Raw genomic sequence first — 57,671 nt, forward strand, 5'->3', positions numbered from 1 at the left:
TTACGCTTTCCTATTTTTTTGTCAACACTTAAATTCGATGTTTTCATAAAGAAATTTTAAATTTAAGTTTTACTCGACGCTGACTGCGTTTTGCTTTGCTAAGTTAGCGTAGCGCTCCGTGTCAGTGGGGTCGCATTATAAGGAGACGAAGAAAAAGCGCAAGCGTTTTATGACATAAAAATGACAAAAACGAACCACCTGAATGAAAATCATACTAACCTGGCTTTTTTGCTTATTTAGCATACAAAAAGAGCGCTAATTCTAGCGCTCTACAAATAATTTCCAAGACATTCTTTGCTGGTAAATGGTTTCTTGTTCCAATTCACTTACCATAAGTGGATGTGCCGACAGCCAATCTCCCGCAAATTTAAGCTTAACCGCATCAAATTTATCTGCGGATACGAAAAAATCGGCTAACACATCATCTTCACGCCTCATTGATAAGATCACAGCAAGCCTTACCAAACGTATCAATCTCGTTACGAGTAATGTTTGGTTACCTAATTCACTAAATTGCCTTTGATTTAAATCAGCTCGATGAGCATTCGTAATGGCGACTATCAGTTGCTTTTCAGTTTTAGTAAAGCCAGGCATTCCCGTATTATTGAGTATATATGCACTGTGCTGATGATATAACTTATAATCAATCACCAAACCAATTTCATGAAGATGCGCCACAGCGGTCAAGATAGGTATGATTTGTTCCATTGGCAACTGCCATGTAGCAGAAAGTTGCTCTGCCAATTCGATACTTACCTCAGCAACACGTTGTGCTTGGCGTTTATCAACATGATAACGCTCAGTAAACCCATCCAACGTACGCTTACGAATATCGGTATTATGAAAATCAGATATCATGCTATATAGCACACCTTCGCGCAGTGCACCTCCAGCCAAACCCATATACTTTATATCTAAGCTTCGAAATAGAGCAATTAATATTGCCAAGCCCGATACAAAGACTAAACGCCGCTCTTCACCTAAGCCCGCTAATTGCAACTTGTCTATACTAGCAAAGCCCATTGCTTGTTTTTTAATGGAGTCTAAACGCTCAAGCGTCAGTAATTCACTTTCCCCAGATGCCGCAAGTATCTCTTGAATTGCTTGTATTGTGCCTGATGCGCCAATCGCCAACTCCCAGCCAGCATCAATGTACGTTTGCTTAATCGGCGAAATAACTTGATTCGCGGCACTAATTGCATGGTCAAAATTACTTTGACTTAATGTACCGTCAGAAAAATAGCGCTCAAGAAATGTGACACACCCCATATCTAGGCTTTTATAGATCTCAGCAGTAAACCCCTTACCGATAATCACTTCAGTGCTAGCACCACCAATATCGATGACAAGCTGTCGACCTTGACAAGCAGACGTATGTGCAACACCTTTATATATACTTTTAGCTTCGAGCTCACCACTGATAACATTAATCCGATGGCCTAATATACGCTCAGCTTCAGATTTAAACTCATCAGCATTTGAAGCCAAGCGCAGTGTCGCAGTGGCCACAATGCTAATATTACTTGCAGGAATATCTTGTAAACGCTCAGCAAACAAAGCTAAGCACTCCCACCCCCTTTGCATTGCCTCAAGGGATAAAAGGTTATCTTTATTCAATCCTGCCGCTAAGCGCACTTTTCGTTTTACTCTGCCAATGGTATGAATCCCACCGGCCATATGCTTAGCAATTAACATATGAAAGCTGTTAGAACCGAGATCAATAACAGCAAACACATTATTTTGTGGAAAATCTTGCCCCACTTTAAATACCTCTTGCTACAACCATATATCCATAATCGCGGTTACGAATTAGAACGCGGTTTATGGTAACTGTTTTGACGGCGACCATTGTTGCTGCGGTTACGCTGTGGGCCCGACGAATAGTTTCGCTTTCTTTGAACTTGTGGCTTTGTCAAATCATCAAGTAATGCTGACTTGTCATAATGAGAAAGAGGAATAGCATGTTCAATATACTGCTCTATTTCATGTAAATTATATGCATACTGCTCACAAGCAAAACTAATTGCATTACCTGAAGCTCCAGCTCGCCCCGTTCGTCCTATACGATGCACATAATCTTCGCAATCATCAGGCAAATCAAAGTTGAAAACGTGACTTACTTCAGGGATATGCAACCCTCTCGCAGCTACATCGGTTGCAACCAAAAAGTCAATTTCACCTTTGGTAAATTGTGCCAATATTGCTTGTCGTTTTTTCTGATTGACGTCACCTGTTAACAACCCTACCCGATGCTTATCTGCTTTTAGCCAAGCATAAACGTTCTCACAGCTTTGCTTAGTATTCGCAAATACAATCGCTTTGTCAGGCCATTCTTCTTCAATCAAAGTTAAGAGAAGCGGTATTTTATCATCGTGTGATGGGTGGAACAGCTCTTCTTCAATCAATTTACCTGTTTTAACATCAGGTTCAATTTGCACATGTTCAGGATTTGTCATGTGTTCAAATGCGAGTTCTTGTACACGATATGATAACGTTGCAGAAAAAAGTAAATTTAGTCTCTCTGCCGTATCTGGCATTCGGTTAAATAGATAACGAATATCTTTAATAAAGCCTAAATCAAACATTCTATCGGCTTCATCAAGTACAACGACTTCGATTTCATTGAGGCTATACGCGCCTTGTTTGTAGAAATCGATCAAACGACCAGTAGTGCCAATTAAAATATCTACACCATTTTCAAGTTGGACCCGTTGTTTTTCGTAATCCTCGCCACCATATATTAAACCAAGTTTAAGATTACAGTGTGGCGCAATGATTTTTGCATCTTTGTGGATCTGAATCGCCAACTCCCGTGTGGGAGCCATGATCAGCGCTCTTGGGTGCTTTCTGGTTACACCTTTATTTTGCAACAAACGATGACAGGTGGCTGTTAAAAAAGCCAAAGTTTTACCTGTTCCCGTTTGAGCTTGGCCTGCAATATCACGACCATCGCAGATAAAAGGCAAACACTTTGCTTGGATTGGCGTACAGTATTCGAAGCCATTCTCAGCTAATCCGGCGACCACTTCCGGAGCTAAAGCAAAGTCAGAAAATTTATTATTGGTCAAATGTGTCTTAGTCATAGCAATTAAGCATAACGTTTAAACTTGCAATAAGAAACAAGAGTGTTTAAATACGCAGTAAATAATTCGCCTAATTCTAACGGAGAGCGTAATGAGCGACAAAATTATTCAACTAACTGATGAAAGTTTTGAGTCGGATGTACTTAAATCGAAACAACCTGTACTAGTAGACTTCTGGGCAGAATGGTGTGGCCCTTGCAAAATGATTGCGCCAATTCTAGATGAAGTTGCAACGCAGTACGAAGGTAAAGTAACTATCGGGAAACTAAACATTGACCAAAATGCAGGTACGCCCCCTAAGTTTGGTATTCGTGGTATTCCAACGTTATTACTTTTTAAAGATGGCGCAGTCGCCGCTACGAAAGTAGGCGCGCTATCAAAAACTCAACTTATCGAGTTTTTAGATACGAACACCTAAGTGCCAGACAGCATCAATATACGTTGTATCTTGATGCTGTTTTAAAACAAAATTGTATTTTTTTATGTTATTTTACATAAAATTTGTTTAAAGACTGGACGACTAGCCCCCTACCTGCTAGTTTATAAAACCACAAACCTTAGTAGTATCAAATCAACCTCCTCGTTACGACGAGAATGACAATTGTAATAAAGAACCCACCAATATGCATTTACGCGAACTGAAAGACAAGTCAATCAATGAACTTGTAAAACTAGCCGAGTCCATGGGACTAGAAAACGTAGCACGTCTTAGAAAACAAGATATTATTTTTGCAATTTTAAAAGCACATGCCAAAAGCGGCGAAAATATATACGGCGGCGGTGTTTTAGAGATTTTGCAAGACGGCTTCGGCTTTTTACGCTCATCGGAAGCATCATACTTAGCTGGCCCTGACGATATCTACGTATCACCAAGTCAAATAAGACGCTTTAGTATGCGGACAGGTGATACCATTAGCGGTTTAATCCGCCCACCTAAAGATGGTGAACGTTATTTTGCATTGTTAAAAGTTAATGAAGTTAACTTTGATAAGCCAGAAAACTCTCGTACCAAGATTTTATTCGAAAACCTAACGCCTATCCATGCTAACGAACGTTTCGTTATGGAACGCGGCAATGGCAGTAAAGAAGATATTACCGCTCGTGTACTAGACCTAGCATCACCAATAGGTAGAGGCCAACGCGCCTTGATCGTTGCACCGCCAAAAGCGGGTAAAACGATGTTGCTACAAAATATCGCTCAATCTATTACATACAACAACCCTGATGCCACACTGATGGTACTGCTGATCGATGAGCGCCCAGAAGAAGTTACTGAGATGCAGCGTCTAGTGAAAGGGGAAGTCATTGCATCTACATTCGATGAACCTGCTAACCGTCACGTACAGGTCGCTGAAATGGTAATCGAAAAAGCAAAACGACTTGTTGAACATAAAAAAGATGTCATAATTCTTCTCGATTCAATTACACGATTAGCGCGTGCATATAACACCGTCATTCCTTCTTCTGGTAAGGTACTTACCGGTGGTGTTGATGCTAATGCACTTCACAAACCAAAACGTTTCTTTGGTGCAGCACGTAATGTAGAAGAAGGCGGCAGTTTAACAATTGTTGCGACAGCACTTATCGATACCGGCTCTAAAATGGATGAAGTCATCTACGAAGAGTTCAAAGGTACTGGTAACATGGAACTTCACCTTAACCGTAAAATTGCGGAAAAACGTGTATTCCCGGCGATTGACTTTAATCGCTCAGGCACCCGTCGTGAGGAGCTACTTACTAAAGCAGATGAGCTTCAGAAGATGTGGATCCTACGTAAAATAGTGCATGATATGAGCGAAATTGATGCGATGGAATTCTTAATTGATAAACTATCAATGAGTAAAACCAACGATGAGTTTTTCGATCTAATGCGTCGTAAATAGTGATTTAAATCAATGATAAAACCTGCTTATGCAGGTTTTTTTATGTCTTAAAAATATGGAAGTATGCGCCATTATGTTCTATACCTAGATAGTCATTTTGCAGTTTTAACAAGGACTCGTCCGTTCATGAAGCCTAAACATGTTGTTATTTGGTATTTTGCAACCAATGTGTTGTCTGTTTTTACCATTATGCTAATTTTCTCTCTTCATTGGCCTGCAGTCATATGCCTATTAAGTGTTTCTGCCATAACAACATTGGTGCTGCTCAAATATGCCACTCAAGGTAATGCAAGTACCCCTTACTTAAGTGAACTTGTTGCTGCACTATTAAAAGACGATAATATTGACTTAACCTACCGGTTTAATGAAGCAGACGCCAATACACCACCAGCTTGCTTAGCAATTAATGCCAGTCTAGCAACCATTGAGCATTTAATTGGCGAAGTTTACTGCTCCTCATCACGACTATCCCCTATGGCTGACAGCCTCAGAGATACCTATTCTTCGATGACTCAAAAAGCGACCATACAGCATGCACATGGCACTGACCTTGCGACTTCATTCAATCGTATGATTTCTGTCGCACGAGAGCTTGATGAACATTTAGATCAAATATATGGGTCAGTGACAGAAGCTACCAATGCGGTAAAGAAAACGCGTGTAGACACGGGAAAGAGCCAAGAAAGTCTTATGAGCTTAGCCAATAATATCCAAGCAACGAGTACGCAAATCGAATCACTTAAAGTCGATAGTGATGCTATTAGCTCTGTCATTGATGTAATTAACTCAATTGCTGATCAAACTAATTTACTTGCACTGAATGCAGCCATTGAGGCGGCGAGAGCGGGCGAACAAGGCCGAGGTTTTGCCGTAGTCGCAGATGAGGTGCGTAGCCTTGCAGCTCGCACTAGTCAATCAACCCAGCAAGTGAGAGATATGGTCTCTAAGATCCAAGCTGGTACTGATAGTGCCCATAACTTGATGCTTGATGCATTAAGCGAAACTCAACAAACTGTATCCTTATCACAAGCCTCTACACGTGAAGTTGACCAGATAGAACAAGCCATGATCGATATCAACACACTTTCTAAAAGTATTCACGAACAGGTTAGCCGTCAAAAAGCCGTATCAGATGAAGCTCAAATGAGCATCGATTCAATGGTTGAGCTTAACTCAGATGCCCTCAATAACTCGCAAATTCAAGCGGTCTCTAGTAATGACCTAATTAACTTAGCGCGTAGTATCCACGCCAAGTTATCTATTTTTAAAGTAGATTCCACATTACTTGACCACGAACAAAGAGCGGATGAAAGTAGGCTCCATAAAGTAGCATTTGATGAAAGCATGATGCAACAAAATAACTCAAATGACATTGAGCTGTTCTGACGAAGCAGCTACTTTTAGCTCATCACATAAAATTAAATAGAAGTGCTGCGCTTGCATACGGTCAGTGGTTATCACGACTTGTTCTAATTGCTTAGCCGTTTGCGCAATATCATTAAAGCCAAACGTTACAGCGGCACCAGCTAAACGATGACATGCATTTTGCAACGATTTTGTCTGCCTGCTTTCCCATAAGTCCACTATGTTATATCTTTCTTCTTCAAGAGTTGCCAAAAAGCTCGCTTTGAGATCTGACATATCTATTTGCATTGCACTTATTTCATCTATGTACATTAAATGTTTTGCTAATATTTGATGAAGATGATCTGTGCTGATAGGTTTTCCAATATGACCTGTAAATCCATGTTCCAAATAGGCTTTCACTTCTTTTGGCATCACATTAGCCGTCAACGCATAGATTGGGCCATCATAGCCCGCTTGCCGTAAAATCTTAAATGCTTCAAGCCCATCGACCTGAGGCATTTGTATATCCATAAGGACTAAATCTGGAAATTCAGTTAGACATACCTCCACAGCCGCGGCACCATTATTTGCAACAATAACATCAACCCCGAGGCTTGAGACTAAACGACAAAACAATGAGCGATTATCATCATGGTCTTCTGCAATCAATACTTTACCTGACAATGCTTTGAATTCTTTTAAGCCTTCCATTTTATCAATTTTACTTGGCGTACTGCTGGGAACGCAAGGTACTAACACTGTAAACGTACTGCCTTTATTTAGCGTACTTTCCACACTGATTTTCCCGCCCATCATATCAACTAGCTGTTGAGATAGGGATAAACCTAAACCGGACCCTCCAAATCGACGTGAAATGCTGTTGTCTCCTTGTTGGAAAGAATCAAATATACCTTGTAAATAAATTTCATCCATACCAATACCGGAATCTTCAATGACAAACTCGACTCCACCTTCAACAATTGTGATTGTCAGCTGTATGGACCCAGCCTCAGTAAATTTGACCGCATTGCCAAGCAAATTAATAAGTACTTGCTTCAATCGAATATAATCCAACTCCACCACTAATGAGTCACGTAAATGGTTATGAATAACAAACTTTAATCCTTTCAATACACATGCATGCTGAAACATGTCGCTGACATCATTGATCAAGCTCTCTAGCTCAAATTCTGTAAATTCAAGTTCAAATTGCAATGCTTCAATTTTACTTAAATCTAATACATCACAGATTAAATCTCGTAAATGTTCCCCTTGACGGTGAACCACTCGTAACGAACTTTGTAGATTTTGATCTCTTTGATTATCAATTAATAATGCTTCGGTATGACCTAATATCGATGTCAAAGGTGTACGTATTTCATGACTGATATTTGCTAAAAACTGACTTTTAACTTGATTTGCTTCTCGTAATTCATCTGCAACTTGTTGTAACTGTGCTGTACGTTGAGCCACTTGCCGACTGAGTTCCGTCTTTGTAAGCTGTAAAACTCTTTTTCGGTAAACGCTGACACCTGCTATCCCCAACGACAATATAAATAAAGCTCCCAGCCAAACTAATTGTTCTCGTTGTTCTATCTGCAATTTCTGTAACGCCTGATATTGTTTGAGTGTTTTTATTTCTTGACTCAATTGATTCTCAGCTATCGTATCTTGGTACTGCTCTAACCGTTTGCTCAAACTCGTATTTAGTAGCTTACTTTGTAATCGTTGATACTTCTGATAATTCGCTAATGCCTGTCGTGGCTGACCTAGGCTGGATTCAATAAAAGACAGCAAAAGTAAACTATCTCGCTCTCTCAATGCGGCACCCGCTTCTTTCGCTAATATAATGGCTTCTTGAATGCTCTCTTTCGCTTGCTGATATTGACCCTGAGCTAACAAAGCTTGCGCATAAGGGTACAATGCTTCTCGACGTCCCCCTTGACTATTTGCCTGCTCCGCATAATAAAGTGCAAAATTAGCCTCTGTTAATCCTTGTTCTATATTGCCTTCTAGTAGACTCAGCGTTGCTAAATTGGCGTATTCAAAGCTTAAATGCTGCCAACTCTCTACTGATTCATAGTAATCAATCGCAGCCATCAAGCTAACTCGAGAAAGTGCCCATCGTTCAGTATGTTTATAAATAACGCCTAAATTAGCCTGCGATAAAGCCGTACCGTAATCATCTTGTAGCTCATTGAAGAGTTTAATTGCGCGTAACAACATCTCTTCTGCAATGTTATATCGCAGTTGCCGTATGTAAACACCTGACAAATTAAGCATAATATCTGCTTTATCTTGTCTATCACCATGCTGTTGGTATAACTGATGGGCTGACACATAATGTAGAATTGCCAAGTCCAGTTCATGTGTTTGAGTGTAAGCCAACCCCAAATTACTGTGCATATTGGCTATCTCTAATGGCTTATCTCGTAATGTAGCAATCTTCAAAGCGCGATGATACGCCAAAGTTGACTGCGTATAACTGGCCTGGAAATAGGCCGCTATCCCTTGTGATTTGACGGCTTTATAAAACGCATCGCTTACAGGGTTCACTGCTGTTAGTTCCTCTAGCTCAATGAAGTAATCATTTGCGATTTGATATTTTTGATGCTTCAATGCTTCACGACCTAGATTTTCAATAAGGTGCTGTAACGTCATTAAAGAAATATCAGGATGAAGCCGCAATCGCTCCCCGGTTTCAGCCACTTCCTGCCACGAAGCCAAGTCATTTAATTGCGACACTCTTTCATGCAAAGAAGCAGAAGATGCAAAAGCATTCATATTGCAAAACATGCTCAAACTGAACCACAAAATTAGCTTATAAAGATGCGTAACCGACTTGCCAGTCATCCTTGATCCTCATTGATATAGGAAATTTAATCGTGCTAAGGTGAAGATACACGAACTAAAATGATCGAACAATGTTCAACCCTTTACTTGACGCCATTTTTATTGAGCTCTCATCTGGGAGAGTATTTAAAATTCATACTTTAGCAGCTCAGTTAAATCAGCTAGATTGGTTTGAGCTATTGGATGATGATCCTAATAAAGCACTATTTAAGAAGAACTTTCTAATCATGAATGCATTGTTTCAGCTCCAAGATGAATTGCTTGCAACTGATCAGTCTCTGCATATTGACAGTATGGACATCTACCTAAGTGCTAAAGTAGATACTGGTGTAACTAAAGATAACCCTTTAAAAAGCTACTATTTAGATTGGGATAATTATAATACAAGCCGAGAAGATATTGAGTCTTTACTCACCCAGTTTTGGCAACGATTCAGTCAAAGCAATCACACTCAACCCATTACGGCAGAAGAATTACAGGCACTCTGCGCGGTTTGGCAATTGCCCATCCCATTTTCATCGCAGTTATTAACAAAAAAATGGCGCAAATTAGCGTTACTATATCATCCTGACAAAAACCCCGCGGGAAGCGAGGCTTTTAAAAAATGGCATAGTGAGTATATAAAATTGAAATCGGCTGCTAGTAATTGACTCGACGGACTCGAAACTTACGACCTTTGAGCTTGCCTTCGGTTAATTTTCTAAACGCTGGCTTCGATGCATCTCTCGCCACAGCAACATACGCCGTATTGTCTAACACGTTGATTTTGCCAATTTGTGCAAATGAGATCCCTTGCTCACCCGTTAAACTGCCCACGATATCTCCTGGACGTACTTTTTGTTTTTTACCACCATCAATTTGCAGTGTTACCATGTCTGGTTTGTATGGTGCTTTGTCTAATAAGCTATGTGCAGGAACAGGTGATGGTTCAAAATCGCGATCATACACATCGCCAATCTGTGCCACTTTAAACTCCTCACTCTCTCCGAAAATAGAGCAAGCAAGTCCTTTCTTACCTCCTCGTCCAGTACGACCTACTCGATGCACGTGCGTCTGCGCATCATGGGCTAAGTGGTAGTTAATCACCATATCCATATCATCAATATCTAAGCCTCGTGCTGCAACATCTGTCGCGACCAAAATCGAGGCACTTTTATTCGCAAAACGGATCAGCGTTTGTTCACGCTCCCGTTGTTCTAAATCGCCATGCAATGCGACGGCATTAAAACCAGCATCTTGTAAGTCATCACACACTTTTTGTGTTTCAACCTTGGTGTTACAAAATACCACACAGCTTTGTGGTTTGTTTTGCAATAGCAATAATCGCAATGTATTAAAACGTAATTTGTTATTATCTAATTTATAAAACAACTGTTTAATGCTGGTATTAACAACCTGATCTTCCACTTTGACCATTTCTGGCTGATGCATCACACGCTCAGAAATAGTTTCAATGCGTTTTGGAAACGTGGCACTGAACATTAAGTTTTGACGCTTTTCAGGCAAATAGCTCACAATATTATCGAGCGCATCAGCAAATCCCATATCAAGCATTTGATCTGCTTCATCGAGCACCAACGTTGATACCTCATTAAAATTCAATGTACCTTTAAATAAATGATCTTCAATACGCCCAGGCGTGCCGACAATAATGTGCGCGCCATGCTCTAACGAACCAATTTGTGGTCCAATTGGTACACCTCCACATAGCGTTAATATTTTAATATTATGAATACCGCGTGCCAGTTTACGCATTTCAGTGGCAACTTGTTCAGCCAATTCACGAGTTGGGCATAGTACCAACCCCTGAATGCGAAAGCGTGCAACATTTAAGCGAGATAGTACGCCTAAGCTAAACGCGACTGTTTTACCCGACCCTGTTTTTGCTTGGGCAATGACATCTTTTCCAGATAATATAACCGGCAAACTTTGTGCTTGCACGGGAGTCATATTCTTATAACCCAAATCACTCACGGTATCTAAAAGTGCCTGCTCTAAAGGCAAAGTGTTAAAAGCGATTGCGCTCACGGTACTATCTCATCAATAAAAAATATGCCCAATTTTAGCAGATTAAATTGGCTACGAATATCGCAGTGCACAGTATTTGATCTCATTTACGTTTGCATCACCTTTTGTTAATGCCACAATAGTGCTTTGTACTCAGCTGTAATACCAAGGACATCATGAAAAAACTATTTAGTACGTTATGTTTATTGAGTTGTATCTCTAATGCAGTGCACGCTCAAGAGTTTTCACCAGAACAGATTCAACAAGTTACACAAGTGCGTGAAGCCGCACTAAATAGTGATTTAAGCTGGCAGATCCTTGAATCTTTAACCACAGAGGTTGGCCCGCGTTTACCAGGTACCAAAAATGATAAAAAAGCTGTTGAATGGGCGCAATCACAATTTAAAGCACTCGGTTTTGATAAAGTATGGATTGAACCCGCAACGTTTCCACATTGGCGTCGATACCACGAATCAGCTTCTATTATTACCCCAAGTGAACAACCACTACACCTAACAGCACTTGGTAACAGTGTGAGCACACCAAAGTCAGGCATTCAGGCTGAAGTGGTGTTTTTTGAAACTTTAGATGAACTCATTGCTTCGCCTGAGGGGAGCCTAAAAGGCAAAATCGCATTTATTAACTACCGTATGAATCGACATATTGATGGGAATGGTTATGGGCCAGCAGTAAAGGCCCGTAATAGTGGCGCAGTAGAAGCTGCCAAAAAAGGCGCTGTGGCTTATATGATGCGCTCAGTCAGTACCAGTCATCATCGCTTCGCACATACCGGTGGCAGCCATTACAAAGCTGGCGTAACCAAAATCCCAGCAACCGCCGTTGCGAACCCTGATGCTGACCAACTTGCTCGTCTTATCACTGCGGGTCATACAGTAAAGGTAAAGCTCAATATTCAAACTGAAGATTTAGGCGAAGGCACCAGCTATAACGTAATTGGTCAATTCAACGGCACGCAATACCCTGAACAATATGTGCTTATTGGTGGGCACCTCGATTCTTGGGATCTGGGTACCGGCGCACTAGATGATGGCGCTGGCGTCGCATTAACCATGGCTGCTGCAAAACATATCAGTGATGTAAAACGTCCTAAACGCAGTGTTCGAGTAGTTTTATTTGCCGCAGAAGAACTTGGCTTATGGGGTGCAAAAGCCTATTTCAAACGTCATAAAGATACACTCGATAATATTGTTGCTGCTGCTGAATCTGATTTTGGTGCGGATGTAGTGTATGGCTTTGAATCAAATGTTGCTGCAACGGCATTACCTCTAGTGCGCGAAATCGCTAAACAGCTAGCTCCTTTAAATGTACAGTATATCCGTAAAAATACAGCACGGGGTGGTCCTGACTTAATCCCCCTTAAAAATACAATGTCAGCCCCTATTTTTGCTTTACACCAAGATGGTACCGACTATTTTGATTATCATCACACCGCTGATGATACATTAGATAAAGTAGACCCTAAGAAGTTACAACAAAATACAGCTGCCTATGCGGTATTCGCAATGATGGCAGCAGATGCTAAAACTCGTATTACAGGTAAGTAATCATCATATAAACCAAGCGGCTGTTTATGCAGCCGTTGTTACTTCAACCTTCTCTACCACCTGTTTGCAAAAAAAAGAGCTACGCATTGTGTAATGCAATGATATTTAATACCCTAAAAATATCTAACGGCCATTTTTAGCATGCACATATGTACTCACGGTTAACCCAACCTTTATTACAAAGTCTATTTACCTTTCACGGTTTTATTGAGCGCGTCATCAGCAAGCACTACCGTGTACTGTTAATCATCATATTAATTGCGACTTCTGCCTATAGCTATATTTCACATACTCAAAATATTGCCTTGCAGCACTCTTTATTAACACACCCAAGAATTGACGATGTGTATGTGATTAATCTGGGCCGAATTCAAACTGACCGTAAATATCAAGCTCAGTATCGAGTCGCACAGGTATTACAAGTCGCAGAAAACAAAATTATATTAACGCAAAGTACAACGACCTATCGCCGCAAGCGTGACGCTGAACGAGCCATAAAGCTCGATGCACTAATGCTCAATAGCTTTTTCCGCTCAGAACATCTTATCTTGGAGCGTGAGGCTCTGTTATCTATGTTTGCTCAAAATGCCATAGATGATGTTTATAGGCCTAGGGAAATATATGTCATGGGCGGTATCGTTAAACAGCGACAAAGCCCATTACCAATTAATCATAAAGCCCATATAAACAATAACTTAACGACGCACAATAATGAAGGTATACGGTTGTATCGACAAAACAACTTCGTTCTGGCGTTCAATTCATTCAAAATTGCGGCCATATCTGGTGATGCGTGGGCACAATATAATTTAGCAGGTATGTTTGAGCTAGGGGAAGGCACCTCCCTTGACTTGAAACAGGCGCATTATTGGTACCAAAAGTCTGCAATGCAAGGCCATCAACGTGCACTACATGCCTTAGAAAAGCTCTGTAAAAGCACGCAATCACTATGCCTTTGAATCTAAAATGATTACCGTATACTCTCTATAAATGAATACACAGTAATCATTTTACTCTTGTGACAAACCACTCTTGGAATGCAGATGCACTGAGAGGTTTACTATGTAAATACCCCTGACTATAGTCACATTGTAAGGTCTGCAAAAACTCTAATTGCGATTGAGTTTCCACCCCTTCCGCTACCACTTTCAAATTTAAATTACCTGCCATGGAGATAATTGCTTTTACTAATGCGCGGTCTTCTTGATCATCTGGTAAATCACGAATAAATGCTCTATCAATTTTTAGCTTCGACAGCGGGAAGCGCTTCAGGTAACTCAATGATGAATATCCTGTTCCAAAGTCATCAATCGCCAATTCAACGCCCATTTCACGTAACGTGAGGAGCTGCTGTAGAATATTTTGCGCGTTATCTGCTAATACTGTTTCTGTAATTTCAACCGTTAAACATCGGCTATCTAAGCCTGTCTCGCGTAAAACACGTGCTATCACTTTTGCCATATCGGCGCGTTGGAACTGAATGCTTGACACATTGACTGTGATAAATAGAGGATGCTGAAAACGATTGCACCATGCCTTAGCCTGAGAGCATGCTTGATAGAGTACCCATTCGCCGATTGTTATGATTAAGCCTAACTCCTCACAAATAGGAATAAACCGCCCAGGGGGCACCTCTCCAAGCGCCTCATTGTGCCACCTTAATAACGCTTCGCAACCAATTTGCTTCCCATCAAGGCTAATAATTGGCTGATACACAACCGTTAGCTCTTGATTTGATAGTGCCTTATGTAACGCCCCTTCTAACTGGCGTCTTGCTTGAGCATGATCATGCATTGCCGACGTATAAAATTGATAACAGTTTCTTCCATGCTCTTTTGCCTTATACATAGCACTATCAGCATTACGAAGTAATGCCTTGCGATCACAGCCGTCATCAGGGAAAAAGGTCACCCCGATACTACCGGAAACAAATGTTTCATGCCCTTCCAGCTCAAATGGACTGCTCAATTGCTGTAATACTTTATTGGCTATTTTCTCAATATCACTGATGGTGTCGATATCAGGCAGTAATAAAGCAAATTCATCACCACCTAGCCTCGCTACAATATCAGAACTACGAGTACAGTCTTTGAGTCGCTGTGCAGCCTCAATTAAGAGCAAATCTCCAATATGGTGGCCTAAAGTATCATTAACAGCTTTAAAGCGATCTAAATCAATAAAGCAAATTGCCAAGCGACTCGATTGTTTTTTCGCTCTTTCTAATGTGTGATCAAATTGCTCATGAAAATGTAACCGGTTGGCCAGCCCAGTTAATGTATCGAAATTGGCCTGCTGCCACATCATTTGTTCGTGATTCTTGCGGGAGGTAATATCGTTAAATAGTGCTACATACATTTCAATATTCTGCTTCTCATCAAACACCGCAGAGACTTGCAGCCAACATGGATACACGTCACCGGCTTTGCGCCGATTCCAGATTTCACCTTCCCAGTGACCATGTTCATGTAAATCACTATATAACTGACTAAAAAATGCAGTGCCATGCCGGCCTGAATTAAATAAAGCTGGAGACTCTCCTAACACCTCATTTTGACTATAACCCGTAATCTGAGTAAAAGCCCGATTAACCATTTGTATTTTATTCTGTTTATCTGAAACTAGCACCCCTTCACTCGTCGTTGAGAATACCGTGCTAGCCAAGCGTTGTTCTCGTTCATTTGTTAAGCGTACGGTTATATCATGCAACACATAAATAAAACCGAGACGTTGTTCTTTACCATCAAGCACCTCATTTTTAGTCACATTGAATGAACGAAGCTGTCCTTGAACATGCAATTGACACTCTTTATTGACATAAGCGGGATCAGACAGACAACTGGGATTTGTTAATACTGTACCTATTGATTCATTGATCATATTCTCTGTCGGAACGAAGTCATCATTTACCCGTGTATTTGCAGACAGTATCTCTCCCTGCTCGTTAGTAAAAATAAGGTAATCTTCAATCGCATTAAAAATAGATCGTAACCTCGCGCCTTGCGATTCTGAGCGTTTTTTAGCCCGCCTAAGTCGAATTAAGAATAACCCCAAGATCACAGTTGCCCCACATAAAATACCGATCACCACACTCAACAACATAGTCTGAGTTTGATTAGCAACCTTAATTTCCTGTGTTTGCAACACCACCTGTTGCTCTAAATTCGCTTGATAATGCCACAGTGATTGCTGCAGCGCACGCTGCTCACTAATATCATGAATAATAGAAAATAGTTGCGTTTCACCACTCAGGTCACGAAATGGCACTGAATACACACTGACTGTTCGAATAGATTGATCAGCCAGCTGGTGGCGAAAAATAAAGTAATTTCTGCCTTCAGCTACTGCGGTTTCGCGCTCCGTGGCCACCTGCTTGGCAGTCAGTTGATTAATCTCCTGAATACGCATTAACAATAAATCGCTTTCGGTATAACCATAAAAATGGACTGCTGCGTCATTTGCCGCAACTATGCCACCCGTATCCGGATTAATGATCAACATAACTGCACTATTATTCCGAAATACCTGTTCAGGTAAATCGAGAGCTAAACCACAACGACAAAAAAATAATAACGCGATACCGAGTATTATATTCACTTTCAACCTAGCCACCACCGTATACAAATTAGGCTCAGATAAAGACTATAATGCAAACTGACCTCCATGAAAATATGCCAAACATCAAGTATTGCACAATACTAAATAAAGCGATTATTTATCGTCATTAATAAACGTCATATTATTATCTGCGTATAAAGCCTTTAGCTGCCATTTCATAAACGGCTTGATATACTGCACATAACTATAGGTGTCCTAATAGCAAAATGAAATATAAAGACTTACGAGATTTTATCTATCGCCTTGAAGAACAAGGTGAATTAGTTCGCATCACACAGCCCATTTCAACAAAATTAGAAATGACTGAAATTGCCGATCGTACATTACGAGCAGGTGGTCCGGCATTGTTGTTTGAAAACCCGACAGGCTTTGATATTCCGGTATTAGCTAACCTATTTGGCACCCCTAAACGCGTAGCGTTAGGTATGGGCCAAACAGATGTCAGCGAACTACGTGAAGTGGGTAAACTTTTGGCTTTCCTTAAAGAGCCAGAACCACCAAAAGGCATAAAGGAAGCACTAGGACAAATCCCTGTGTTTAAGCAGGTGCTGAATATGCCAGCCAAAGAAGTCCGCAAAGCTCCTTGTCAACAAATCGTGATCAGTGGCGATGACGTGGATCTAACCAAGTTACCCATTCAACATTGTTGGCCTGGAGATGCAGCTCCTTTGATCACTTGGGGCCTAACTGTCACGCGTGGACCTTACAAAAAGCGCCAAAATCTAGGTATTTACCGACAACAGTTACTGGGTAAAAATAAAATAATAATGCGCTGGTTATCCCACAGAGGTGGTGCGCTCGATTTTCAGGAGTGGTGCAAAGAAAATCCAGGCGAGCCTTATCCCGTGTCGGTTGCGCTAGGAGCAGATCCGGCAACAATTTTAGGCGCGGTGACCCCTGTGCCTGACACATTAAGTGAATATGCATTTGCTGGGCTGCTGCGAGGCTCAAAAACCGAAGTGGTAAAATCCATTTCAAATGATTTACAAGTGCCTGCCAGCGCAGAAATTATTCTTGAAGGTCATATCATGCCCGGTGAAATGGCTCCTGAAGGGCCCTATGGTGATCACACAGGTTATTATAATGAAGTTGATGATTTCCCTGTGATGACAGTAACCCATATGACCCACAGAGAAAACCCAATTTACCATAGTACATACACAGGTCGCCCACCAGATGAACCTGCCATTTTAGGTGTCGCACTCAATGAAGTGTTCGTGCCCATTTTACAAAAGCAATTTCCAGAAATTGTTGATTTTTACCTCCCTCCTGAAGGCTGTTCCTATCGAATGGCGATAGTAACGATGAAGAAGCAATATCCTGGTCATGCAAAAAGGGTGATGATGGGGGTATGGTCTTTCTTACGTCAGTTTATGTACACTAAATTTGTCATAGTTTGCGACGATGATGTCAATGCAAGAGATTGGAATGACGTCATTTGGGCTATCACGACGCGTATGGATCCGGCAAGAGATACAACCATGATAGAAAATACGCCGATTGACTACCTTGATTTTGCTTCCCCTGTTTCGGGACTTGGTTCTAAAATGGGTATGGACGCAACAAACAAATGGGCAGGAGAAACGGATCGAGAGTGGGGCGAGCCTATCGTGATGGATGAACAAGTGAAACAAAGAATAGATGATATCTGGGACAGCTTAGATATCCCACTCAAGCCATAGGATAACCTAGGTACCTATGCTAAAGTGCCTAGAGTTTATACAAAAATTTAGTGATTGGTAATATTCAAAAGTACATTGCCAAACAAGACCGTGCGAAAAGGTAACACATGCAAACAATCAATGCTGACGTGATAGCTATCACGCCACTTACAGAAATTATTTACAAAGTCACGCTTAAACCTGCTACTGCAGCAAAGTTTGAAGCAGGGCACTATTTACAACTTGTGTTAGGTGAAAAAGACAAGCGTGCATTTTCAATCGCAAGCAAACCATCACAACAAAACGAGTTAGAATTGCACATTGGTGCATCAGCTGCTGATGCATACGCATCACAAGCGCTTGAACATTTGCGCCAAGCTCATTTAAACAACCGCCCTGTTGCACTTGAAGTTGGCTTAGGTGTCTCGCAATTACGCATTGATTGCCAAAGACCCATTGTCTTGCTCGCAGGTGGTACTGGGTTCTCGTATGTTAAATCAATGGCCGATCACTTAAGCGAGGTTGGCTGTACTCAACCAGTGTATTTTTACTGGGGTGTAAAAGAAGAGTCTGCGCTATATGCTAAAACAGAAATGGAAGCATGGGCAGCAACCAAAGAAAACTTCCACTTTATTCCGGTAGTAGAAAACCCTAACGAAGGTTGGGGAGGCCATACAGGCTATGTGCACCAAGCCGTGATGACAGATATTTCTTCTTTAGAAACGTACTCAATTTATATGGCCGGTCGTTTTGATATGATTGGTATTGTGCGTGATGACTTTATCAAGCATGGTGCCATACGTGAGCACATGTACGCAGACGCCTTTGCTTTTATCAAATAATTCATAGCCCTAAGCAGTGTCATATCATACGGCACTGCTTATAATTCCACGGTTCATATATCGCCCCCTTTCAGTTTAAGTATTACTCAAGGTTACACCGCATAGTAATTGGCCCATATTCTATCCTCTTGCGCCAAAACACATATTGAGTGTGATGAGCTTTCCTATCAGTCCTGTTTTTTAAATTGAAACAATCTATTTAATCTATTTTATTAATTGAAAATAACAGAGCATACTGAATTCATCAACACAGGAGCACTAGAATGAAAACTGTAAAAGAAATCATGACGACACATATTCCTGCAATTTATGCAGATTCCGAGCTCACAGAAGCGATTGATGAACTGCACCAACACACATTATTCTGCGCACCAGTTTTAGATGGGCAGCAGCACTTAGTGGGCTTTATTTCAGAGCAGCAAATGTTGGCCCCATTATTACAAAGTAGCTATTTTTGCGAAGGCAAAATAATGGTTAAAGAATTGATGACCGATAATGTGGTGTCAGTCACTGAACACATGAATATTGTCGATTTAGCTCAGCAAATGCAAGGCAATAAACCAAAGGTTTATCCAGTGACATCAAATGGCAAGGTTATTGGCTTGGTAACAAGAAGCCAAGTCATAGAGGCGTTAAAACAAGACTACTTGAGCTGCTCAGTGCATTAAGCAGCTCAAAGTGAACTGACTGACTATTAACTCGCTTTTTTAGCTAACAACGCTTTTTTATCACTGTCACTTAAAAAGGCAATTTCTAATGCATTGCGCTGCGCTTGTTCCATATCTTGCGTCGATAACCCAGCCTCAGGTGCGGCAACGACATACTCATTATCAAGTTCAATACCTTGAACTGCAGGATCATCGGTATTAATACAGGCTAAAATACCATGATCCAAAAAGCGCTTAAGTGGGTGTGTGGTTAGTTCAGCCACCGTACTGGTTTGAATATTACTGGTTAAACATGACTCAATACCAATGCGGTTGTCTCTTAAATAATCCATTAACTTTGGATCTTCAATGGCTTTAACACCATGACCAATACGTGTTGCGCCTAACTCATTAATGGCTTGCCAGATACTTTTTGCACCTTCCGCTTCACCCGCGTGTATTGTGGCACCTAAATAAGCATCCCTAACTTGTTTAAAATGATCGACAAATAGCGCGCCTGGATAACCCAGTTCATCACCGGCAAGATCGATAGCAACTAAATCGTTTTTGCATGCTAATAATGAATCAAGCTCATACTGACATTTATCAACACCGAAAGTACGCGACATAATACCAATTAGATTCACTTTAATATCGGTATTGTGCGTTGCCGATTTAATGCCATCAACCACCGCCTCTACAACGCCTTGAGCGTGTAAATCATGTGTTTGTGCCATATAGTAAGGGCTAAAGCGCAGTTCGGTATAATCCATATTCTGTGCAATCGCATCTTCTACGTTTTCGATGGCAATACGGCGACAGGCATCATAATCACCAAGCACTTTGACACCCCAATCTAATTTAGCTAAAAATGCCATAAGGTTAGGAGCGTTATCGAGTACTCGAACATGTGGGATCAAGCCCTCAATATCCGTCGCCGGTAATGGCATATTAAACTGCTGACCAAGCTCTAAAATCGTAGTCGCTCTCACGTTACCATCTAAATGGCGGTGTAAATCAAGTAAAGGTAAGTTGTTATTGATCATAATTCACTCGGCTGCAGATAAAATTTTGCGGATCATACTTGCCTTAATATAAAGATCAAGGACACATGTCCATTTTTAGCACGGCTACCTAGTTATGCAAGTATAAAAAAACCAGCGTATTCGCTGGCTTTTTCTAAGTATTTATTTGTGAATCGCCAATTCATAGGCCTTTTGATACTGTTGGGTCTGCTCGTAGCTGCGTAATGCGATACTCGTCCAACCAGTATGCCAATTACTTTTATTTATGTTATCAAAAACTTTAGCTGCGAGTTCAAAGTCCCCATCAACATGGGCCATGCATGCCAAACACGCTAACAAATCCGCATTATCAGGCTGTTTTTTCAGCTGGGCCTGTATCGCATGAGTTAATTGTAAATCACCTTCATTCGCGGCACTTATCACCGTCGATACATCGTGATATAACCCTTTTTTTAACCATTTCAGCAATACTGGCTGTACTTGTTTAATTTGCCCACTCGCCGCCATTGATTGTAAATAAGGCTGCTGCGCATACACTTTCAGTGCTTTGGGTAGCTGTTCATAATACGCTTGCCCATCAGATTGATTTTGCATAAAAAAACGCGTAAAGAAGCGCTGCCAATAATCCGCTGACCAAGTCACTTGCTTATGTTTGTCGTTCAATGTCTTTATCAATTCAACATGTTTTTGCTCTACCAATAGGCCCTCAAGGTAGGTCGTTATCTCGGTTGATTGTGGTTTTTTCTGCTGCATCGGCGTTTCAAGTAACACCAAAGCTTGCTCACCTTTGTCAGCCTGTAGCCAGAGCTTAGGCACTTTGCTTTGTGCTTCTTCTGACATAGCGCTTAGGTGCTGTACCGCAGTTGCCTGCTCACCTTGCTGTAAGGCAGATTTCGCCAGCAACGCATATTGATAATCTTGCCACTGACTGGGCGCATCATGCTTCTTAAACGCCACTTGTACTTGCTCATTATCATCATTAAGAGTCGCCCATAGCGCCTGTTGCCAAGCCTGAGAGGCTTTCATTGCACGCTTATGACCAAAGTGCCCCGTTGATTTACGATAAAGTCGCCAGAAAAATTTAATCGCCTTTACGACGAGCCATATGCCAATCGTTAGCATGAAAAACATAATGGCCATTGCAACTATCGTGGCTTCAATGGTCACATCGTTATACGCTATAAGCACATACCCCTTTTCGTCAATTAATAAATGCCCTGCTGCCATGGCAATCACAATGGCGATAATTATTAATATCACTCGGATCATTTTAACCACCCCTGTACCGCTTTAGCTGAGCGTAACTGAACAGTTTGGTTAAACGCCAATGACTGACCCTGCATCAGGACTAATTCGTCATGCATTGCTTGTACCGCTGCAGAATCCATTTTAAAATAGCTTGTTAACGTTTGTTGGGCACTCGATAAAGCGCTAAAAAAGACACTGGCTTGCTTGTCCATCAAAGCACTCTGAGCTTGAGACAAGTGACTTCGTAGCTGCGCTTTCAATAGTTGCTGCTCTTGTTTATCAAGTAGTGGGTCAATAACAGCGACTTCACGATGGCGAATCTTGATAAAGTCGTCTACCAAATTTTCCCATGTGCGTAATAAATTGGCTTGCCAGTCACTGACATCACTAGATAGTTGTGCCGTAGACGCTGCTGTTTGCTCTGGTAAACGCAAAGTTTGCAGCTCAAGTTCAGGTACCTGTGCGAGTAAACCATGTAACTGTAAATATCTAGATTCCAATTGCGGCTTAGCTTGTGCATTCAACAATGCTATATCTTGGGCAATTGCGCTCAATACGCCCGTGCTATTTGGCTCATGCTGCAATACATCACGCAATCTTTGTAGTACCGCGATGCTGCCCTGAAAATCTTGTTCCGCTGAGGCCTTAAATTGTGCCATCCTTTGTAAGTACAGCACCTCACTGCTGAGTGCACCACTGACTTGTTGTTGGGCTGAGCTCAACGCCGTCTGCAACTGCGTATCAAATTGCTGAGTCTGTGCTGCTAAGCGAGACTCAATTTGCATATCAACTTGTTTTTGCTGATTTTGCAATTGAACTAGTTGCTCACGAGTGGTGTTTAATTGTTCACTAAGTTGGCTATTTTGCTGTTGTAGTTGCGCAAGCGCAAGGTAGGTTTTATCGCTGATCTGCTGGCCATGAATAATTAAGCCGGCAGTTGCGGTACCACCAACTAAAGCAACCAATAAAGCCAATACGCCCACTTTACTGATTTTCTGTTTTACAGGTTTATCTTCTACCACGCGTGTTTCGTTTTGCTGATTCTGTTGTTCACTCATTTGGCTACCTTGCTGTGTTTGTTCAGGCATAATAGATTTAAAAATGGCCTCATCACTGGGCCCTGAAGCCACTGTAATATGGGAAGATGCTACCTGATGTTGTAGCATCAAATGATCGGCACTACGCTGACTCACCAAATAAAAATGACATTGATTCAGCCAAGCCAAAAACACTTTATTGGTGGTATTAAATATAGCATCAATTGCCGCGTTACTGGTTATGACTATACCGTCAATCTTAGCTTCTCGCCAGTGGTCTAACCAGATATCTGATTGTGCCAAAACTGGGGTTCGCCTATAAACAAGGCATTGATTTAATACTGCACCATGCGCTTTTAGGGTTTTTGCCAACAATGTGCGCCCCCCCTCGCCTTTCACTATTACAACCTGTTTATCAGCGATGGATTGCAATGGAAGAAGCGCTAACATCCCTTCAGAATCTTGCTGAACGGGCGTTTGGGCCTGACGTGCATAGACTGTATCGATGGCTTTTGCGGTTTGCTCGCCAACAGCAACCAAGGTTGCGGTTGACGGTAATTGAGGTAAGTGTGCAGCTAATCCTTTCACAGCATCTTGCGAGATAAAGATGATCACATCCGCATCATCTATCGGCGACAACTGAGTGTTATCGACCGGCAACATTTCCAGCTTAAGGACGGGTGTTTTTACAATATCAATTTGTTGAGCTATCAGCAGCTCGGCTAGCTGCTCGCCTTTTCCTTCAGGTCGAGTAATTGCGATAGCCATACTAAGCGTCTCTATATACCTCAGCCAAAACCTTATCAGCGCCTTGCGCTAATAATTGTTCAGCTAACGCAATACCGATTTGTTTTGCCTGCTCTACTGGCCCACTCAATTGGGCATGCAAAATTTCACTGCCATCCACCGCGCCCACCAACCCGCGCAAATGCACGGTATCGCCATCAACCTCAGCATATGCGCCAATAGGAACCTGACATCCCCCTTCTAGGCGACGGTTCATGGCACGCTCTGCATTGACGCGAATACGAGTTGTTGTGTGCTCTAACGGTGCGAGTAACGCTTGTACACGCACATCATCGATGCGGCACTCAATTCCAACAGCACCTTGCCCATTCGCTGGTAAAGACATTTCTGGTTCAATATAGGCCGCAATACGCTCTGGCATGGCCAATCGTAACAATCCCGCCGCGGCTAAAATAATGGCATCGTACTGACCATTATCAAGCTTAGCTAAACGCGTATTCACATTACCTCGAAGATCCTTGATTTGTAAATCTGGACGTAATGCGCGAATTTGACACTGGCGGCGTAAGCTAGAGGTACCAACAACAGCACCCTGAGGGAGCTCATCTAATGTTTTGTATGCATTAGACACAAATGCATCTCGTGGGTCTTCACGTTCACAGATTGTATGAAGTGCTAAGCCCTCAGGAAAGTCTACAGGGACATCTTTCATAGAATGCACGGCTATATCTGCGCGACCATCCATCATGGCTTGCTCTAGCTCTTTCACAAATAAGCCTTTGCCACCGATTTTTGCCAAGGGTGTATCTAAAATAATATCGCCTTGCGTAGACATAGGTACTAGTTCAACCGTTAAGCTCGGATGAAAATGCTCTAACCTTGCTTTTACAAACTCAGCTTGCCACATAGCCAAAGCACTTTTTCTGGTTGCAATACGCAGGATATTTGTTTGTTCAGTCATGATTTGCCTTAACTCTGCCCTTATTGAGCATCTGGAATAATACGAAAAGATTTTTGTGCTAATAGTTGCCCTTGCTGGGTAACAACCTCAACACGCCATTGCCCAGTTTGGCTTGGCATAATATTTTTACTTGAGTAAGTACGATACCTCACCGCATTCACGGGCAAGGGAATTTCTGCCATCAACTGGTCTTGATGAAACCATAAGTGATGCACTATTTTGTCTTGCAAATTTTTAATCTCAGTAAAGAAGTAAAGTTTTTCTGAAAACTGAGTACGCTTTAAGTTGTCATTCAAAACGTCAATCGGCTCGCGCTTTTCAATGCCCGTAGTCAATACAGCACGACTCACGACGTTTGTATCTATTTTAGCCCCAAGCGCCACATTAGCAATATGCGCTGATTCTGAAAATACAGTTTCAGTCACCATTGCGGCTATCTCCTGCTCAGCATCCTCTTCATCTGCTCCCTCTACGGTTTCACTCGCCACAGTGCCTGCTTTCTCTGGCGGTAATTCAGGCCCCACTTCACTAACGACTAAAATTGCAGGAGCTCGTGCCACTGACACAGCTGTGATCTCACTGTCTTTGCCTACCACGGCCACTGTCGTACTTGCAAGCGCGTCATCACCTGACACATTCTCATCTGCCAAATGTGCTACAACTGTTCCCGCACTAGGGATGTTATCAGGCGCCTGTAGATGCATTTCATCAGCGTTTACGACATTGGTTAAACCGTAAGTAACGCCCGCCGCAGACAACAACACAACACTCGATACCGCAAAAATACGTCGCCAGTGCCATTGATAACTTACCACTTGAACGGTAGGTGTCGTTTTAGTAACGGCCGTTTTGATGACTATCCGTTGTGTCATTGCTGCTCTTCCTCAATTAAGATAATGTGGCGATTAACCAATTACGGATCGCGGTTAACTCTTCATGGCATACTTGATGGGCCATCGAGTAATCTTGCCAGCTTATGTCGTATCCTTGCCCACGCAGTGTATCGTAAGCCAATCGCCCTAACGACATAGGTACAACTTGATCTTGATTACCATGTGCCATGAAAATATTTAGTTCGGTTTGTACAGCTTCATTGGCTAACTTAGCAGGCGCGCACATATAAGTCGATAACGCCATTACACCAGCAAGTTTAACTGATAATCGCGGCGCAAGATGTAAAGAGATCACCCCACCTTGTGAAAAGCCCGCTAAAATAATTCTGTCAGGGCTAATCCCTTTTGCAATTTCAGCATCAATAAGTTGCTGCACTTTATCAGCCGATTCCCTAACACCATGCTCATCAGCACGGCTTTCTGCATCCATAGATTTAATATCATACCAAGAGCGCATTACCATACCACCATTAATGGTGACCGGTTGTTCTGGTGCATGTGGAAAAACAAACCTAACACCTAACTCATCTGGTAACTTTAATTCCGGTGCAATAGGTAAAAAACCTTCACCCGAATCACCCAAACCATGTAACCAAATAATACTGGCTTTATGCTCGCCACGCGCTGCATATTCTACAAAAGGCAACATTAACTGTGCTTCCATTTAATTTCCGTACCCGCTTGACGCGTTGCAGCATCGCACATAAATTGCCAAAACTCAGCACCAGAGCGGTTATCAATCCACTTGTCATCATGTAGCTCGAAGTGATGGCCATTAAACTTAGTTGCTACCCACACCTGATGTAATGGCGCTTGTTTATTAATGATAATTTTACTCTTATCGGCAAATAAGATCTCTAAAATGCCCGACGCTGACTCATAATCCAAGTCCGCGTCACAATCATCAATTTGATCTTCAATGGTAAACATTAAAGCTTCTGCTAGCTCATGGTACTCGTGATCTGTCATAGCACTTTCCTTTTTCAGCACAATTTATTTACGATGCAGCTAAAATACCTAGTCGCAATAGCTGCTTTTTTTACGAATTCTGTTACTCTGCGATTATAAAGGCACTGACATCATTAATCTAATGAAAGCGATACTCTCTCAATCAAGCATGTTTATTTTAGTCATATTAAGCGTTTTGACCCTAACTGGATGCGGACAAAGTGGCGTGTTATATCTCCCTGAGCACGGTTCAAAGCCTGATCTCAACACCCCAAAAAGCGACGTTAAACCAACGCAGCGCAGCCATAGCGCAGATGTTGAACCAATGATAGAAAAGGAGCGCTAACATGGACTTTTTCCATTATAAAGATCAACAGCTTTTTGCTGAAGAAGTCGCGGTGACGGATATTGCTCAGCAATACGGTACACCCTGTTATATCTATTCTAGAAAAACTTTTGAGCGTCATTACCATGCATTTACCAATGCTGCTGACGGGCATCCACACCTTGTTTGTTATGCGGTAAAAGCGAACTCGAACATTGCCGTCCTCAATGTGCTGGCAAAACTTGGCGCTGGTTTTGATATTGTATCGAAAGGTGAATTGGCAAGAGTCATAGAAGCCGGAGGCGATACCAGTAAAGTGGTTTTTTCTGGGGTCGCTAAAACCTCCGCTGAAATTGAGTTTGCATTGGCACACAATATCAAGTGCTTCAATGTTGAGTCTATTGCCGAGCTCAAACGGATCAGTCATGTCGCACACGGATTAAATAAAACGGCCCGTGTATCTATTCGAGTTAACCCAGATATCGACGCTAAAACGCACCCTTATATATCAACGGGTTTAAAAGAAAATAAATTTGGTATTGATATTAAACAAGCCTTTGATGTCTATCAACTTGCCTACGCACTGCCTGCACTAGATGTGGTCGGTGTCGACTTTCATATTGGTTCACAGTTGACCGAAGTGGAACCATTTCTTGCTGCATTAGATAAAGTTCTTGCGTTGATTGAACACCTTAAATCCGCAGGGATTAACTTACATCACCTAGATATTGGTGGCGGACTAGGTGTGCCCTACGACAGTGAGAAACCACCGCATCCCAGTGCGTATGCGGCTGAAGTAAAAGCAAAGCTGACGAACTACCCGCACCTAGAATTGGTGTTTGAACCAGGGCGTGCCATTGCCGCCAATGCCGGAATTCTAGTCACTCAAGTAGAGTACTTAAAGCCAAGCCAAGAAAAGCATTTTGCCATTGTTGATGCTGGCATGAACGATATGCTGAGACCTTCTCTTTACCAAGCATGGCAAAATATTATTGCTGTTTCACCACGTAACGACGATACACCAACACATAATTACGATGTAGTTGGCCCTGTATGTGAAACAGGTGACTTCTTAGGTAAAGACCGTCCACTTGCCATTCAAGCCGGTGACTTACTGGCCCAGCGAAGTGCAGGTGCATACGGTTTTACAATGAGCTCTAACTATAATTCGCGCCCCCGCGCTGCTGAACTAATGGTAGATGGCGAAAAATGTTATGTGATCAGGCAAAGAGAGACACTACAATCATTGTGGCAAGGTGAGCAATTACTACCATAATTCATATATCGTAATAACAAAAAATCATGGCAAGGTGCCTTAGCAGGAGTAGTTTTAAGACATTATGTTTGTAAATTTTTCAAAAATGCACGGTTTAGGCAATGATTTTGTGGTGATCGATAATGTCACCCAAAACGTGTTCTTGTCTCGTGATCAAATAAAAAAGCTCGCCAACCGACACTTTGGGATCGGGTTTGACCAATTACTCATGGTTGAAGCGCCTTACTCTCCAGAATTAGACTTTCACTATCGAATTTTCAACTCAGATGGCTCTGAGGTTGAGCAATGTGGCAATGGCGCTCGTTGCTTTGCGCGCTTTGTTAGAATGAAAGGTCTTACTAATAAACATAAAATCTCGGTCTCTACCAAATCCGGTAATATCACTTTATATATGGAGAAAGATGGCCAAGTCACGGTCAATATGGGAAATCCGCACTTTGCGCCAAGTAGCATTCCTTTCAAAGCAACAAAACCAGAACTAACCTATATTATGCGCGCCGATGATCGTACTGTATTTTGTGGTGTTGTATCAATGGGTAACCCTCACTGTGTACTGGAAGTGGATGATATTGACACTGCTGACGTATCCATTTTAGGACCTTTATTGGAGCATCATGAACGCTTTCCTGAACGAGCCAATGTTGGTTTTATGCAAATTCTCAACGATGAGCATATTAAATTAAGAGTGTGGGAGCGTGGCGCACAAGAAACCTTAGCCTGTGGCAGTGGTGCATGCGCAGCAGTGGTCGTCGGCATTGCACAAAAAAAGCTTGCCAACTCCGTACGAGTAGACTTACCCGGTGGTAGCTTACAAATACGTTGGCAAGGAGAAGGTCACGCAGTGAAAATGACAGGACCTGCCGAGCACGTATTTGATGGACAAACCGCGTTATAATTCACTTATGAGACAATAATATGAGCAAGCAGCAATTCACGATTGATGAACAAAAAATTTGTGACTATTTGATACGTCACCCTGACTTTTTTACCAATCATCAATATGTATTGCTCGAGCTGGAGTTGTATTCTCAAAGCCAAGGGCTACCAAATCTCGCATTACAGCAGCAGCGTAAGTTACGGGAGCAAAATACTCAGCTAAAAACCCAACTTGCGACAACAGCTCGACTCGCCCTTGAAAATGAACGCGTATTTCGTCTATTTAGTGAATGTCAGCGACAATTATGGCGATGCCATAGCTTTTCCGACCTCGCGACGCAGCTCGCTGATACTTTATGTCAGAACCCCAAAGTCATAGCGTGTGAATTGCTGCCCTACACAGACCCATTACATACCATTGTCGAGACTCGATTAACGCGGCAAAATTGTTACCTTGGTCGATTATCACAACAGGAACACAACTTAATTTGGCTTAAAGACAATCAACTACAAGCTCGCTCTGTTGCGTTGTATTTAATTGGTAGTGTTCAACACCCTGAGGCTATTTTAGCCTTCGCCAGTGATGATGTAACACACTTCAATTCAGACAACGATAACTTATTCATCAAGGAGTTTATTGCCTCTCTTGAACTGCGCTTGAGTGACTTGGCCTAGTCACATGCCGGCAACCAATACCGTGCTTAGCCAAGCTTGGCTTTCACCCGTCAACGATTTTATGGCATATCTAAAGCATGAACGGCAATATTCTCCACATACATTAACCCAATATAGCACCCAGCTCCGCCAAGCTGCCCAGTACTTTCAAAGCAGCAGCAACGGCTGGCTACATGTATTACCCGAACAAATCCGCCGCTACAGCATGCATTTACGCGCTAAACAATACAACCCTCGCACAATAAACCTTAAATTAAGCTGTATTCGAAGTCTGTATAAGTTTTTAAAAGTAAAACATATACAAGAAGCAACAATCGCCAACCCAGGTGAAGGGATCAAAGGCCCCAAGTTTCAGCGCCCATTACCAAAAAACCTTGATGTTGACCAAATGGGTCAATTACTGAACATAGTTGCCGAAGATGCATTAGCATTGCGAGATAAAGCAATGATGGAATTAATGTATTCAAGTGGTTTACGTATCAGCGAATTGGTCAATGTCAACATAGGCGACATTCGTGAAGGTGAGATTCGTGTCTTAGGTAAAGGCAATAAGGAACGTGTGATCCCTGTTGGCACAAAAGCACTCGATGCATTAACAGCGTGGTTGACTGTGCGTTCTATTATGGCGCATGAAGAGGAACTCGCCGTATTTGTCAGCAAGCGTAAACAGCGTATATCTATTCGCCATGTGAGAGAAAGAATGAAAGAATGGGGCATTAAACAAGGGATCAGCACACCCGTTCATCCCCATAAGTTACGTCATTCATTTGCCAGTCATCTACTTGAATCTAGTGGTGATTTACGTGCTGTGCAAGAAATGCTCGGCCATACCAGCTTATCTGCCACCCAAGTATATACCCATGTTGATTTTCAGCATCTCGCTAAGGTTTATGATAAAGCCCACCCTAGATCGAAAAAACAAAATAACGATCCGAAATGACAGACTTTTAGTATAATAACACCATCTCCTCATTCGAAATAAGTAACAATGCGATTTAATAAAGCCATAGATAGCATCAGTGTTCTCAGCTTTGATCTAGACGATACGCTATACAATAACCACCCGGTCATCAAAGCAGCAGTCCAAGCACAGCTAGACTATTTAAATCAAATAACACAATGGTCTCAACAAGGCCCTAATTACTGGTCACACTGTCGCAATCAAACCGTTAAACAAACTCCCTCCCTTGCCAATGATGTAACACGGTGGCGTAAGGTTGCATTGCAATATGGCATGTCTAAACTACCATTGACCGAGGAGCAAGCTCACCATTATGCATCATGTGCCTATCAAGCATTTAGTGATGCCAGAAGTAACATCACCGTTCAGCAATCTGTGCTCGACTTACTGGGTGCATTACGCACGAAGTTTCGCCTAATAGCAATCACCAATGGTAATGTTGAAATTAACAAATTTAATTTGCGTAATGAATTTGAACTCGTCTTAAAAGCCGGTCCTGACGGCGCGGCAAAACCCCATAGTGAACTATTTGACAAAGCCGCCGTCGTTTTAAATGTGAAAAAATCGGAGATTTTACATATTGGTGATAGCTTAGACAGTGATGTACAAGGTGCCAACTTGGCTGGCTGTAATAGCCTCTGGTTGAATAACCAACAGTTTAAGTACAAATACCTCGGCCTTTCTCACATCGAGATTAATAATATTAATGATTTATATCAATTAGTTAATACATCACCTTCTAAATAGAAATAACGCCTTTAGTTGCATTAACTGTGTGTTTAACGTACTAATAGTTCCAGACAATTACAATTATTATAATGGAACTCAGCCTATGTCATCACAGGATACGGGGTTTTTCGGTCACCCAAAAGGCCTCTCTACACTCTTTTTTACTGAGATGTGGGAGCGCATGAGCTACTATGGCATGCGTGCGCTCTTAGTCTTATTTATGACCGCCAGCCTTCAAGAACAAGGCCTCGGTTTCACCGTTGCTTCTGCCGCTGCCATCTATGGCCTATACACTGGCGCCGTCTATTTTTTAGGCTTGCCCGGAGGTTGGATAGCAGACCGCTTACTCGGCGGTCAAAAAACAGTATGGTATGGTGGCCTCATTATCATGATCGGCCACATAATTTTAGCGGTCCCCTCCACACATTCCTTTTTTATAGGCCTCATTTTTGTCGCACTGGGTACCGGCTTATTGAAACCGAATATCAGTGCCATGGTTGGTCAGTTGTATCATAGTGATGATGAGCGCAGAGACAGTGGCTATGCCATATATTACATGGGTATTAATTTAGGGTCTGTCATTGGCTACTACGTGTGTGGTTATTTTATGGAGCATGTCGGGTGGCATTATGCATTTGGTGCAGCTGCGGTCGGTATGGCAATTGGTTTAATTCAATATCAACGAACGCTCAGCAATATCGCAAGTGTGGGGGAAAAACCCACCAGCCCGCTCGAACCAAAGCAAGCTAAGCAAGCTTGGTCAGTAATAACGCTTGTGCTGATCGGTATAGCCATAGTGACGACTTTCACATACTCTGGTGTCATTGTCATAAATCCGGTGATCGTAGCGCAATATGTTGCCGTCGTATTTACCTTAGTCTTTTTTATTTACTTCGGTCTTATTTACTACAAAGGTGATTTGAATGAAGATGAACAAAAGAAGATGTGGGCTCTCCTTTTAGTTTGCATTGCTTCCGCTTGCTTCTGGTCTGGTTTTGAACAAGCTGGGTCATCGCTAAACCTATTTGCGCGTGATTATACGGATCGTATGATTGGTACATTTTCAATCCCCACTGCCTGGTTTCAATCTGCAAATGCGTTATTTATTATTATTCTATCTCCGTTCTTTGCAGCTCTATGGATAAATCTCTCAAAACGCATGATTTCCCCTTCGTATAACTTGAAATGTGCAATTGGTCTTGTGATCATGGCAAGTGGGTTTTTAGTTATGTTTATGGCGTCACAATATGCTGCTCAAGGCCTAAAAGTGGCACCATATTGGTTAATCACGACGTATTTTCTTCATACTGTTGGTGAGTTATGCTTAAGTCCAGTCGCACTTAGCGCAATCAGTAAACTCTCACCCAAGCGATTTGCAGGCCAAATGATGGGGGTATTCGTACTCACCTACTCCATTGGTAATATTATTTCTGGGTTACTTGCCGGGCACTTTGATCCAAATAATGTGCAAGAGATGCCAAACCTTTACTTACAAATCAGTCTCTTCTGTATTGGTGTAGGGATCATCATTGCATTAGTCAGCATTAAGTCTCGCGTATGGGAAGGGCAGTCACAACCTTCTTAAAGTTCAAATCAAAGGCGAGGTGCATGCCTCGCCCTTTATATTTAAAGCTTTATGGGTATCAGGGTACCCGCCACAACCGTATCATTATCAAGTACAAAATGACCCTCCCAGAGATTGTTACTCCATTCAATCACATCTAAATTCGCTTCACCCAACTCATTTGCGGGTAATTGGTTCACAGAGTCACCTTGAGACACTGTCCCAAACTGCCATGGTTTTAAACTCTGTAATAACCGGCTACCTCCTTTCAATTCCATATTCGTACTTGTTAAAGGATCTAATAATTCAATTGATGTCACAGTGCCATAGTAGTTCATCTCAATTTTTTGATGGCACCCAGTCAATAAAGCACGCTTGCCACTCATCCCAAATAATTGGACTAACGACTTATCTAAGTCAGGGGCTCTCTGCAAGAGTGCCGCTGCGTCTGGACAAGGTAAAGCATCAAACTTCCCCGTGAGTAAAGAGGTATCTCCAACACTCAAGCCGACCAATTTATCGACGACAGCTTCATCTGACGTCTTTACTTTAACTATTTGCACATTTTTATACGCGCCTTTTAAGGCTTTAACGCGTGCAGTGGTTAGTTCTTCTCCACTTGAGAAGGCATCTCCCGTCGTCGGATCATATACCCGAATCCCCTCATTAAAGAATTCCAAATGATTACGCAAAGAAATGGGCAGTAAAGATTCATTGTATTGATAGCCCACGAATTTGTGATCCGAAAAAAACAACGCATTGTCTCGACCAATGAACGCAATATATGCGCCATCAGATAGCGGCCAAAGCAGACTAAAGCGCCCTAAATCCCTTTCAACGGACTGCATCGATTCACCTAACTTAATACCAAATATCGCATTGTCTGAAATCAAGTTTGATTCTAATTTCAATGGTGCCGTTTTGATCACTTCCTTATTCACTGAAATTGCATATCCAAGATTTACTTTCTGCTTTAAATGCATAATATTATTGCTGAATAAATCTAAAGAGGTTGTGTTTACTCGAGGAATATCCTTAGCACAAGAGGACACGGGAAGAAATTCAGCTTTGGCAACAAGCGCATCTTTAGTATGACTTTTAAACCTCATCGATTTAATCATCATTGATGTATTATATTGTGCCAATGCCTTTGTTGCTTTTTCAAATAACCGTTGCTTTACATGCGCAATCTGCTCGAATTCGGTTTCTTTGTTTTTTGTGAAATGCATCGCGGAAAGTGATATCGTTTTTGAGCTAAATGTCACTTCGCATTCACTTCCTTTAGGGTAGATATCATGGGCAATTGTTACAGTGGATAAAGCACTCATGCCGACGCACAGAGCCACTGGTAGTTTTTTTATTATCATAAACAAAATCCTTTCATTATAGTTATTATCTAGTGAGTCCTTTACTGATAATATACCGTAAATCTCAATTTTAAGAGGGTGTATATGAATAAAGTAGCAATAACAGGTGCAACTGGCTTAATGGGTCGTTCATTAATGACCATTTTAGGGGCTTCTTTTAATACTCAAGGTATTGGCTTTAACCGCGCTAGCGGTAATATTCACAAACTCGATTTAAACGATGAAGCAGCAATAACTGCGTTTCTTGATGAACATCAACCAGATGCGCTCATTCATGCTGCTGCCGAGCGCAGGCCTGATATTTGTGAGCAGGCGCCAGAACAAGCTCTAGCGCTCAATGTCAAAGTCACTGAATTTCTCGCACAGCAATGTAAAAAAAGAAATATACGGCTATTATTTATTAGCACAGACTATGTGTTCGATGGTGACAATGCACCTTACGACGAGTTTTCAAAAACGAACCCTCTTAATTTTTATGGACAAAGCAAGCAGCGTGCCGAACAAGCTGTACTCGCAACTTGTGGCCAACATACGATTATTCGTGTGCCTGTCTTGTATGGAGATGTAACACATTTAGCTGAATCAGCGGTCACCGTTATCGCCGAACAAGTCAATCCACTCAAACACTCAAAACACGATAATTGGGCAGTTCGCTACCCAACCCATGTAGAGGATATTGCTTGTACCATTAGAGATTTACTCAAACACCCTCAGCATCTGGGCGGTATTTTTCACATTTCCAATCATCAAGCCCTCAGTAAATATGAGATGGCGTGCATCATTGCTGAGGTTCTAGGCTACTCGAAAACGCTACTTGAGCCTCAGTCTAAACCTGAGCACACGGCACAAAGACCCTATAACTGCGCCCTTAAAGACACTCGACTTAGTAAACTCAATATCCAACATCAAAGAGATTTCAGCAAAGCCATCGCACAGGTACTTAACAGCAATCGTTGAACGTGCGCATCGAAATACAGTATAGTGGTTCAATAAGCGCCACTATACGACACAGAAGTATCATGCACGCACGATTGAAATACGTTGCCATCAGCACATTTGCTGTTGGTTTAACTGCATGCCAAACTCTACCAATTAAAACGATTGATAATCCTAATTTTAATAAAAATAGTCTCGGAGAGTTTAGCAATCAATATCCAAGTCCATTTGAAGGGCATGGCCCCCACCATCCTTATGACAACATTGAGTTTCTTGAACTCCATGAAATTGAAAAAGTAGCACCTAATTTTATTAATATCGGGTCATTCACCGGCTTACGTAAAGATACCGGCTTCAATTATCAGGATCTGGTATACCCAACACCACGTATCAATGAAACTGCGCGTCAGACATTAACCTGGTTAGGCCATGCAAGCTTTCTCGTGCAACAACGCCATACCGACGCCTTTTTAACCGATCCTGTTTTTGGTGAATTTGACGGTTTTGTCGGCTGGTTAGCACGGCGTATCAACGATGATATGGCAAGGCTGGGACCTGCACCGGTAAAAACAGCTCAGTTGCAATTTGTAGATGGTGTCGTCATTTCTCATAATCATTATGATCACTTAAGTGAACAAACGTTAAACCAGTTGGCCACAGATACACAGCTACTTCTTCCTTTAGCCGTCACAGACAATGTTGATTACAAGCAAGGCCCTATTACAGAGATGAATTGGTACACACAGACGTCTGTCGGTAACACGGATATTCATTTTTTACCTGCCCACCATTTTTCTCGACGAGGTTTAACCGACTGGAATAAAACACTGTGGGGATCCTGGTTATTTGATGACGGTGAGCATACTGTCTTTTTTGCCGGCGATACGGGTTACAGTCAAATTTATAAAGATATAAAAGCCCAATTTAACGGCTTTGATGTTTGCTTAATGCCCATAGTGGCATATGACCACAATTATCGTAGTATTCATTTGGCACCCGAAGACGCTGTCAAAGCTGCACAAGATCTTGCTTGTAAAGTCTTTATTCCGTGGGGTTACGGGACGTGGTTATTAGGCTATGAACATGTCAATGAACCACTACGTCGCCTGCAAAAGGCATTCGACGATATAAAACCAGAAATGACGTTAAAAATACTGAAAATTGGGGAAAGTGTTCGTTATAGCGAGCTGCTTAACTAGCACCTAGTTTTAAACTGTGCCTCACAGTTAATGGGGCACAAACCAACGACAGCATTGTTTTATCAACCAATTTGGCAATGGATACTTTTTACATACCACGTTTAAGTAGTCATGCCATGCGTGTGCTTTTAGCGCTTCCATTTTATCTCTAGGCAAAATATTATCATAAAGCGTCGCGAAATCTTTTAAGAACTGAACATCACGGCGTCGGCTATTTTTTGCATAGCCCTTACCAGCATAATGGATAAAGTCAGCCTCTAAATAGCCCTCTTTACCAAACATATCCATGCGATTATAAGTCGTGGCTAACTCTTTATGTTTCAGAGCATTTTTAAATATTTGATAATTAAAAAACGTCTGTTCATAGAAACGAATATGATTACACACTGATTGCAATCCAGCTAAATCAGCATAATCGAATAGTTTGCATCCTTGTGATGCTAACACGACCCCCACATTATAATAAATGACGTCCTCACACTGCATTGGCCAATTTAAACGACCCAACTTATTTTCGATCAACTGACGTTCACATTGACGATCACATATAGCACCTTCATTAAGCATATATACCACCATAGGATCCGTGTATTGTTTAAATATATTCTGAGCACTTGGTGAAATTAAAATATCGGCGTCTAAATATAATACTCTGTCATACTCCTTGAGTAACTCGCCGATTCGCAGCTTTTCAGCCCAAGCCGGATTTGCACCATAGTGAGGGTCACGAATATTAATTGGGTAATGTAGCTCGTCGGAAACAATCAAATCAGCTCCAACTTTGTCAGCATAATGCTTAAAACTTAAGATTGCAGCTTGATACATTGGGTTATCGCCAATCGCGAGCGTAAATATCACTTTTTTCACAAAAATCCAGTTTTGTTATCAAAGAATTGCTTAATAATCCTTCATATCAATAAGTTAAACAACCCTACATTACAAATTCATACATTTTTTGCTCACGACTAACTCAATTCAATTTGATCCACTCTCAGGTATAATATAGCCGTTATCACACTGCATTAAATACAACTAAGGAACCATCATGCCTGAACCAATACGCTTAGCTAAATTTTTAGGCCATGCAGGAGAAGTCACCGTCAATGATTAATCAGCGAATCATATCGATCACATAACAATTAATGACGTTATATTAGTTAATGGACAAATAGTTGGGCCATTACCAGAACACACCTATATGCATTTCACAAACCGGTAGGTATCAATTGTAAGCTGAATACTAAAAATCCCAGTAACCTCGTACATAATATACCATCACATCCAAGGTGTTTATCCAATCGGTCAACTCGATAAAGAGTCTCACGAATTAATTTTGCTCGCCAATAATGGTGAATTACACAACAATACCTTTCACCCAGACAGTCATCAAGAAAAGGAATATATCGTAAAATTAAATAAGAAAAACTACATCCGAATTTTTTATAGCTATGGGTGGTGGTCTACCAATTAGAGGGCAGATAACACTATCCTGCGTTATTGAACCCATAGATTGCGTTAAATTTAAAGTAATTTAAAAACAAAGTCTTAATAGATACAAAAGACAAATGTGCCAATTTTAAGGATACCGAGTTATCGACTGATACAGGGTCAGAATTGCAAGCTACAAAATAAAAAAACCAGCCCAAAATGAATACGGTATTCTAGAGAAAAAGATATCTTGACATTTATATTTAAATGTAAAAACATATGTCCCGCAACCAAGTTGCAATAAAAAACACACTTAGTTAACAAAAGGATATGGTTATGAAACTAAAGGTAATGGCCCTTCTTACAGCAATGTGCATGGGCTCAGCTGTTGCTGATAATGATAGTAGTACAAGCCAAATTGCCGCCAGTGGAGCTGGCGTAAATTACGACTTCAGGTTAGGGTTACAAGCATTAGATAATCGCGGTTATGACCCTGGTCGAGTAGAGTATACAAAATTTCTTTCTTCAGGCGGAAATAATCAGTCAAATTGGGCCGTTGATAGAGATGCCTATGACCCTGATGCATTAAAAATTCATTTATCCATTTTGCGCAATGTACCTACTAACACAGATTTTCGTATTGCTATCCAATCAGCTGATCGTGGCGGCCGCGGAGATTTCGGTTATTGGCAATATACACCTTGGGCAAGTGAAGGAGGTGGTTGGTCTGGGCTAGCATTTGATACAGATCAACACGACCCTGATGCATTTAGAATTCGTATAGAGACAAGAAGTTGGCAAGCGCCAACTTCCTTACAAGACTTTAGAATTGGCCTGAGAGTAGCCGATCACAAAGGTCGTGAAATTGGTGAATCTACATTCACTCCATGGGCATCATATGGTGGTGGCTGGACCGGATTAGCTGTTGATAATGACGCATATGACTTTGACGGCTTCGAAGTCAATTTAGAAGTTAGAAAATACTAATAAACTACTAACATATAACAAAAGCCCTGAATTTTCATTTTTTGGGGCTTTTACTCTACTCATATTATACACATCAAATGATACTTGGTCTTTATAACGACAAATGCAATCTAAGAGAAGAGATTACACTTGTAATTATTGAATTATCTAAGGCCGAACTCTCGGTTGTAGCAGTACTTTGGCAAGGTTACCCCGCTAAGGCCAGTGACATTATTAAGCGTTTAAGCGACGACACACAATGGCCTGAAAAGCCTATTAAAACTCTGGTTAGTCGGCTGATTAAAAAGCAAACTGTTACTTTGAAAAACAAGGCCGAGGGTACATCTGCACGCCCACCATTGAACGTAATGATTATACCCAAAAAGAAAGCCGAAGCTTTATCCAACGGGTGTTTCAAGACCGTATCGCGCCTTTAGTCAGTAGATTTGCCCACCCGCTGTCACAAACCGATATTGATGAGCTAAAAATGATGCGATCACGCAATATCAATTAAGACCTGGCCATATCAAATCTTTTATACAGCCATGCTCTGAAATTTTTAATTTTTTAAAAAATAAATTCAAGTTAGTTTGTGAAGTCAGGGTGTTGCTTTTTGATGCTTTCATATAATGACAAAAAGTTATACCAACCAGTCCGCTCTCTCCCAATATGCTTATATGTTTGCTTAGCGATACTCTCCTCTATCAGCCTTGGAGAACCAGCTGCTTCCGCCATAAGCTGAACCTGACAAGCTCGCTCCATTGCGATGTACCACCAACTAGCAGATTCAACACTTCTCCCTACAGTAAGTAATCCATGATTTTGTAAAATCATTTCTTTATTGCGAGCCAAAGCTTCTACAATCAGCTCTCCCTCTGACTTATCAAGCACCACGCCACCAAACTGCTCTAGTACGACATAGTCATTAAAGAAAGCACACGCGTCTTGGGTAATTGGTAACAACTGTTTCCCCAAAGTCGAAAAAGTTTTACCGTAAGTACAATGTGCATGGGCAGCTGCTACAACATCTTTCCTCGCAGCGTGAATATGGGCATGGATTGTAAAAGCAGCCCCATTGAGCAAGCCATCACCCTCAACAACTTGCCCATCGTGATTGACCAGTAATAAATCAGATACCGTAATTTGATCAAAACTCTTGCCCAATGGGTTAACCCAAAAATGATCAAGGTATTTTGGATCTCTTACCGTGATATGCCCCGCAACCCCTTCATCAAAGCCTTACTTTGCAAATAATCTAAACGCAGCCGCTAACTTAACTTTTCTATCCGCTCTGATCCCTTCGACCGATGTGTCATACTTTATGAAAGGTTTATCTTTCGAATTTAAAACCAGCGCATTGTTATCTATTAATGTCATATTAAATTCCTGCTGAATGACTACTACCGTTAATTCACTTCTTGGCACATAACACAACTTATACAGCCAGTGTCCGAAGGCAATGATAGTTTAGCTGAGCCTCCTACGATAGCTGCAGTTGAGTACGGCTGCTCTTGTAATCTTTTAGTACTTAATTTTTTTAATATGCGTTTCTTCTTTTTTATGATCATCTTTGCCATTTGATTTTTATAGTTTTATTTATATCGCAATTTCATTTATGGTACGACTAGGCAAGAAGTTAAAGCTTCTAATTGTAATTTGATTGTGATTATTCTCGCTCGTACACAATGTCACGGCCAAACGATGCTGCGGTGAAATAGGCTAAAGCCAACTCGCATATTCACTCTCAACCACCATAGATTGAACACCTGCGGCGCTAAAGCTTGCACTGGCATTACTTTGGCCAAATGAGACGTTATTTAACTTAGTGGTAAGCCCTTGGCCCGTTACTTTGATCAGCGACTCTTTCAAAATCCAACGGTCAAAGAAATAGGCTTCTTTAGCCGCTTCAGGCAAGCTTTCAAACTCTCTCTTTTCATCCTCTGAAAAGACAGGGTGACCAAGGCGTATTAAATTTCGCTTAAACCTAATTCGCTCAACATCGAGCCCTATTGGGTTCTTTTTACTTAATGCGCACGCTAACACGTTATCGCTATGAGAAAGATTAAACTCCAGTGATAAACCTTGATTGACCAATTGTGGCTTCCCATGCAAACCCCGCTCAAATTGAATCGCTTGTGGCGCTAACCCTGTGTACTTCGCAAGTACTGATCTTAAGAATGCGCGAGATACAACTTTGACTAACTTCTCTGACGGCCTTCTTATTAATGCAATCGCTTCTAAACCCGACTCCGTTAACATAGCCTCTAACTCACCGATGGCGTGATTTTCCTGAAATAAGCTCACAGAGGTTTGCCAAATATCTATTTGATTTTCATCTAGGCTTAATAGCATTTACTACCTCCTTACTCAGTTAGTAAGCGATCCAAATCACTTCGTATCAAGATTTGAGGGTTAAACAACCTATCTGGTACAGAAATCAGTTCGATTAAATCATATTCAATCACTGTTTTATGCCCTTTGCGCATTTCATCGTGCAATGCCATTGCCGTCACCTTTTGTTTGCCATTACGTTCACCTTGCTCAAATTGAGCCGTCTTGGCATGCATGCCTGAACGCAAATACAATTCAGCCTCTTCAGGAAAGTAATTATCTTTGCGTACATTAAGTATAATTTTTTGATAGCTGAGCTTAGGTGATATGGCATGAAGCTCAAACTGCCACAATGAATCCATATCCGTTGTTTGCTTGACGGTATAATCTTCACTCCAGCTGAGCGTAGCAATGTCGCCAAGGGATGCTTCCCCCAACAACTTTTGCATTGGCGTGATTCGGATCGGGCGACGGCTTTTAGGCATGAACATCCAATAATCACTGCCTTTCATCAGTACTTTTTGGCCTTTTTCAGAATCAGACTTAAACACAACCAGTGAGCGCTTTGCTGAAGTTGAATAAACGTCATATTGCTTTGAATTTCGCAACTCATCTTGCTTATATGCACGGACCGTCGCTGAAACTTTAACAGTGTTTGATTCGCTCCTATAGGCATCGACCGCTTTAAGTACCTGCAAAGGGTTTACATCAGCCTGAGCTATCGCCCCCCATGAGCAGCTGCTCACCAAACATATCGATAGCATAAGCATATTATTAATTATCTTTTTATACATGGCTAAGCGCCTCCGTAATTGATTTTGAACTTCCCTTATATGCAGCCCTGAATGCCGCTAGTACGCATACAACCACCATCACGCTCATCACCGAAAGTGCTATTTCCCAAGAAAAAGTTATCGTTAGTGGATAGCCTTGATTACTACCTGGCGGTGGTGGCATTTCTAGACCTAGATATACCAAGCCCCATGACACAATGATTGAAATGACAATACCTATGACCGCGCCTAAAAAGCCTATAATGCTTGATTCCAGAATAAAATTACGAATGATCTCCCATTGATAAGACCCCATTGCTGCAACAGTCCCTATTTCTCGTGTTCTTTCTGTAACGGTCATTGCCATAGTATTCGATATTGAAAAGAAAACTAATAACACCATAATACCGCCTAACAATCCGAATATACGGTTATATAAAGCCTTAACTGACTGATAATAAAACGCCTTTTCCCACCAAGGTACAAATAGTAGTGACTGGTCACGAGATTGATACTGTGCCACTTTTCGTTGTGTTGCGTTGAGGTCAAAAAGATACACCGACAGCGAACTCACTTTATCGGTATATAGTAGTGATTGCGCATCAGATAACTTGACGTATAACTGTCGCTTATCCAAGTCAGGTACACCTGTGGTATAAATACCACGAACCACAAAATCAAGTGCGTTAAGCGCCCCATCGGTGGTGGTTGACATAAGTGTCACATAGTCCCCAACCTTTACTTTTAAACTTCGGGCCAAATCCTTTCCTAACACAATTTGCGCTTGAGTCTCATCTCCAAAATCAGATAATGCTTGCCCCGTGAGCATGCTCAAGAATGGGCCTTTTACCATAAACTCTTCAGATTCTACACCTAAGCCAATGAATATCGAGCTCTTTTCACCATTGGAAATAAGTCCATTAAAGTTGATTCTTGGTAAAATACTTTTAATTTCTTCATCTTCAGCCAATTGGCTGCGCAGCACTTGCGTATCAGACAACCCATACTCTAGTGGCGTACCTTCCTCTTCTTCAAAAAATTTGGCATGTGTAATAATGAAGTTACCTTCATCCCTCGCTGCTTTCTCTGCGAGAGACTCATACGTAAACAATGCAAATCCGCTGGTCGTTAATATTGCTGCAACCGCAACCGCTGAAACTAGTATGGTAAAGAGCGAGCGCCGCCCATTTCTAAACACATTTAAAAATGCAAAAATAATCCAACGCATTAGCTTGCCCTCCTTGTATCTAATTGAGGTTGCACCTCTTGCAGCATGCCATCGGCAAGATCCAATACTCGATGACAACGATCTGTCATACGATGATCATGTGTGGCAACAATAAATGTACTCCCCATGTCATTACCTAAATCTCTCATAAGATCAATCACCATATTTGCTGTCGACGTATCTAAGTTTGCTGTTGGTTCATCCGCAATAACGATTTCGGGTCGTTTGACCAAAGCCCTCGCGATGGCAACTCGTTGTTGCTGACCCCCAGAGAGTTGATCTGGCCGTTTCGAAATATGATCTTTTAAGCCAACCTGATGCGCAATTTCAATTACCTGATCCATACGTTGACGCTTATTCATATCTAGCATGAGTAATGGATATTCAATATTTTCAAGTACCGACATCACAGGGATTAAGTTATATCTTTGAAAGATAAAACCTAATTTTTCACGGCGAATTTGGGTTAAGTCATTTTTATTCTTTGGAATGGGCGTATTGTTTAACCAGATGTTACCTTCATATTGATCATCGAGTAGACCACAAATATTCAACAACGTTGACTTTCCGCTGCCCGAAGGCCCACACAGTGCCACAGTTTCACCCTTGCGAATATTTGCCGACACACCTTTTAAAGCTGTAACGGTCACATCCCCCGTTGTATACGATTTTTTTATATTGTTAAAACTAAGCATGTTAATCCTTTATACCTGCTGTTGATTGACCTGCGACACTTTGAGCCAATGCCATAAATTGTTCAGCCCCTTTTGCATCGTCCAACTTTTTAGCCGCAATCGAAGCACAGCGGTAGGCTGACGCTTGTAAAGTGGACTCTAAGCTGCCAAATTGCGATTTTTGCTCCATGACTTGGTTGAGCAGGTAACGTCCATGTTCAGCCCGATTCATCATTTTTGGTAACTGAGAAAAAGTACAACCGGCCGTTACATTCACTCTTGCTTGCTGAAGGTACGGTAAATCTTTTGCTTGCTTAATCGCTTTACTCAACTTAGCAATGCCTTTTTCTGCAAATTTCATTTTTTGCCAAGGCTTATTGGTATATCTCGCTTGCGTTGTTTCAGAACTGCCTAATAAGGCCAATACCACAGGGTTAGGTGACGTTTCATTAATCTTTGACAGGGCATTGAATGCTGCCTGGTTCTTCTCTTGGTCTCCTGACAGCCCTTGCTGATATGCGCTCAATACCTCCGTAGGTATTGATGACGCAAAAGTAGACGCTGAGCCTATCAGTGAAAGTCCCGAAAAAAGTAATGTGATTATTGATTGCTTAGTCATATGAGTCATCCGTTGTTATAATATTGATGTATACATATTAAGGCGTGAAACAACACTGTGGGTAAGGAGGTGACAGTCGGTAGTTTATGAGTGATAAATGGTAAATATCGAGGATAAAGTGTAAGAACAATAACACCATAGTTATGACAAGATAGATATTAGAAGAGGAAGTTAAGCTAAGATACTGGGTTGATTAACGCACTCAATGTTCAACGCCCCCTTTTTCCATACATGATTTATGTGCGATTATCCGACATACAACACAAACCAGAGGCAGTAAAAAAACACCGGCTGGCATATCATCGGTCATCACATTGTCAGACTTTAAGCTATTGATATTGGGAGGCCTGGGAGATCCCCTAAATACGTACAATACAATCCCATATAATTAGAGAATAAATCTGGTATTTAGACTGCGCTAACTGACTACCTGTTGTGTTTAGGTAGCCAAAGGAAAAACCCATTTTCAATTACATTTGCTTGAACAAGCTTTGATATTTTCTACTTACTAACAGCTGTTCAGCAGTATTTTTAAGGTCGATATAAACATGGCCCAATTCATCCTTAACAACGCGCTGAATTCTATCTACTTTAACAATACAGTTGCGATGGATTCGCCAAAAAACATCAGGGTTGAGCTCATTCTCTAATGCTAAAATAGAGGTTTTTATCAAAAACTTTTCCTCCTCTACACTGACTTCCGTGTATTTATTATCCGCGATGAAATAATCAACGTCACTTACGTCAATAAGGTGCAGTTCATTGTTTTTACTTGCTTTAATCCATTTTAAATGTTCATTCTTTGGCGCTGGCTTAGTCGCTTCTACCAATTCTTCGAATAGTTCACTCAATTGCAATTTTTGACTCGGTGACGAAGATTGACTGCTAAGCATCTTCTGCACTCTAGCAACCGTTTTTTCTAACCGCTCTTCTTCTATCGGTTTAAGTAAATAATCTATTGCCTGATTCTCAAAAGCATCTACGGCATATTCATCGTACGCTGTCACGAATACCACATAGGGCGGATCATCGTATTCACACAATGCCTTAGAAACCTCCAGCCCATTGATAGTTGGCATATTAATATCTAAAAACACCACATCAGGTGAAAACTCATCGATAAGAGCGAGCGCTTCTTCCCCATCCGAAGCTTGCCCGACAATATCAACATCTGGCCACACAGTTTCCAGCATCAACTTTAAATGTGCTTTTAGTAAAGGTTCATCATCTGCGATAACAACTTTAGTGTGTTGAGACATCAATCGGGACCTCTAAAGTAACTGTTACAAAGCCAGCTTGACTCGCATCATAGTTAAGCTGAGCTTTATCTCCATATAATTGTTCAAGTCGGTCTCGTACATTTGTCAATCCAACTTGAGTGCCTGTGCGCTTGCTGCCAACCTCATTACAATGGTTACTCAAAGTAACAATCATCATATGTTGATCTCGTGTCACCGAGAGCTTTAGCGTGCCCCCTGTTTTTATTTGCTCAATCCCATGTATTACCGCATTTTCGATAAGTGGTTGCAGTAACATAGGTGGAAAAAGAATATTGTCGGTAATTTTATCGGTGACATCATATTCAACGTTGAGACGGTCACCGAGTCTTATTTTTTGTATTGCTAAATAAGCTTTGTTAAATCGAAGTTCGTGACCGATCGTTAACCACTCTGTTCTTGTTCTATCTAAACTTTGTCTTAACAATGCAGTTAAAGCCAGCAACATTTTGCTTGCTTGCTTAGCATCAACTGCAATTAATGCCTGAATATTCGCCAGGGTATTAAATAAAAAGTGCGGCTCAATCTGGGACTGTAAAAGCCGTAACTGAGTTTCTAATAGCAGCTTATCTTTTTGGGCTTGCTCTAATTCAATTCGATATAAAGAACGTTTTAACAATAAGGTTTGTTCGCTGCGATAGTAAATAAAACTTACCACCACCATGATAAATCCACCAACTAAAAAAATACCTAAATACTGTTGTAAGTCATCAACATAACCTCCTGAGCTTTTTACAACTTTAAGAAGTAGCGGTGTCAGACCCCACACCAGAAATGACAATATCACAGCAAAGAAATACTGTAAGGCTAACCCCATATTTGGATAATGCGTACCGAGCCAATAACGCGAAAAGCGAATAGTAAATCCGACTCCTAGTGATATTAAAACAGATATAATTGCATACTTGGCCCAGCCAATTGCATAAATTGACAGCCCAAGTACCACACAAATTATGGCTAACTTTAGATTCTTGAATCCATTTTTTTCAAAGTCAGTTTGCGGTGTTGCTGATTGCATTTTATAAATTGATTTCCATCGTAAAATACCACGTTCGCTCATAGCTCAATTGTTCATAAATTGTTTCGGCACCGCCAGTATACTGCCTTATTCCCATACACAATTGGTTAGCAGTCACACCACCATAACATAACCCACCAGCAATTAACACACTGTTATCATTAGGGTTTGTGAGTAATGTAAGTGAGGATGACCACTGAGTACTGGAGGTCCGTATATGCACCATTGCATTATCTTGAAATAAACTCTGAGTCGCAAAATGAGAGCGCAACATCTGCAACTGATGTTGATCTGATGTTGACTGTGATAGGTTTATTACATCACGCCACTGCCTATCACTGGGTGCTCGTCCATCATGCCAGTATTCCGCAATCACGGTAATACCCGATTGAAAACTATAATTCACGCCAAGCAATGCTTGAATACTATTATTTTTCCATTGAGTATTAACGCCTGAAATCCGATCATTCTGACCAATATGGATATCGTACAAAGCGGGCGTTCTATAATTTTCTTGCCACAACAATGAACCATGCAACTCAAGGTTTTCCCCAATGACCGTAAGTGCACTGCCACCAACTCGCATACCTAAGTCTTCATCATAATGTCCTAAAACTTGTGCTTCGAAGCCCTCAAAATAACCATAATACCGGCCCCCACACCCGGTACTTTTGTTCACTTTTACGCCGCGTTCTAGATAATCAGGACTACTCTCATTACAGATAAGTGTGACATTTCCAGAATCTAAAAAGTAATCCCCTGTAACCATAATCGCCCCAGGTGGTATTGCTGTATAAATGGCCAAGGAATCAGTCGGTGAAAACATATCTAGCGGTCGAAATCCGTATCCAACATCCCAGTCTACTTTTTTCTTACCCGCAGACATGAACCAATTCCCAATAGTAAAGTCGTAAAAAGCTTCTGATACTTGCACATCGGTGTCGCTTTGCCCCCCAACTTTAAGCCAACTTGCCGTTGCTGCGACACGTAGTCCTTCATATTCGGTGCTTATATCAAGCGCTGAGAATAATGACGTTGTATTACTTGCCACAAAAATATCCTGATCCGTTGCAGTCAGGTCCTGAATGTTCATTCGATATTTTATATCGGTTGTTGAAGCTGCATTTGCTTGTAAACAAAGACAACATAACAAGCACACCACCACTTTAGTATTAAATAATTTTTGCATTACAATCCTCCATCTCATTTCAGTCTATCGAACTCATCTTGGTTGATGTTAAGAAGGTGATAAACGGAGAGTGGAGCAGATAAATGGTACTTGAGGCTGATGAAATGCTGAGTTAATAAATTGATTCTCACCACATGCCGAGTTAATAGCAATACGATTGGTGACAATGACAGAGTCGACAAACCAGTAAGTTATCGCAATACCCATCATGCCAACTAACCTGATACAATACCTAGCGTCGCCAATTGTCGTGATAGTTTCATAACGATATATCACTCACCACCATGAAAACACCATAGTACAAAGGGAATACATGAATCAGCCTATACGCCTTGCTAAATTTTTAGGCCATGCAGGTGTTTGCTCTCGCCGACAAGCCTCTCGTTTAATTGATGCAGGAGAGGTTCGTGTCAATGGAAGGTGTGCCAATCACATTGATCATGTCACGGAAAAAGATATTGTTATTGTGCACGGCAAGCAAATCAAGACCCTACCTGACAAAGTACTTTACGCTTACCATAAACCTGTCGGTATAGATTGCAAGCTCAACGAAAGTGACCCAGCAAGCCTTATTCACTACTTACCAAAATCTCAACGGGTGTACCCAATAGGCCGTTTAGATAAAGACTCTAGAGGTTTGCTATTACTCACCAATAATGGCGAATTGTGTAATCAGATGCTCCACCCTGAACACCACGAAAAAAAAGTCTACTTAGTCAAAGTCGACCGTCCTCTGGACCCGTTATTTTGTGAAAGAATGGCCAATGGTATCCCAATTGATAACAAAGTCACGCTGCCATGTGACGTAAAATTAATCAGCACTGACCGCTTTATGATCACTTTGCAGCAAGGCCTCAACCGTCAAATACGTAAAATGAGTCAACATTGTGGTTATCAGGTGATTGATTTATTTAGAGTTAAAATCGCAAACTATACATTAGATCCTGACACCCTCACTGAAGGCACACACCAACTCATTTCTATCAATGACTTAAAAATCGAACAAAAATAAACTTGCCTTTTATGATTACAGGTGTAATCTAACCTTATAGATTACATTTGTAAGCCATCATATGATTGAATTATCAAAAGCAGAATTTGCGGTCATGGAAGCACTTTGGGCAGGTTACCCTGCCAAAGCCAGTGACATTATTAAACGTTTGAGTGACGACACTCAATGGCATGAAAAAACCATCAAAACACTTGTTGGCCGGCTGGTTAAAAAAAATGCCATAACATTTGAAAAACAAGGTCGGGAATATATTTACACCCCGACTATCGAACGAGATGAATACACCCACAAGGAAAGTAGCAGCTTTATTCAACGGTTATTTCAAGGTCGTATTGCCCCCTTAGTAAGCGGCTTTGCTAAAACACAACAATTGTCACAGCGTGACATTGATGAATTAAAGCAAGTAATTGACAAGTGGGAGCAAGAACAAGGGAAAGGAAAGTAACATGTTCGACATACTGATAAATTGGGTATTCGAAGTTCAATTATTGCTGAGTCTTATCGTGTTAGGGCTTATCTTTTGCGAACGCATATCATTACATAAGCTGGGAGCGCGGTTTATTTACCAACAGTGGTGGATTCTACCCTGTGCATTGATATTGATCAGTATACCCAATGAGCTTAAGCCCCTGACATACGGCCCGATGCAATATATCAGCGTGTCAAACCCGCTACCACACGTTGAAACATGGGTGTTTAGTTGGTCGCTCGTCTATTTGCTCGGTTTTACCTTATTCATTTTCACTATGCTGTGGCAACATTTACGCTTTCATCAACAATTAGCTTTACAGCCATGTAATTTAAATCATCGTGATAGCATCACGTATACCAGCGCTCAAATAGCCAGTCCTATGGCCATTGGATTAATACACCCCAAAATCGTACTTCCTCGCGACTATGAACAACAATTCGATGAAACGGCTTTATCATTAATGCTTGAACATGAGCATACGCACATAACGCGCCATGACAACATATGGAACCTCTGCTTTTATTCGTTCTGCGCATTAAACTGGTTTAACCCGCTCATTTGGTGTGGTTATCACAGCTTCCGTCGTATTCAAGAACTCGCCTGCGACGAAAAAGTCCTAAAAAACAAGTCCCATCATCAACAAGTACACTATGCCAAAGCACTGATAAGTTGTATTGAAAGTGATAAAAAACAACACTTTGCTTATGCCCATTACGGAGATAAAAACACCATGTTACAAAGACTCAACTACCTTAAAAATACCTCAGGCTCATCACGCACCGCCAAATTACTATTGCTGACCTGTGCTTTTACATCAATCGGTGCCGTCGCACTTAACAGCACCACGAAGACGGAAAACGCAACATCCAAACTCATAGTCAAACCCATTATGCGTGTTGAACCTAAATATCCGGCCGAAGCGGCTAATGATGGTATTTCAGGGTATGTGCAATTGGCCTATACAGTTGACGAACGTGGCCATACAAATAATATAAAAGTCATTGCTGCACAGCCGGAGAATACATTTGAAAATAATGCTATTTTGGCCTTGCGCCAATGGCAATATACGTCGTCAAACACCCCTTCTCAGGTTTATCGAGTGCAGCTCGATTTTAAACTCGATAACCTCGCGGTTAATGCTCCAAAACAAACCCAATTTGAACGCATTGATGTGACGAATTAGCCAAAGAAAAGAGCAACAACGATGTTGCTCTTTGTACAACTACATACTGACACCTATCATTGCAACAGCAGAACCTAACCCAACCAACCACACCAACGAACGTAACTTATCTACGTTGGTATAATAAAAAGCACAATATAAAACTCTCGCGACAACATGGGTGATAGCCAAAGACTCAGTCACTGCATTAACACTATTGGTGCCAAGCACTACAGCCAAAGCAACCGAAAACACAATGAGTGACTCAAAGCTATTTTGATGTGCAGCCAAAGCTCTCGCACCGAACCCGTCTAATTTTGATTGTTGAGCCCGAGGATGCCGATTGTCATATCCCCCTAGTTTATTCATTTCAATTGCGACCGGTAGTTTTGCAATATAGGGCAACAAAACAGCTATCAACGCACACGTTAATAGGGTTGTCATAGTAACTCCTTTAATTATTCATAAACTGATAAATAAATAAGTTAACATAACGGTATGGTAATAAAAAAGTCGCCCTGTGGATTCTGTTGGAAAAATAATAAGTCGCATCGCTGCACAGTATAATTAAAGAACGCTAAAAGGCTCTGCAAGAGTGTCCTCATATCTATTCATAGAAAAAGGTGTGATTAACCAGTAGCCAATTAATCTCAATATTGTTAGGTTAACCTCCCCCTCTCATAATTAGAATAAAAATATGGAATGGATCGCTTTTTCTGTTTTAGCAGCCTTCTCACAAGCTTGGCGTAATGCATTACAAAGTAAACTGAGCCAACATGCATCTGTTGCCGCCGTTACCCTCTCTCGCTTTCTCTTAGCCAGCCCAATTGCTGGTATCTATCTACTGGGTTTATATTACTGGCAACCGGCTCCTAGCTTATCCCTAAGTGCACCTTTTTTAAGCTATATTGTGGCTGCAAGTGTAATACAGATTATCGCTACTGGCTTGATGGTCTTGCTATTTAAACAAAGTAACTATGCCATCGGCGCGGGCCTTGCTAAAAGTGAAGCTTTGGTAGCCGCTATTTTAGGCATGTTGTTTTTCGGCTCTACACTGTCCTATTTGGGTTGGTTTGGGGTTGCATTAGGCAGTATTGCAGTGCTGCTCCTGAGCGGTTTTAGCCTTAAAAACTTTAACCTTACAACCGCTCTTTTAGGGTTATGTTGCGGAACGGCCTTCGCCCTAACCTCTTTATGGGTTCGTGAAGCAAGTTTAATCAGCGGATTACCCTTTCCACACAGTGCAGGGTGGGTGCTTTTGTTAGTGATCAGTATACAAACCCTGATATTAGGGGCTTATTTACGCTGCAAAGAGCCACACAGCATAACAACTCTATGGCAACACCGCACCCAAGTGAGTTGGATCAGCTTAACTAGCTGTATTGGTTCCATCGGCTGGTTTAGCGCTATGAGTTTACAACATGTGGCCTATGTAAAAACCCTAGGTCAAATTGAAGTCTTTTTTACGATGGCCATTTCAGTATGGTGGCTAAAACAGCCACTTAAAACGCGCGATAGTCTAGGCCTTATTCTCATTGCGCTTGCAGCCTGCTTAGTCATGCTCACCTAGAAAAGGCCTTCACTGCGCTAAAGAGCGATAAAACAACCGTGTTACTCGCTCTTTAGGTAACCAGTTAGCATGCGTTATCGCTAACGTTGAGAGGGGATCCAATTGTACCATTTGCTCTTCGGTTTTAGCGCTCTTCATTGCCTGTAATATTAAAAAACGGGCTTTTTCTATTAATGCAATATACTGTAGCAGCTGATTTTTGTTGGAAATTTGACCATGCCCTGGTATCACAACCGTTTCATCATCAATACTCAAAGATATTGCCCGCAATGCTTTGAGTAGTCCATTCACCGAACCACCATGATCAACATCTATAAATGGCAACCCCCCTAAATTAAAATATAAATCCCCCATGTGCACCACGTTAGCCCGTGTAAAAGTGACGACGGCATCTCCATCGGTATGCGCATGTGAAAAGTGCTTAACTTGCGCCTGCTCATTATTAAAGTGTAAAGCCAAGTCATGGCTAAAGCTTATTTTTGGTAAATAATGTAACTCACTGCCATGTTTTGCCAATAACCTTTTATGCACATTATCATGTGCAATAACATGACTACCTGAACGCGCAAATGCTTCATTACCGCCGGTATGGTCACCATGAAAATGCGTATTTATTACAAATTCAGGAAAGCCCGGTTTTAACGCACTGATCTGCTTTTTTATTTGTTTTGAGAGTTTTGCAAATTGGTCATCAACAATGTAAATACCATCTTCACCGAGATGGATTGCAATATTGCCACCTTGCCCAAATAAGACATAGATATTTTCGGTAACTTTGTGCGTTTTAAAATTCACTGCCATAGCATTTGTACAAAGACACGTCATAAGCAATGTCACTATTTTTATTCTGATATGGAACGTCATAGCACCCTCTATTATGTCGATTTCATCAAGTAAGATAAAGTCAGCTCTTATTAAAATAGAATAAAAAGCAAACAATATCATCTATACTTTTATCGGTTACCTTGATAAGGGCTCACTCGCTTTGCAACATCCACACAGCCAACCAGATCAGGTCGAACAAGTTAAGCTCACATTACTTAAGCGCGTTGCTTGGTATTGCTTAGGTTTACATGCCCTTTTAGTTATACTGTTTTTTGCACTGAGCATCCCAATATTAGGACTATTAAATATCTTGAGTGTATTAACATGGGCTCTGGGAATTTACTTGCTCAATATCCAGCACCGCTCATTAGCATTGCGTTTATTTAGCGCTGAAGTGGCCATTCACGCTATCATCGTATGCGCAATACTGGGTATGCAGCTCGGTTTCCAATATTACTTATGGACTGTATCTTGCCTACTGTTACTCGACAATAATTTGAAACTAAAACCTGCGGTTGGGGTATCGGTTATTATGATCACACTCTTTGCAGCTATGCATATATGGTTTGCTGATGTCACTTATAAATATGCGTACCGTGATTGGTTGCAATACGTTCACTTTGCCAATGTCTTAATATGCGGTATCCCAATGATTTTCACCATTGCATTAATTCGTGATGTCACCATGGCGCAACGGCAAACATTAACTAAACTCGCCGCTCGTGACCCACTCACACAAATGTACAATCGACGATATGCGCAAGAACTTATCACACATGCAAAGTATCACTGCGACGAAAATCATGAAGAATTATGTATTATCATGGCTGATATTGACCATTTTAAACAAATAAATGATGATTACGGTCATGCTCAAGGGGATGAAATATTAAAGAGAGTGGCTTTGGTTATTGCCAATCATACTCGGCCGGTCGATATCTGTGCTCGCTGGGGCGGCGAAGAATTCCTGATTGTCATGCCCAACACTGTGCAAGTAGACGCCCTCGTCCGAGTTGACAAGTTACGCTATGCCATTACACATGAGATCTTTGAACATTTTGATAGTACCATCACAATGAGTTTTGGTTTAACCATGTGGCCCACGAAAATCAGCTTTTACGAAGCGTTTCAACAAGCTGACAATGCGCTTTATACCAGTAAAGAGAACGGTCGAAATCAAGTCACGACCGCTTCTACTTTGTATGCAGTACCAAATATACGTTAATTCATAGGCTTTATTGTCAATGAGTGTGTCAACATACTTGGTAATAATGCCGTTGCTTTGCCTTGCGCATAATCATCAAAACCCGCTCGGTAAAAAGGTGATAATGGGTGTCCACTTTGCCCACCAGCCATGGTCATAATTGCATTACCAAGCATGCCCGGTTGTGCGATAAACCGCTGTGACGCGCCAAAGCTTGGACCTTGAACTGCAGGCATAAATGTGTCTCCAAATGCTGGCTGTATTGGCATATCTAAAAAGCGACTTAAAATAGGTAATTGCTTACTAAACGGGTGCTTAATCTGTAATGCATTAACAGTGCCCCACTGCCAATTTTCTAGGTCTGGACCGAATTCATCACTGAGTTTTTGTTTGGCGTTCTCGTAAGCTTGGCGCTGTAATACTGACCAGTTATCATGATGATTCAACCAGCTATCTGGTTTTTTTTCAATAAGTTGCCAAATCGCTGGCTCAAGATAACGTTTAATGTAACGTAAACTTCCTCCCGACATCTTCATTTTCGCTTCAACTGGCGCAAACGCACTATCTATAACACTTTCTCTAAAACGTTTTACCAAAGTATAGCCAACCGACGTTTCACATGCACAAGCTTGCCACTGAGCAAGGTGCTGTAAATCACGTGCATAACGCGTTTTCATTGTTTCATCTTCACTGAGTAAATCAACCAAGTGCTGATGCCAGCGCGTGAGAAATAATGCTTTGTTATCTTGCTGAAGCTGATTGAAATCGGTTTCATTAAACTGCGATTGCGCGAGTAGTCTATCCCTTATTTGCACGGCTCTTGCCCCTAATGCATACCCGCCGTCACCGTAACGTTTGTGCTGTTGTACTGACACCACCCGAGAATTCGCAGTCCATAACTTGCCATCTTCGGGATTGAAAATTGCGGGACGAGTCTCCTCATTATATTGCCATTGCAACGAGTAATTTTGCGCTTCCTCTGCTGTATCCACTGGATTCGTTCTTGCTGGGATGGCCCCTGCTGGACGCCACCCCGCATTGCCTAAACTATCAACCACCAGCATATTTTGTACAGGTATGCCAACTTCAGGCGCCAATGCCAAAGCTGCTTGTACTGTTTCTAGTGATTCCATTTCGAGCAATTTTAAGTTAACAGCATATGGCTGATGAGCGACCCAACTTAACGCATACTTTTTACCATTAAACGTTTTTACTGGGCCATACTCACTCATTAATAGTGAATAACGATGGGACTGCTGATTGGGTAATTGAATAGGTTCCTCTTCTTGCCACGTTTTATCCTGTTCCGACAGCGCAATCCAGTCTGCGGTATCTAAATACCCATTGGTAAACCCCCACGCAATGTTATCATTGGTGCCCACCACGATGGCCGGTGCACCCGGTAATGAGACCCCCGTTACTTGCACTGTTTTACCTTGCATCATGTAGTTTAATTGTGAGCGATACCAAATCGATGGAACGGCCAAACCTAAATGCATATCATCTGACAGCATGGCCTTTCCGGTGCCTGTCAATGTGCCTGTTACGGCCCAATTGTTACTGCCATACAAATCAGTAGTACCAATTTCACCAATCAAAGCCTGAATGCCTGTACGCTCTAAAGTGGGTATCGGCTTTTCTACTTTGGCTATCATTGAGCCATCTAACGCCGCTTGGTAATGACTAGGCTGTAGTATAAATGTTCGCATTTCTTCACCGAAAATATGGTCGACATAAAGCAATGCTTTGTCTCGCTCAAAGTTGGCTGATTGCAGATCCAAATACATACTAAATATAGCAAGTATACTGTCTTCACTTTTCCAAGGTCGTGCACTTGCTCCTGTTAGCAGATACTCAAAACTGTCAAAGCCAACTTGTGCCTTACCTTCATTCACCCCCTGGGCGTAAGCACGTAATATACTTCTTTGGCCTGGTGGTAACTGGGTCACAATTTTTTCACTGCGTTTTCGCAATTGATGAAAACGCATTTTTTCATCTAAATTGATTGCGGCTTTACCAAACAGCTCACTCAGCTCCCCAGCCGCATTTCTGCGCAGTAAGTCCATTTGAAAAAACCGGTCTTGACCATGTGCAAAGCCTAATCCATAGGCGGCGTCATCTCGTGAATTTGCGGTGATCACTGCTTGACCTAAACTATCCCGTTCAATTTGAACTGGCGCTATTACAGCGCTGCTCGTTCCTGTCCCGTCGAGGGCAGGTAAACTCAAAGACAGTAGACCATATAAACTTGCTGTTGCGGCCAGTGCCAATAAAACCAAGCCAGCCGTTATTCGCTTCAACCAAGGTAGCATTGTTTAATCCTTCCCTATTAAAAATTATTTTTATCATAACCACATCTATATGAAAGTGATATGTCTACGCTATCGCAAATCATACTCGCCAATGTGATTAACGACGTAAGAACTGTACAAAGTCCATTCTGTCATCGGTTTCAAGTACCATTATGACTTTTATGATAATACTCACTTTTGCTCATCGATTGGCTAGACTATAGTTAAAGGATGCTCAGCAGAATAAGTTAGGTAATGCTCAATACCCAATTACATGCGCCAAGGAAAGCTCGCTCTTTAAAGCTAGGCTATTGGTTTATTTTATGTACTGTACTGTGCTTTGGTTGGTACGTAGACACAGTTAATTACAACCGATTGATTGAAGTTGAGCGCAGCCGTGCCTATGAAGAAGTGAATGTTTATCGCACCCAAATTGAAGGCGTACTAGCCGCCAATATACAACTGGTGCGGGGCTTAGCCATCGCCTTAACCAACGAAGCACAGTTAGATCAAAAACGGTTTGAATATATCGCACAACCTCTATTTCGCTCAAGCAATGTATTACGAAACCTCGGTGCGGCACCTGATATGATCCTCTCAATGACCTACCCACTAAAAGGAAACGAAAAGGCACTTGGGCTAAATTACTTAACACACCCCACTCAAAGTAAAGATGCCATCAGGGCAAGAGATAGCAAGAAAATCGTTCTTGCTGGCCCATTGACCCTTATTCAAGGGGGGGAAGCACTCATTGCTAGAGTACCCGTCTACAACCCGGATGATACTTTTTGGGGATTACTGTCAATCGTCATTGATATGAAGAAGCTTTTTAAAGCGGTTAATTTAGATATGCTAGATGCGAACTACCGCATTGCTATTCGAGGGAAAAACGGGTTAGGTGAACAAGGCGCTTTTTTCCATGGCAATGAAGACATACTCCACTTACAGCCTTTGACATTTAACATCGCCATTGCTTCTGGAAAATGGCAACTATATGCAGTACCTCGATTTGGCTGGGAGCCTGAAGTTTCAGCCATTTGGCCTTTTCGTCTCGCACTATTAACCATTATACTTTTGTTTATATCAGCCTTTATTTTCTTTAATAAACTCATCAAGCAGCTCCATGATAATGCCCAAACGTTAACGTCTATGGGCAACCTTGCCGAGGTCGGAGCTTGGTCCGTTGATTTAAAAACCCGCAATATTATTTGGTCTGAAGTAACGAAACGCATATTCGAAGTACCCGATCATTATCAAGCAACTTGGATGAGCTCTACTGAGTTTTTTAAAGAAGGACTACATCGACGTAACTTCCAGCGAGCCATTGAACAAACCATCAAACATGGGACCAGCTTCGAGGAA

Annotated in this window: 52 protein-coding genes and 2 pseudogenes (1 of these 54 running past the window's edge); 26 read left to right on the forward strand and 28 right to left on the reverse strand. The window is 41.5% G+C overall.

What is annotated here, in order from left to right; all coding sequences use genetic code 11:
• Nucleotides 1–261: 261 nt before the first annotated feature.
• Nucleotides 262–1,761: a guanosine-5'-triphosphate,3'-diphosphate diphosphatase gene (gene gppA, locus J8M01_RS20170; protein WP_211059122.1), complete on the reverse strand. Its 1,500-nt coding sequence runs from the start codon at nucleotides 1,759–1,761 to the stop codon at nucleotides 262–264.
• Between the two features lie 41 nt (nucleotides 1,762–1,802).
• Nucleotides 1,803–3,083, reverse strand: a complete 1,281-nt coding sequence (gene rhlB, locus J8M01_RS20175; protein ID WP_192506141.1) for an ATP-dependent RNA helicase RhlB — start codon at nucleotides 3,081–3,083, stop codon at nucleotides 1,803–1,805.
• A gap of 91 nt (nucleotides 3,084–3,174) precedes the next feature.
• On the opposite strand from rhlB, the gene trxA reads away from it, so the two are divergent.
• The 3 genes from trxA (at nucleotide 3,175) to J8M01_RS20190 (ending at nucleotide 6,352) form a co-directional block, all read left to right on the forward strand.
• Nucleotides 3,175–3,501, forward strand: coding sequence for a thioredoxin TrxA (gene trxA / locus J8M01_RS20180; RefSeq protein WP_192506142.1), 327 nt, complete (start codon nucleotides 3,175–3,177; stop codon nucleotides 3,499–3,501).
• 205 nt (nucleotides 3,502–3,706) lie between these two features.
• Nucleotides 3,707–4,966 (forward strand): transcription termination factor Rho, encoded by a 1,260-nt coding sequence (gene rho, locus J8M01_RS20185; RefSeq protein ID WP_192506143.1) that lies wholly within the window; start codon nucleotides 3,707–3,709, stop codon nucleotides 4,964–4,966.
• A 126-nt stretch (nucleotides 4,967–5,092) separates the two neighbouring features.
• Nucleotides 5,093–6,352 (forward strand): methyl-accepting chemotaxis protein, encoded by a 1,260-nt coding sequence (locus J8M01_RS20190; protein WP_210997350.1) that lies wholly within the window; start codon nucleotides 5,093–5,095, stop codon nucleotides 6,350–6,352.
• Here J8M01_RS20190 and J8M01_RS20195 read toward each other — a convergent pair.
• Entirely contained in the window at nucleotides 6,329–9,097 is a 2,769-nt protein-coding gene (locus J8M01_RS20195) for an ATP-binding protein (RefSeq protein WP_211059123.1), read from the reverse strand. The two genes, J8M01_RS20190 and J8M01_RS20195, sit on opposite strands and share 24 nt — an antisense overlap.
• Nucleotides 9,098–9,237: 140 nt before the next feature.
• On the opposite strand from J8M01_RS20195, the gene J8M01_RS20200 reads away from it, so the two are divergent.
• Entirely contained in the window at nucleotides 9,238–9,816 is a 579-nt protein-coding gene (locus J8M01_RS20200) for a DNA-J related domain-containing protein (protein ID WP_211059124.1), read from the forward strand.
• Here J8M01_RS20200 and dbpA read toward each other — a convergent pair.
• The gene (gene dbpA, locus J8M01_RS20205) at nucleotides 9,806–11,194 is read right to left on the reverse strand and encodes an ATP-dependent RNA helicase DbpA (RefSeq protein WP_192506147.1); all 1,389 of its coding nucleotides are present in this window, start codon (nucleotides 11,192–11,194) and stop codon (nucleotides 9,806–9,808) included. The two genes, J8M01_RS20200 and dbpA, sit on opposite strands and share 11 nt — an antisense overlap.
• Nucleotides 11,195–11,349: 155 nt before the next feature.
• On the opposite strand from dbpA, the gene J8M01_RS20210 reads away from it, so the two are divergent.
• Both J8M01_RS20210 and J8M01_RS20215 read left to right on the forward strand, forming a co-directional pair.
• The gene (locus J8M01_RS20210) at nucleotides 11,350–12,738 is read left to right on the forward strand and encodes a M20/M25/M40 family metallo-hydrolase (RefSeq protein WP_211059125.1); all 1,389 of its coding nucleotides are present in this window, start codon (nucleotides 11,350–11,352) and stop codon (nucleotides 12,736–12,738) included.
• A gap of 149 nt (nucleotides 12,739–12,887) precedes the next feature.
• On the forward strand, nucleotides 12,888–13,697 hold the full coding sequence (locus J8M01_RS20215) for an SEL1-like repeat protein (RefSeq protein WP_211059126.1): 810 nt from the start codon (nucleotides 12,888–12,890) through the stop codon (nucleotides 13,695–13,697).
• 46 nt (nucleotides 13,698–13,743) lie between these two features.
• On the opposite strand, the gene J8M01_RS20220 is transcribed toward J8M01_RS20215, so the two are convergent.
• Nucleotides 13,744–16,332: an EAL domain-containing protein gene (locus J8M01_RS20220; RefSeq protein ID WP_211059127.1), complete on the reverse strand. Its 2,589-nt coding sequence runs from the start codon at nucleotides 16,330–16,332 to the stop codon at nucleotides 13,744–13,746.
• 227 nt (nucleotides 16,333–16,559) lie between these two features.
• Here J8M01_RS20220 and ubiD point away from each other — a divergent pair, with 227 nt between their 5' ends.
• The 3 genes from ubiD to J8M01_RS20235 all read left to right on the forward strand — a co-directional run bounded on the left by ubiD (nucleotide 16,560) and on the right by J8M01_RS20235 (nucleotide 19,524).
• A complete protein-coding gene (gene ubiD, locus J8M01_RS20225; protein ID WP_192506151.1) occupies nucleotides 16,560–18,035 on the forward strand; it encodes a 4-hydroxy-3-polyprenylbenzoate decarboxylase in 1,476 nt (491 codons plus the stop codon).
• Nucleotides 18,036–18,142: 107 nt separating this feature from the next.
• Complete coding sequence (gene fre / locus J8M01_RS20230) at nucleotides 18,143–18,856, forward strand: NAD(P)H-flavin reductase (protein ID WP_211059128.1); 714 nt, start codon at nucleotides 18,143–18,145, stop codon at nucleotides 18,854–18,856.
• Between the two features lie 263 nt (nucleotides 18,857–19,119).
• Nucleotides 19,120–19,524 carry a CBS domain-containing protein gene (locus J8M01_RS20235; RefSeq protein WP_192506153.1) on the forward strand — a complete coding sequence of 135 codons (405 nt, stop codon included), beginning with the start codon at nucleotides 19,120–19,122 and terminating at the stop codon, nucleotides 19,522–19,524.
• A gap of 26 nt (nucleotides 19,525–19,550) precedes the next feature.
• Here the strand turns inward: J8M01_RS20235 and add are convergent, their stop codons facing one another.
• The 7 genes from add to cyaY all read right to left on the reverse strand — a co-directional run bounded on the left by add (nucleotide 19,551) and on the right by cyaY (nucleotide 26,383).
• Nucleotides 19,551–20,549, reverse strand: a complete 999-nt coding sequence (gene add / locus J8M01_RS20240) for an adenosine deaminase (RefSeq protein ID WP_192506154.1) — start codon at nucleotides 20,547–20,549, stop codon at nucleotides 19,551–19,553.
• A gap of 141 nt (nucleotides 20,550–20,690) precedes the next feature.
• On the reverse strand, nucleotides 20,691–21,797 hold the full coding sequence (locus J8M01_RS20245; protein WP_211059129.1) for a heme biosynthesis HemY N-terminal domain-containing protein: 1,107 nt from the start codon (nucleotides 21,795–21,797) through the stop codon (nucleotides 20,691–20,693).
• The gene (locus tag J8M01_RS20250) at nucleotides 21,794–23,581 is read right to left on the reverse strand and encodes a uroporphyrinogen-III C-methyltransferase (protein ID WP_211059130.1); all 1,788 of its coding nucleotides are present in this window, start codon (nucleotides 23,579–23,581) and stop codon (nucleotides 21,794–21,796) included. The genes J8M01_RS20245 and J8M01_RS20250 overlap by 4 nt, the downstream gene beginning before the upstream one ends.
• A 1-nt stretch (nucleotide 23,582) precedes the next feature.
• A complete protein-coding gene (gene hemC, locus J8M01_RS20255) occupies nucleotides 23,583–24,521 on the reverse strand; it encodes a hydroxymethylbilane synthase (protein ID WP_211059131.1) in 939 nt (312 codons plus the stop codon).
• Between the two features lie 20 nt (nucleotides 24,522–24,541).
• On the reverse strand, nucleotides 24,542–25,393 hold the full coding sequence (locus J8M01_RS20260; RefSeq protein ID WP_211059132.1) for a DUF2914 domain-containing protein: 852 nt from the start codon (nucleotides 25,391–25,393) through the stop codon (nucleotides 24,542–24,544).
• 16 nt (nucleotides 25,394–25,409) lie between these two features.
• Nucleotides 25,410–26,063, reverse strand: coding sequence for an alpha/beta fold hydrolase (locus J8M01_RS20265; RefSeq protein ID WP_192506268.1), 654 nt, complete (start codon nucleotides 26,061–26,063; stop codon nucleotides 25,410–25,412).
• Nucleotides 26,063–26,383 (reverse strand): iron donor protein CyaY, encoded by a 321-nt coding sequence (cyaY, locus tag J8M01_RS20270; protein ID WP_211048578.1) that lies wholly within the window; start codon nucleotides 26,381–26,383, stop codon nucleotides 26,063–26,065. Before cyaY ends, J8M01_RS20265 begins: the two co-directional genes overlap by 1 nt.
• 121 nt (nucleotides 26,384–26,504) lie before the next feature.
• Here cyaY and J8M01_RS20275 point away from each other — a divergent pair, with 121 nt between their 5' ends.
• From J8M01_RS20275 to J8M01_RS20305, 7 genes are all read left to right on the forward strand, one after another.
• Nucleotides 26,505–26,708, forward strand: a complete 204-nt coding sequence (locus J8M01_RS20275) for a lipoprotein (protein ID WP_192506160.1) — start codon at nucleotides 26,505–26,507, stop codon at nucleotides 26,706–26,708.
• A 1-nt stretch (nucleotide 26,709) separates the two neighbouring features.
• Nucleotides 26,710–27,963 (forward strand): diaminopimelate decarboxylase, encoded by a 1,254-nt coding sequence (lysA, locus tag J8M01_RS20280; protein ID WP_192506161.1) that lies wholly within the window; start codon nucleotides 26,710–26,712, stop codon nucleotides 27,961–27,963.
• A gap of 64 nt (nucleotides 27,964–28,027) precedes the next feature.
• Nucleotides 28,028–28,858, forward strand: coding sequence for a diaminopimelate epimerase (gene dapF, locus J8M01_RS20285; RefSeq protein WP_192506162.1), 831 nt, complete (start codon nucleotides 28,028–28,030; stop codon nucleotides 28,856–28,858).
• 20 nt (nucleotides 28,859–28,878) lie between these two features.
• Nucleotides 28,879–29,514, forward strand: a complete 636-nt coding sequence (locus tag J8M01_RS20290; protein WP_211059133.1) for a DUF484 family protein — start codon at nucleotides 28,879–28,881, stop codon at nucleotides 29,512–29,514.
• A 4-nt stretch (nucleotides 29,515–29,518) separates the two neighbouring features.
• Nucleotides 29,519–30,454, forward strand: a complete 936-nt coding sequence (xerA, locus tag J8M01_RS20295; RefSeq protein ID WP_211059171.1) for a site-specific tyrosine recombinase/integron integrase — start codon at nucleotides 29,519–29,521, stop codon at nucleotides 30,452–30,454.
• A gap of 48 nt (nucleotides 30,455–30,502) precedes the next feature.
• Complete coding sequence (locus tag J8M01_RS20300) at nucleotides 30,503–31,222, forward strand: HAD-IA family hydrolase (protein ID WP_211059134.1); 720 nt, start codon at nucleotides 30,503–30,505, stop codon at nucleotides 31,220–31,222.
• Between the two features lie 85 nt (nucleotides 31,223–31,307).
• Nucleotides 31,308–32,789 (forward strand): peptide MFS transporter, encoded by a 1,482-nt coding sequence (locus J8M01_RS20305; RefSeq protein WP_211048565.1) that lies wholly within the window; start codon nucleotides 31,308–31,310, stop codon nucleotides 32,787–32,789.
• A 41-nt stretch (nucleotides 32,790–32,830) separates the two neighbouring features.
• On the opposite strand, the gene J8M01_RS20310 is transcribed toward J8M01_RS20305, so the two are convergent.
• Nucleotides 32,831–34,135, reverse strand: a complete 1,305-nt coding sequence (locus J8M01_RS20310; protein ID WP_211059135.1) for a hypothetical protein — start codon at nucleotides 34,133–34,135, stop codon at nucleotides 32,831–32,833.
• Nucleotides 34,136–34,219: 84 nt separating this feature from the next.
• Here J8M01_RS20310 and J8M01_RS20315 point away from each other — a divergent pair, with 84 nt between their 5' ends.
• Both J8M01_RS20315 and J8M01_RS20320 read left to right on the forward strand, forming a co-directional pair.
• Nucleotides 34,220–35,092: an SDR family oxidoreductase gene (locus tag J8M01_RS20315; protein ID WP_211059136.1), complete on the forward strand. Its 873-nt coding sequence runs from the start codon at nucleotides 34,220–34,222 to the stop codon at nucleotides 35,090–35,092.
• Nucleotides 35,093–35,154: 62 nt separating this feature from the next.
• The gene (locus tag J8M01_RS20320; RefSeq protein WP_211059137.1) at nucleotides 35,155–36,270 is read left to right on the forward strand and encodes an MBL fold metallo-hydrolase; all 1,116 of its coding nucleotides are present in this window, start codon (nucleotides 35,155–35,157) and stop codon (nucleotides 36,268–36,270) included.
• Between the two features lie 27 nt (nucleotides 36,271–36,297).
• On the opposite strand, the gene J8M01_RS20325 is transcribed toward J8M01_RS20320, so the two are convergent.
• Nucleotides 36,298–37,137, reverse strand: a complete 840-nt coding sequence (locus J8M01_RS20325; protein ID WP_211059138.1) for a glycosyltransferase — start codon at nucleotides 37,135–37,137, stop codon at nucleotides 36,298–36,300.
• 897 nt (nucleotides 37,138–38,034) lie between these two features.
• On the opposite strand from J8M01_RS20325, the gene J8M01_RS20330 reads away from it, so the two are divergent.
• Both J8M01_RS20330 and J8M01_RS20335 read left to right on the forward strand, forming a co-directional pair.
• Nucleotides 38,035–38,685, forward strand: coding sequence for a hypothetical protein (locus J8M01_RS20330; RefSeq protein WP_247671211.1), 651 nt, complete (start codon nucleotides 38,035–38,037; stop codon nucleotides 38,683–38,685).
• 134 nt (nucleotides 38,686–38,819) lie between these two features.
• Nucleotides 38,820–39,178, forward strand: a pseudogene (locus tag J8M01_RS20335) (BlaI/MecI/CopY family transcriptional regulator).
• A gap of 71 nt (nucleotides 39,179–39,249) precedes the next feature.
• On the opposite strand, the pseudogene J8M01_RS20340 reads toward J8M01_RS20335, so the two are convergent.
• From J8M01_RS20340 to J8M01_RS20390, 11 genes and pseudogenes are all read right to left on the reverse strand, one after another.
• Nucleotides 39,250–39,891 (reverse strand): annotated as a pseudogene (locus J8M01_RS20340) (class II aldolase/adducin family protein); the annotation flags it as partial.
• 12 nt (nucleotides 39,892–39,903) lie between these two features.
• A complete protein-coding gene (locus J8M01_RS20345; protein ID WP_211059139.1) occupies nucleotides 39,904–40,041 on the reverse strand; it encodes a hypothetical protein in 138 nt (45 codons plus the stop codon).
• A gap of 342 nt (nucleotides 40,042–40,383) precedes the next feature.
• A complete protein-coding gene (locus tag J8M01_RS20350) occupies nucleotides 40,384–41,016 on the reverse strand; it encodes a 4'-phosphopantetheinyl transferase superfamily protein (RefSeq protein ID WP_211059140.1) in 633 nt (210 codons plus the stop codon).
• An 11-nt stretch (nucleotides 41,017–41,027) separates the two neighbouring features.
• On the reverse strand, nucleotides 41,028–41,789 hold the full coding sequence (locus J8M01_RS20355; protein ID WP_247671212.1) for an outer membrane lipoprotein-sorting protein: 762 nt from the start codon (nucleotides 41,787–41,789) through the stop codon (nucleotides 41,028–41,030).
• Nucleotides 41,782–42,996, reverse strand: a complete 1,215-nt coding sequence (locus J8M01_RS20360; RefSeq protein ID WP_211059141.1) for an FtsX-like permease family protein — start codon at nucleotides 42,994–42,996, stop codon at nucleotides 41,782–41,784. Before J8M01_RS20360 ends, J8M01_RS20355 begins: the two co-directional genes overlap by 8 nt.
• Nucleotides 42,996–43,691 carry an ABC transporter ATP-binding protein gene (locus tag J8M01_RS20365; RefSeq protein WP_211059142.1) on the reverse strand — a complete coding sequence of 232 codons (696 nt, stop codon included), beginning with the start codon at nucleotides 43,689–43,691 and terminating at the stop codon, nucleotides 42,996–42,998. Before J8M01_RS20365 ends, J8M01_RS20360 begins: the two co-directional genes overlap by 1 nt.
• 1 nt (nucleotide 43,692) lies before the next feature.
• Entirely contained in the window at nucleotides 43,693–44,289 is a 597-nt protein-coding gene (locus tag J8M01_RS20370) for a hypothetical protein (protein ID WP_211059143.1), read from the reverse strand.
• A gap of 470 nt (nucleotides 44,290–44,759) precedes the next feature.
• Nucleotides 44,760–45,548 carry a LytTR family DNA-binding domain-containing protein gene (locus J8M01_RS20375; protein WP_211059144.1) on the reverse strand — a complete coding sequence of 263 codons (789 nt, stop codon included), beginning with the start codon at nucleotides 45,546–45,548 and terminating at the stop codon, nucleotides 44,760–44,762.
• Nucleotides 45,532–46,584: a histidine kinase gene (locus tag J8M01_RS20380; RefSeq protein WP_211059145.1), complete on the reverse strand. Its 1,053-nt coding sequence runs from the start codon at nucleotides 46,582–46,584 to the stop codon at nucleotides 45,532–45,534. The genes J8M01_RS20375 and J8M01_RS20380 overlap by 17 nt, the downstream gene beginning before the upstream one ends.
• Before the next feature lies 1 nt (nucleotide 46,585).
• Entirely contained in the window at nucleotides 46,586–47,773 is a 1,188-nt protein-coding gene (locus tag J8M01_RS20385; protein ID WP_211059146.1) for a hypothetical protein, read from the reverse strand.
• Nucleotides 47,774–47,821: 48 nt separating this feature from the next.
• A complete protein-coding gene (locus tag J8M01_RS20390) occupies nucleotides 47,822–48,049 on the reverse strand; it encodes a hypothetical protein (protein ID WP_211059147.1) in 228 nt (75 codons plus the stop codon).
• 37 nt (nucleotides 48,050–48,086) lie between these two features.
• Here J8M01_RS20390 and J8M01_RS20395 point away from each other — a divergent pair, with 37 nt between their 5' ends.
• From J8M01_RS20395 to J8M01_RS20405, 3 genes are all read left to right on the forward strand, one after another.
• A complete protein-coding gene (locus J8M01_RS20395) occupies nucleotides 48,087–48,785 on the forward strand; it encodes a pseudouridine synthase (protein ID WP_211059148.1) in 699 nt (232 codons plus the stop codon).
• A 61-nt stretch (nucleotides 48,786–48,846) separates the two neighbouring features.
• Entirely contained in the window at nucleotides 48,847–49,230 is a 384-nt protein-coding gene (locus tag J8M01_RS20400; RefSeq protein ID WP_211059149.1) for a BlaI/MecI/CopY family transcriptional regulator, read from the forward strand.
• 1 nt (nucleotide 49,231) lies between these two features.
• The gene (locus J8M01_RS20405; protein ID WP_211059150.1) at nucleotides 49,232–50,440 is read left to right on the forward strand and encodes a M56 family metallopeptidase; all 1,209 of its coding nucleotides are present in this window, start codon (nucleotides 49,232–49,234) and stop codon (nucleotides 50,438–50,440) included.
• Nucleotides 50,441–50,479: 39 nt separating this feature from the next.
• On the opposite strand, the gene J8M01_RS20410 is transcribed toward J8M01_RS20405, so the two are convergent.
• On the reverse strand, nucleotides 50,480–50,863 hold the full coding sequence (locus J8M01_RS20410; RefSeq protein ID WP_192506183.1) for an MAPEG family protein: 384 nt from the start codon (nucleotides 50,861–50,863) through the stop codon (nucleotides 50,480–50,482).
• A 253-nt stretch (nucleotides 50,864–51,116) separates the two neighbouring features.
• Between J8M01_RS20410 and J8M01_RS20415 the strand changes: the two genes are divergently transcribed.
• Entirely contained in the window at nucleotides 51,117–51,989 is an 873-nt protein-coding gene (locus J8M01_RS20415) for a DMT family transporter (RefSeq protein WP_211059151.1), read from the forward strand.
• A gap of 9 nt (nucleotides 51,990–51,998) precedes the next feature.
• On the opposite strand, the gene J8M01_RS20420 is transcribed toward J8M01_RS20415, so the two are convergent.
• Nucleotides 51,999–52,814 (reverse strand): MBL fold metallo-hydrolase, encoded by an 816-nt coding sequence (locus J8M01_RS20420; protein WP_348772769.1) that lies wholly within the window; start codon nucleotides 52,812–52,814, stop codon nucleotides 51,999–52,001.
• Nucleotides 52,815–52,974: 160 nt separating this feature from the next.
• On the opposite strand from J8M01_RS20420, the gene J8M01_RS20425 reads away from it, so the two are divergent.
• Nucleotides 52,975–54,039, forward strand: coding sequence for a GGDEF domain-containing protein (locus J8M01_RS20425; protein WP_211059153.1), 1,065 nt, complete (start codon nucleotides 52,975–52,977; stop codon nucleotides 54,037–54,039).
• On the opposite strand, the gene J8M01_RS20430 is transcribed toward J8M01_RS20425, so the two are convergent.
• A complete protein-coding gene (locus J8M01_RS20430; protein ID WP_211059154.1) occupies nucleotides 54,036–56,330 on the reverse strand; it encodes a penicillin acylase family protein in 2,295 nt (764 codons plus the stop codon). The two genes, J8M01_RS20425 and J8M01_RS20430, sit on opposite strands and share 4 nt — an antisense overlap.
• 234 nt (nucleotides 56,331–56,564) lie before the next feature.
• On the opposite strand from J8M01_RS20430, the gene J8M01_RS20435 reads away from it, so the two are divergent.
• A protein-coding gene (locus J8M01_RS20435; RefSeq protein ID WP_211059155.1) for an ATP-binding protein crosses the window boundary here: on the forward strand, nucleotides 56,565–57,671 show its 5' end (the start). The gene runs 2,226 nt beyond the window's last position; only the first 1,107 of its 3,333 coding nucleotides appear in the window; its start codon is at nucleotides 56,565–56,567; its stop codon lies off the right edge, out of view.

Origin of the sequence: Pseudoalteromonas sp. MMG005 (assembly GCF_018101015.1) — a bacterium.
Classification (GTDB): Bacteria; Pseudomonadota; Gammaproteobacteria; order Enterobacterales; family Alteromonadaceae; genus Pseudoalteromonas; species Pseudoalteromonas aurantia.

Bases quoted from the DNA above. Each gene is read 5' to 3' on its own strand.
- add (WP_192506154.1), bottom strand. From the start codon at position 20,549: ATGATCAATAACAACTTACCTTTACTTGATTTACACCGCCATTTAGAT.
- J8M01_RS20200 (WP_211059124.1), top strand. From the start codon at position 9,238: ATGTTCAACCCTTTACTTGACGCCATTTTTATTGAGCTCTCATCTGGG.
- J8M01_RS20375 (WP_211059144.1), bottom strand. From the start codon at position 45,548: ATGTCTCAACACACTAAAGTTGTTATCGCAGATGATGAACCTTTACTA.
- J8M01_RS20250 (WP_211059130.1), bottom strand. From the start codon at position 23,581: ATGGCTATCGCAATTACTCGACCTGAAGGAAAAGGCGAGCAGCTAGCC.
- J8M01_RS20275 (WP_192506160.1), top strand. From the start codon at position 26,505: ATGAAAGCGATACTCTCTCAATCAAGCATGTTTATTTTAGTCATATTA.
- J8M01_RS20300 (WP_211059134.1), top strand. From the start codon at position 30,503: ATGCGATTTAATAAAGCCATAGATAGCATCAGTGTTCTCAGCTTTGAT.
- J8M01_RS20355 (WP_247671212.1), bottom strand. From the start codon at position 41,789: ATGTATAAAAAGATAATTAATAATATGCTTATGCTATCGATATGTTTG.
- hemC (WP_211059131.1), bottom strand. From the start codon at position 24,521: ATGACTGAACAAACAAATATCCTGCGTATTGCAACCAGAAAAAGTGCT.
- J8M01_RS20420 (WP_348772769.1), bottom strand. From the start codon at position 52,814: ATGACGTGTCTTTGTACAAATGCTATGGCAGTGAATTTTAAAACGCAC.
- J8M01_RS20385 (WP_211059146.1), bottom strand. From the start codon at position 47,773: ATGCAAAAATTATTTAATACTAAAGTGGTGGTGTGCTTGTTATGTTGT.
- J8M01_RS20310 (WP_211059135.1), bottom strand. From the start codon at position 34,135: ATGATAATAAAAAAACTACCAGTGGCTCTGTGCGTCGGCATGAGTGCT.
- J8M01_RS20430 (WP_211059154.1), bottom strand. From the start codon at position 56,330: ATGCTACCTTGGTTGAAGCGAATAACGGCTGGCTTGGTTTTATTGGCA.
- rhlB (WP_192506141.1), bottom strand. From the start codon at position 3,083: ATGACTAAGACACATTTGACCAATAATAAATTTTCTGACTTTGCTTTA.
- rho (WP_192506143.1), top strand. From the start codon at position 3,707: ATGCATTTACGCGAACTGAAAGACAAGTCAATCAATGAACTTGTAAAA.
- J8M01_RS20265 (WP_192506268.1), bottom strand. From the start codon at position 26,063: ATGTTGCCTTTTGTAGAATATGCAGCGCGTGGCGAGCATAAAGCCAGT.
- cyaY (WP_211048578.1), bottom strand. From the start codon at position 26,383: ATGACAGATCACGAGTACCATGAGCTAGCAGAAGCTTTAATGTTTACC.
- J8M01_RS20235 (WP_192506153.1), top strand. From the start codon at position 19,120: ATGAAAACTGTAAAAGAAATCATGACGACACATATTCCTGCAATTTAT.
- J8M01_RS20210 (WP_211059125.1), top strand. From the start codon at position 11,350: ATGAAAAAACTATTTAGTACGTTATGTTTATTGAGTTGTATCTCTAAT.
- J8M01_RS20345 (WP_211059139.1), bottom strand. From the start codon at position 40,041: ATGACATTAATAGATAACAATGCGCTGGTTTTAAATTCGAAAGATAAA.
- J8M01_RS20190 (WP_210997350.1), top strand. From the start codon at position 5,093: ATGAAGCCTAAACATGTTGTTATTTGGTATTTTGCAACCAATGTGTTG.
- J8M01_RS20360 (WP_211059141.1), bottom strand. From the start codon at position 42,996: ATGCGTTGGATTATTTTTGCATTTTTAAATGTGTTTAGAAATGGGCGG.
- xerA (WP_211059171.1), top strand. From the start codon at position 29,519: ATGCCGGCAACCAATACCGTGCTTAGCCAAGCTTGGCTTTCACCCGTC.
- J8M01_RS20370 (WP_211059143.1), bottom strand. From the start codon at position 44,289: ATGACTAAGCAATCAATAATCACATTACTTTTTTCGGGACTTTCACTG.
- J8M01_RS20260 (WP_211059132.1), bottom strand. From the start codon at position 25,393: ATGACACAACGGATAGTCATCAAAACGGCCGTTACTAAAACGACACCT.
- J8M01_RS20290 (WP_211059133.1), top strand. From the start codon at position 28,879: ATGAGCAAGCAGCAATTCACGATTGATGAACAAAAAATTTGTGACTAT.
- J8M01_RS20380 (WP_211059145.1), bottom strand. From the start codon at position 46,584: ATGCAATCAGCAACACCGCAAACTGACTTTGAAAAAAATGGATTCAAG.
- J8M01_RS20195 (WP_211059123.1), bottom strand. From the start codon at position 9,097: ATGAATGCTTTTGCATCTTCTGCTTCTTTGCATGAAAGAGTGTCGCAA.
- J8M01_RS20215 (WP_211059126.1), top strand. From the start codon at position 12,888: ATGTACTCACGGTTAACCCAACCTTTATTACAAAGTCTATTTACCTTT.
- lysA (WP_192506161.1), top strand. From the start codon at position 26,710: ATGGACTTTTTCCATTATAAAGATCAACAGCTTTTTGCTGAAGAAGTC.
- J8M01_RS20410 (WP_192506183.1), bottom strand. From the start codon at position 50,863: ATGACAACCCTATTAACGTGTGCGTTGATAGCTGTTTTGTTGCCCTAT.
- J8M01_RS20245 (WP_211059129.1), bottom strand. From the start codon at position 21,797: ATGATCCGAGTGATATTAATAATTATCGCCATTGTGATTGCCATGGCA.
- fre (WP_211059128.1), top strand. From the start codon at position 18,143: ATGCAAACAATCAATGCTGACGTGATAGCTATCACGCCACTTACAGAA.
- dapF (WP_192506162.1), top strand. From the start codon at position 28,028: ATGTTTGTAAATTTTTCAAAAATGCACGGTTTAGGCAATGATTTTGTG.
- trxA (WP_192506142.1), top strand. From the start codon at position 3,175: ATGAGCGACAAAATTATTCAACTAACTGATGAAAGTTTTGAGTCGGAT.
- J8M01_RS20350 (WP_211059140.1), bottom strand. From the start codon at position 41,016: ATGCTATTAAGCCTAGATGAAAATCAAATAGATATTTGGCAAACCTCT.
- J8M01_RS20315 (WP_211059136.1), top strand. From the start codon at position 34,220: ATGAATAAAGTAGCAATAACAGGTGCAACTGGCTTAATGGGTCGTTCA.
- J8M01_RS20330 (WP_247671211.1), top strand. From the start codon at position 38,035: ATGAAACTAAAGGTAATGGCCCTTCTTACAGCAATGTGCATGGGCTCA.
- J8M01_RS20320 (WP_211059137.1), top strand. From the start codon at position 35,155: ATGCACGCACGATTGAAATACGTTGCCATCAGCACATTTGCTGTTGGT.
- J8M01_RS20365 (WP_211059142.1), bottom strand. From the start codon at position 43,691: ATGCTTAGTTTTAACAATATAAAAAAATCGTATACAACGGGGGATGTG.
- J8M01_RS20400 (WP_211059149.1), top strand. From the start codon at position 48,847: ATGATTGAATTATCAAAAGCAGAATTTGCGGTCATGGAAGCACTTTGG.
- ubiD (WP_192506151.1), top strand. From the start codon at position 16,560: ATGAAATATAAAGACTTACGAGATTTTATCTATCGCCTTGAAGAACAA.
- J8M01_RS20415 (WP_211059151.1), top strand. From the start codon at position 51,117: ATGGAATGGATCGCTTTTTCTGTTTTAGCAGCCTTCTCACAAGCTTGG.
- J8M01_RS20395 (WP_211059148.1), top strand. From the start codon at position 48,087: ATGAATCAGCCTATACGCCTTGCTAAATTTTTAGGCCATGCAGGTGTT.
- J8M01_RS20305 (WP_211048565.1), top strand. From the start codon at position 31,308: ATGTCATCACAGGATACGGGGTTTTTCGGTCACCCAAAAGGCCTCTCT.
- J8M01_RS20405 (WP_211059150.1), top strand. From the start codon at position 49,232: ATGTTCGACATACTGATAAATTGGGTATTCGAAGTTCAATTATTGCTG.